This window comes from Xanthomonas sp. NCPPB 1062 (assembly GCF_041481705.2).
GTDB lineage: Bacteria > Pseudomonadota > Gammaproteobacteria > Xanthomonadales > Xanthomonadaceae > Xanthomonas > Xanthomonas euvesicatoria.
Genome location: NZ_CM192987.1, coordinates 857,805 through 914,057 on the forward strand (window position 1 = coordinate 857,805; position 56,253 = coordinate 914,057).

Genomic DNA, 56,253 nt, shown 5'->3' on the forward strand with positions numbered 1-56,253 from the left:
AGCTTGGCCTCCACCGCCTCGCTCTTGTAGGTCTCGATGAAGCGCTGCTGCGGGATTCCGTAACCGGCATAGAACGCGGCCAGTTCTTCGGGCGCCACGTTCTGGGTGGGCACGGTCTGCTTTTCATGGATGGCGTCGAACATGGCGCGATGGCTGCGCTTGGCCACGCCCAGGATGTCGGCGGCAAAGTAGGCGCGCGCAAACGCGTCCCAGAAGCCACCGAAGGCGGCCGGTACCGGGGTGAAGCGTACGTATGCCGGCTGCTTGGCCACCCAGGCTTCCAGCACTGGTTCGAAATGTGCGCAATGCGGGCAGGTGTAGCCGAAGACTTCGGTCACTTCGACCTTGCCGGCCAGCGGGGCGTACGGCTGGCCGCCGTCGATCAGGGTGTAGTCCTCGCCTTCGACCGGCGCGGCTTTCTTGTCGGCGGCGCAGGCCACCAGCGGCAACAGGAACATCAACAGCAGGGGCAGACGGGAAAGCAATTTCATGCGGGCTCCGTGGGGGCGAGGGGAGAGCGGTAAACGACGACGCCGGTCGCGGGACCGGCGTCGTGAAGCGGCGTGGCGACGGCAGGGATCAGATCACGAACGTGCAGGCGCTCCTGCAGGTGGCTGCGCCGCTGCCGCGTCGTCGGCACGATCATGCAGGCCTTGCAGATAGCTGGCCAGCGCCTGGATCTCCTGCTCGGTCAGCGGATGCGCCACCTGCGCCATGATATTGAACAGCGCCGGATTGCGCTCCTGGGTGGTGCCGGCCTGGTATTCCTTCAGGCGCCGCGCCACGTACTCGGCATGCTGTCCGCCCAGGCGCGGATAGGCCGGGCCCGGATTGCCGCCGCCCGATGGCCCATGGCAGGCCATGCAGGCCGGCACGCCGCGGGCGATGTCGCCGCCGCGGTACAGCTTCTCGCCGACCTCGTAGAACTTCATGCCTTGGTAGGGGCCCTCGGCGATCGCCGCGTCGTCGGCGACACCGGCGGAGGCCTTCTGGGTGGCGAAGTAGGCGCCCAGGTCGCGCATGTCCTGCGCGGTGAGGTCCTTGACGAAGGGCACCATCACCGCCGACATCCCGGTATTTCGCTCGCCGCTGGCAATCAACGCCACCTGATGCGCCACGTAGCGCTCGGTCTGCCCGGCAATGCGCGGGTACATCGCCACTGCCGGATTGCCGTCCGGTCCATGGCAGGCTGCGCAGGCAGCAGCCTTGGTCTGGCCGGCCTTGGCATCTCCCCAGGTGGTCTTGGCCAGGTCCACCTCCAGCGGCGCAACGCGTACCGGCGGCGGATCGGGGATCGGCGTGACTGCCGATTGCGCAAACGCCACGGCCGCAATGACCGGTACGGCGAGTGCGGCGAGGACTAGCACACGAGCATGGCGCATCAGCTAAAGCTCCGTATGGACCCGGCCCGCGCGCGTTGGGTACTGGCAGTGGCAGGCGTGCTTCGATTATCGACACGCCTTTGCGCCAGGGTCAACGAACAGTGCAGCAAAACTGCCGGGCCCGAACGTGCGATCCTAAGCGGATGTCGCTTCTTATCGAACAAGCCCGCTACCACCTGTCCGCCCACAACGCCCGGCAATTGCCCGACGATGGCGGCTACGAGGTGGCCTTCGCCGGCCGCTCCAACGCCGGAAAATCCAGCGCGCTCAATGCGCTGACCCGCCAGAACGCGCTGGCGCGCGTGTCCAAGACCCCCGGCCGCACCCAGCAGCTGGTGTTTTTCCAGATCCAGCCCGAGCGCTATCTGGTGGATCTGCCCGGTTACGGCTACGCCAAGGTGCCGCAGGACCTGCAGGCGCACTGGCAGGCCTTCATCGACCGCTATTTCCGCACCCGCGAGGCGCTGCGCGGGCTGGTGGTGGTGATGGATATCCGCCACCCGCTGAAGGATTACGACCTGCAGATGCTCGGCTATGCCGCCGAACGCGGCCTGCCCGCGCATGGTTTGCTGACCAAGGCCGACAAGCTCGGCCGTGGCCAGCAGATGCAGACCCTGCAGAAGGTCAAGAAGGAAGTGACCTCGCGCTTTGGCGACAGCGTGACCGTGCAGGCCTACTCGGGCGAATCGCGCCAGGGTGTGGACGAATTGCGCGCAATTGTCGGTGCTTGGCTGGGACTGGATGTGGAAACCACTGCGGCCGAATGATGCCGTGCAACACGAGTGTCGGGCGTGGCTGGATGCCCAGCGCCTCGTCACGACGGCAGACTTCGGTCTGCCGTTTGCGTTTCCAGCGGCAGTGATCGGTGGGTCGCCTGCGGAGCGATGCGCGGCCTGAGCATCGCGTAGGGCGCGCATGGCAACGCTTGCGGTGATGACCGCGCTGTGTCGGACGATGCCGGCGCTGCAGAACGCGCAGCCCGGTCATTTGATCCAGATCACGCCATCGCCGCGATCGATGGCGGGCATGCATCGGTGGAAATGTCATGCCCCGCCGGTGTCGCCAATCCTTTCGCGTCGGGCGGGTATAGTGCGGGCCTTGCGGTGGCAGGGGAGGATCCCCACATCGTCCCACCCCTTTCGTTTGCGAGCCTGCCCTTGTCGAGTCCCAGCCACGTTGCCGAAACGCCGATCACCGAACGCGCGGAGCTGGTCCAGGTGCTGGCCTCCGGCGAGAAGCCGAGTGCGGACTGGCGGATCGGCACCGAGCACGAGAAGTTCGGCTTTCAGTTGGATGACCTGCGTGCGCCCACCTTCGAAGGGGCACGCGGCATCGAGGCCTTGCTGACCGGGCTGACCCGTTTCGGCTGGGAGCCGGTGCAGGAAAACGGCCGCACCATCGCGCTGCTGCGCGATGGTGCATCGGTCACGCTGGAGCCGGCCGGGCAACTGGAGCTCTCCGGCGCGGCAGTGGAAACCCTGCACCATACGTGCGTGGAAACCGGCACCCATCTGGACGAAGTGGCGCAGGTCGCCGGCGAGTTGCAGCTGGGCTTTCTGGGCATGGGCTTCCAGCCCAAGTGGCGTCGCGACCAGATGCCGTGGATGCCCAAGGGCCGCTACCAGATCATGAAGAACTACATGCCCAAGGTCGGCTCGCTCGGCCTGGACATGATGACGCGCACCTGCACGGTGCAGGTCAACCTGGATTACGCCACCGAAGCGGACATGGTGAAGAAGTTCCGCGTGTCGCTGGCGTTGCAGCCGATCGCCACCGCGTTGTTCGCCGATTCGCCGTTCACCGAAGGCAAGCCGAACGGCTACCTGAGCTACCGCTCGCACATCTGGACCGACACCGACGCCGACCGCACCGGCATGCTGGATTTCGTGTTCGAAGACGGCTTCGGCTACGACCGCTACGTCGATTACCTGCTCGATGTGCCGATGTATTTTTCCTACCGCGACGGTGTGTATCACGACGCCAGCGGGCAGAGCTTCCGCGCTTTCATGCAGGGCAAGCTGCCGGCGTTGCCGGGTGCGTTGCCGACGCTGCGCGATTGGTCCGACCACATGACCACCGCGTTTCCGGAAGTGCGTTTGAAGAAGTATCTGGAAATGCGCGGTGCCGATGCCGGCCCGTGGGATCGGTTGTGCGCGCTGTCGGCGTTCTGGGTGGGCCTGCTGTACGACCAGACCGCGCTGGATGCGGCCTGGGACCTGGTCAAGGATTTCAGTCCGACCGAGCGGCATGCGCTGCGCGACGGCGTGCCCAGGTACGCGTTGGGCCTGCCGTTCCGCAACGGCACCGCGCGCGATCTGGCAGTGGAGGCGGTCAACATCGCACGCGAGGGCCTGCGTCGCCGCGCACGCCTGAATCGCGACGGGCAGGACGAAACCGGCTTTCTGGATGTGATCGCCGAGATCGCCGAAAGTGGTGTCACCGCCGCCGAACGCAAGCTGGCGCTGTATCACGGCGCATGGAAGGGCGATATCGACCGCGTGTTCCGCGAGTTCGCCTACTGAGCGTGGGTTGGCCGGTCGCCAGCGCGTGCTGGCGCTGGCAGCCGTTGGCCGTCGGCGATTGCGTGCCGGAGTCGTCGCGTCAGCCGATGTGGCCAGACGCGCAAGGCCATGGCCGGAACAGCGGTGGTGGGCTCGGATCATGACAGCTGCCGCTTGCCCGGCCTGGCAGGCCGCACTCCATCACACGTCAGCGCCGCTCGGGCATGCAGGGCAGTCGTACGGTCACGCGCAAGCCGCCATGCGGGCGATTGTCCAGGCGCAGGTCGCCGCCGTGCGCCAGCACAATGCTGTGCGCCACCGACAAACCCAGCCCGATGCCGCCGGTGTCGCGATTGCGCGAAGACTCGCCACGCACGAACGGCAGCAACAATTGTTCGCGCTGGGTCGGGTCGATGCCGGGGCCGTCGTCGTCGATCCACAACACGCCGTCCTCGCCATCGCGCTGCAGTTGCAGACGGGCGCGCTTGCCGTACTTCAACGCGTTTTCGAGCAGATTCATGACCGCGCGGCGCAACGCCAGCGGGTCGCCGTCCAGGGTGATTTCCGGGCCGGGCAGCAGCTCGGCGTCGGCGCCGATATCGGTGGCGTTGTCCACCACGCTCTCCACCAGCAAGCGCAGATCCAGCGGCGCGCGCTCGCCGCGATGACGATCGTTCTGGATGAAGTCCAGCGCTGCGGAAATCATCGCCTTCATTTCGTTGATATCGGCCAGCGCCTTGTCGCGCAGCGGTGGCTGCAGGCCATCCAGACGAAACGACAGCCGCGCCAGCGGCGTGCGCAGGTCGTGCGCAATCGCTGCGACCATGTGCGTGCGTTCGTTGATCAGGCGGTTCAGGCGCGCCTGCATCGCGTTGAACGAATCGGCTGCGCGCACGATTTCCGGCGGGCCGCTGCGTTGCAGGGCGGCGGCATCGGGATTCCGGCCCAGGCGGTCGGCAGCTTCGGCAAAGCGCTTGATCGGTGCCGACAGCGCGCGCGAAAACCACCATGCCAGCGGCACGTTGGCCAGCAGGCCGGCCAGGAACAGCAGCACGACGTGGGTCTTGAACTCGCCCGAGAGGCGTCGACGCGGCGATTCCACCGTACGCCAACGGCCATCGGGTTGTTGCAGGGCGGCGGTGAAGCCGTCCAGCAGCGGTACGCCGGGGGTCAGGCGCTCGCTTTCCCAGGCGCCGGGCAACTCGTCCGGGCGCAGCCCGTCGCCGGGCAGCGCAGCAGGGTGGCCGTCACGCGGCCAGTCGTCCGGAAACGGCGGCAGAGGTTGCGTGCCAGGGCGTTCGTGCGCCCCGTCACCGCCTTCGCCCGCGTGGTTCTGGTTGGACCACCGCTGCGGCGGCAGCATGCCTGGCTGGGGGCCTTCACGATCATTGGCGTTGCGGTAGAACCGCACCTGGCCTTCGGGCACGTCCAGCCAGTGCGCAAGCAGCATTTCGGCGAAGGGGTCGCGCACCTGGCCTGTCGGCGGCACCGGGGCTTGCGCCGATTCGTGCACTTTCAGGGTCTGGGTACCGGCCGGCATGCGGGTGGAGAGCAGCGCCACCACTTCCGGCGGATGGACCGGAGGCTCGTAGACGGGGGTACGCATCATCAACAGGGCGATGCCCACCGCCTGGGCGGTGACCAGGGCCACCGCCAACAACACAAAGGTCCGCGCAAAGATCGACAGCCCGCGTCGTGCCGGTTTGCTCACAGGCGCGAGACGCTCGGCAGCAGCATGTAGCCCTCGTTGCGTACGGTGCGAATCAACTCGGTATGGACGCGCTCATTGATTTTGCGGCGCAGGCGGCTGATCTGGCTGTCGATGGCGCGGTCGTAGACGTCGGTGTCGCGGCCGCGGGCGTAGTCCAGCAGCTGGTCGCGGCTGAGTACGCGCTGCGGGTGTTCGACGAAGGTGCGCAGCAGCGCGAACTCGCCGTCGGACAGATTGATGAAGATGCCGGTCGGGTCGCGCAGGTCGCGGCGCACCACGTCCAGCCGCCAGCCGGCGAATTCGTAGACGTTTCCGCGCTGGTCGGCCTGTTCGTTGCTGGCCTGGCTGCGCCGCAGCAGGGCGCGCACACGGGCCAGCAATTCGCGCGGATTGCAGGGTTTGGCCAGGTAATCGTCGGCGCCGACTTCCAGGCCGATGATGCGGTCGGTGTCGTTACCCAGCGCGCTGAGCATGATGACCGCAGGTGAACCGCGCTCGCTGGCCAGGGCGCGCGCTGCACTCAGCCCATCTTCTCCCGGCATCATCACGTCGAGTACGATGAGATCCGGGCGGCGCTGCGCCATGACAGAGCGCATCTCCGCCACGTTTTCGGCCATATCCACCTGGTAGCCGTGAGCGCTCAGAAATTCGCCGATCAGCTTGCGCAGGTCCGGATCGTCGTCGACCACGAGAACGCAGGGTTGTTGCAGGTCCATAGGGATCATCGTCTGTGGCGCGGAGCTTGGCCCGCGCAAGGTGGTGGCTGCCGGATACATGGTGCTCGCAATTGCAGGGCTGGAGCACGCATCATAATGATCGAATTTGTCAACCATTGGCACACGTGTAACGCACCATGACAGACCAGGACATCGCGCAGGAAGCCACGGCATCGACACTATGCCGTTGTACTGGCGCGTGCGTGCATGACAAGGCATTTCCAATGATGCGGGTGATCAGTCGCGACAACGGCGTGGGGCTGACCCGCGACATGGTGCTGATGGCCGATACGCTGCGCGCCGGCGGCGTGCCGGTGCAGGAAGTGGGATTCACCAGTCAGCGCCTGCACGATACTGGGCGCGAGGCACGCCTGTGGGCCAGCCGCACGCTGTTCGGGCGGGTGCCGCTGCAGATCTTTTCCGAGCGCGTGTACAAGCGCTGCCTGCCGCTGGGGCAGATCAACCTGCTGGTGCCCAACCCGGAGTGGCTGCTGCCCAAGTGGCTGCCATTGCTGCCGCGCTTCGATGCGGTGCTGTGCAAGACCCACCATGCCGAGCGAATCTTCCGCAGCCTCGGGTGCGCCACGCGCTTCATCGGCTTCACCAGCCCGGATCGCCATGACCCACGCGTGTTTCGTCAGCGCGCTTTCTTCCACCTGGCCGGGCGCAGTACCGCCAAGGGCACGCGCGTCTTGCTGGACACCTGGCAGCAGCATCCGGAGTGGCCGCCGCTGACGGTGGTGCAGAACCCACGCACCGCCGGCAAGCCGGTCGTGGCCCCGAACATCGACCACCGCGTGGGGTATCTGGACGATGCCGAACTGCGCCGCATGCAGAACGCGCATCTGTTCCATATCTGCCCCTCCGAGGCCGAAGGGTTCGGGCACTACCTGATGGAAGCGCTAAGCGTGGGCGCGGTGACGTTGGCGACCGACGGCGAGCCGATGAACGAATTGATCAGGCCCGAACACGGGGTGCTGATCCCGGTGGCCGAGGTGCGTCAGCGTCGTCTGGCATCGTATTACTACGTGGACGCGGCAGGCATCGCGCAGGCAGTGGAAACCGCGCTGGCATTGCCACAGGCCCAACTGGACCAGTTGTCGGCCAACGCGCGCGCGTTCTACCAGGCCAACGATGCGGCATTTGCCGCGCGCTTTCGTGCTGCGGTGCTGGCCTCGCTACCGGAGCATGCAGTGGACGCTGCGGTCGCCGCGGCGCCGGCTGCCGTCGAAAACTGACGGCGACAACGCCTGCGTCGTCACTGTCGGACCCCGCATCTTCCCGCGCGTAAGCCGAAGCAGGTGCTGCACGCGCCTTGCATCTGCGCTGCGGATGGCGACAAGCGCCAATCCACGCCGGCGCGCGGCGCGCGATGGCAAATGCGCAGCACAGTCAGCTGCAACTCTTCCCGGACCAGCGCGGCCCAGCCCGCGTCCGCCGTCTGCAGGCCGTGCGCAGATGTGCCATCCAGCCAGGGAGATCACGATGGTCCACGCACCACCACGCGTTGTCGTTACCACTGCAATACTCGCGGCGCTCAACCTGGCAGGTTGTGCCAATTTCTGCGGTGCTAGGCACCATGCGCCTGTGCCCTACGCCCATCGTGCGCCACCGCCACCGCCACCGCCGGGTGCAAGAAACATCGAAGCATTGCCGCCGTGTGCGCCGGACCACGAGGTGGTCCCGGCAGCGCCTGCCGACGTCGCGCACCGCGCTGCGCCGGAGCGGCAGGATCGGGGAAGCGGCGACGGCTGCCTGGTACATAGGGGCGTGGCACCGCCACCGCCGCCACCGCCACCGCCACCCTTCGATAACGACCCATTCGATGCACCGGATGCCGCAGATGAACCGCTTGGCCTGCCGCCAGACGATTCCGAATTCGACGCAGCGCTGCAGGCGTGCGCGACCGCCGAAGGCAGCGCAGCGCCGTTCCCGCAGGCGCCTTCGCCGGACCTGCCGCCCGAGTTGCTGGCGCAATGTCTGGATGCCGCAGGATTCGCTCCGCCACCGCCACCGCCACCGCCGCCGCCGCCGTTCCAGCCCCGGCGCTGATGCGGGGACTCCACCCCAGCGGTCGGCAACGGTCGGGATGATCGAAGGGGCCGGTGCTGCGGCTATGGCGCGCAACCATCCTTGCGCTGGGTGCCTGGCGCGCCTGCGATGTGCGAGGCGTCGCCACGTCTGCGCAATGTGCGTGCTGCACTGCGGCTAACAGGTGGGCTCTTTATCCCCGTGCCACCGGCGGCATTGGGGGCATCGCGCCATGTGCCAACGCGTGGCGGTCATCGCGCTCGACAAGACCACGGTCGGCAGGCCGCTGGCCATAGCTTTTTTCGAAACAATCCATATACTACCCCCCAGTATCTTGCTGGAGCTGACATGCCGCATTCGCCGCACGAGAAAAAGCGAGCGCTAGCACGCGTGCGCCGGCTGCGCGGGCAATGCGACGCGCTGGAGCGGGCGCTGCAGGCGGGCGCGGACTGCGCTCCGGTCTTGCAGCAGATCGCCGCGATCCGGGGCGCCGTGAACGGGCTGATGTCGCAGGTGCTTGAAGCGCATATCCGTGAAGATTTCGGGCACGCCGCCGCATCCGATGCGCAACGCGCCGAGCGGGTGCAGGATCTGCTCGGTCTGGTCCGGTCCTACCTCAAATAAATCTCCCACCGGGTCGGCGCTTGTTGCGCCCCCGTCCTCGAACCTCATCGTCAGGAGCGTCATCCCATGAAATCCCGTGCAGCAGTCGCATTCGGACCCGGCAAGCCGCTGGAAATCGTCGAAATCGATGTCGCGCCGCCGAAAGCCGGGGAAGTGCTGGTCCGCATCACCCACACCGGCGTGTGCCACACCGATGCCTTCACGCTGTCCGGCGACGACCCGGAAGGCATCTTCCCGTCGGTGCTCGGGCATGAAGGCGGCGGCATCGTCGAGGCGGTCGGCGAGGGCGTGACCAGCGTCAAGGTCGGCGACCACGTCATTCCGCTCTACACGGCCGAATGCCGCAAGTGCAAATTCTGCCTGTCCGGCAAGACCAACCTGTGCCAGGCCGTGCGCGCCACCCAGGGCAAGGGCCTGATGCCGGATGGCACCACGCGCTTCTCCTACAACGGCGAGCCGATCTATCACTACATGGGCTGCAGCACCTTCAGCGAATACACCGTCGTGCCGGAAATTTCGTTGGCCGTGGTCAATCCGGAGGCGCCGCTGGAGAAGGTCTGCCTGCTCGGCTGCGGCGTCACCACCGGTATCGGCGCGGTGCACAACACCGCCAAGGTCAAGCCAGGCGAGAGTGTTGCCGTTTTCGGCCTGGGCGGCATCGGTCTTGCGGTGATCCAGGGCGCGGTGCAGGCCAAGGCCGGGCGCATCCTGGCCATCGACACCAATCCGGGCAAATTCGACCTGGCGCGCAGCATGGGTGCCACCGATTGCATTAACCCCAAGGACTACGACAAGCCGATCCAGGAGGTCATCGTCGAGTTGACCGATGGCGGCGTGGACTTCAGCTTCGAGTGCATCGGCAACGTCAATGTGATGCGTTCGGCGCTGGAGTGCTGCCACAAGGGCTGGGGCGAGAGCGTCATCATCGGCGTGGCTGGCGCCGGCCAGGAAATCAGCACGCGTCCCTTCCAGCTGGTGACTGGTCGCGTGTGGCGCGGCAGCGCCTTCGGTGGCGTCAAGGGACGTACGCAATTGCCGGGCATGGTGGAGCAGTCGATGAAGGGCGAGATCGACCTGGACCCATTCATCACCCACACCATGCCGTTGGAAGAGATCAACGAGGCCTTCCACCTGATGCACGAGGGCAAGTCGATCCGCACCGTGATCCATTTCTGACCAGGCGGCCAGGAGCGGCGCGCGGCCGCTTCCGCGCACGTGGTACCCGACACTCCGGGAGGAGCGTAATGACTAACGTGTCGATTCATCCTTCGGTAGATGATGGTGTTGCGCGAGGTGGTGCAGAAGATTTTCAAGGCGGCACGCTTGAATGTCACTGCGCCAGCGACAAGGTGACCGTCGAGGTGTCTGCGCAGACCGCGCATAACCATGCTTGCGGTTGCAGTAAATGCTGGAAACCCGATGGCGCGAAGTTCTCGGTGGTGGCGGTGGTTCCGCGCGACAACGTCAAAGTCACCGCGCACCGGGAAAAGCTGAAGATCGTCGACGAAAGCGCGACGATCCAGCGCCATGCGTGCACCGGTTGCGGCGTGCATCTGTATGGGCGGATCGAAAACAAGGACCACGCATTCTACGGTCTGGATTTTGTGCACACCGAGTTGTCGAAACAACAGGGCTGGTCGGCACCGGGCTTTGCCGCGTTCGTCTCGTCGATCATCGAAACCGGCACGCCGCCGGAGCAGATGGATGGCATACGCACGCGCCTGACCGAACTGGGCTTGCCGCCCTACGACTGCCTTTCCCCGGCGTTGATGGATGCCCTGTCGGCGCATGTGGCACGCAAAAAGGGTCTGTTGCATTGATGGTCCAACCTTGCGCCGGCGATCCGGCTGCAGGGTTTCTCTTCGTAAGGAATCTCATGGAACGTATCGAACACCGCGCCTGCTTCGGCGGCTGGCAGGATGTCTATCGGCATCAGTCGCACACCTTGAACTGCAGCATGCAGGTGGGCATTTACCTGCCGCCACAGGCCGCCGACGGCCCGTTGCCGGTGCTGTATTGGCTGAGCGGTTTGACCTGTACCGAACAGAATTTCATCAGCAAGGCCGGCGCGCAGCGCTATGCGGCCGAGCATGGGGTGATCCTGGTTGCGCCCGACACCAGCCCCCGGGGCGAGGATGTGGCCGATGCGGACGGTTACGACATCGGCAAGGGCGCGGGCTTTTACGTCGATGCCACGCAAGCGCCATGGGCGGCGCATTACCGCATGTACGATTACGTGGTGAGCGAATTACCGGCCTTGATTGAAGCGACCTTTGCCACCACCGGTGCACGTGCGATCAGTGGCCATTCGATGGGGGGGCATGGCGCGTTGACCATCGCATTGAAGAATCCGGGCCGCTATCGCAGCGTGTCGGCGTTTTCGCCAATCGTGGCGCCCAGCCAGGTGCCGTGGGGCGAGAAAGCATTTGGCCAGTATCTGGGGAACGACCGTACGACCTGGAAAGCCTACGATGCCACTGCATTGCTTGCTGACGCGCAGGAGCGGTTGCCGCTGCTCATCGATCAGGGCGATGCCGATGAATTTCTGCAAACCCAGCTGAAAACCGCATTGTTCGAAGATGCGGCCAGGTCCGCCGGCTACCCGGTGACGGTGCGGCTGCAGCCCGGCTACGACCACAGCTACTACTTCATCGCAAGCTTTATTGGCGAGCACATTGCGCATCATGCTGCGGCCTTGCGTGGTTGAGTGCAGCTGTTGGCGTATGCCGTTGGAGATGCAGTCCGGTGAATGAGGGTGGGGGCCACGCCGATGCAGTGCGTGGCGTCACGTGTAGCTGAGTGGCGTCACTCGCCCGCGCTGCCATCGGTGGCACTGGGCACTGCCAGCGCCGCCGACACATGACAGATTGCAGTTCAGCGAACGTCGCGCAGTTCCCAGTGCGAGCCAGCCAGGGCCTGCATGCGCTGTTTGAAAAGGTCGCCGGGAATGCTCGTCGTTGCAACCAGATCGATGCGCAGGTCGTGCTGCTTGCCGGTGACCGTCGCTGCCGGGTCGGTGATGCCCAGGCTGGGATCCACTTCGTCGGGGTCAGTCTGTAGCTGGCGCCAACGGTCGAACCACGCCGGATCGCGCAAAGCTGCCTGCAATTGCTCGGCAAAGGCCTCGGCGCCATTGGCGGTGAAGCTCACCGAGGGCGCACTGCCACGGGCGAGCTTGGGATCGGGCAGGCTGATCGAATAGCTGACAGGCATATGCAAGGCTCAGATGGATGACGCCGGCACGGTAGTGCAGCGCAAGTGAGCATCCCGTCGACGGGCGGGCAGGGGACTCCACACGCGCAGGTGGACGGCGCCAGCAGCCAACAGCCAAGTCTCCGTCCGCTGACTCCGCACACAAAAAAGGCGCCTTTCGGCGCCTTTTCTTTGGAACTACGACGACTTACTTCAAGGCCTTGAAACGCAAACGCTTCGGGCCGGCGTCGTCGCCCATGCGGCGGCGCTTGTCTTCTTCGTACTCGCGGTAGTTGCCCTGGAAGAACTCCACGTGCGAATCGCCTTCGAAGGCCAGGATGTGCGTGGCGATACGGTCCAGGAACCAGCGGTCATGCGAAATCACGAAGGTGTTGCCGGGGAATTCCAGCAACGCATCTTCCAGCGCACGCAGGGTTTCGATGTCCAGGTCGTTGGACGGTTCGTCCAGCAGCAGCACGTTGCCGCCCTGCAGTAGGGTCTTGGCCATGTGCAGACGACCGCGCTCACCACCGGACAGCGAACCGACCATCTTCTGCTGGTCCTGGCCCTTGAAGTTGAAGCGGCCGATGTAGGCGCGCGACTGGATTTCGATGCCGTTGATGTTGAGGATGTCCAGGCCGCCGGCGATTTCCTGGAATACGTTGTGGTTGCCCTCCAGTGCGTCGCGGCTCTGGTCCACGTACGACAGCTGCACGGTCGGTCCGACCACGATCTCGCCGGAGTCCGGCTTTTCCTGGCCGGTGATCATCTTGAACAGGGTCGACTTACCGGCACCGTTGGGGCCGATGATGCCGACGATGGCGCCCGGCGGCACGATCATCGACAGGTTGTCGATCAACAGGCGGTCGCCGAACTTCTTGGACACGTTCTTGAACTCCATCACCGCGTTGCCCAGGCGCTCACCCGGCGGGATGAAGATCTCGTTGGTTTCGTTGCGCTTCTGGTAATCAACCGATTGCAGCTCTTCCAGGCGGGCCAGACGTGCCTTGCCCTTGGTGCGGCCGCCCTTGGCGTTCTGGCGCGACCATTCCAGTTCCTTCTGGATCGCCTTCTGGCGGGACTTTTCCTGGTTGTCTTCCTGCTTGAGGCGCTCGTCCTTCTGGGTCAGCCAGTCGGTGTAGTTGCCCTTCCACGGAATGCCGCGGCCGCGGTCCAGTTCCAGGATCCACTCGGCGGCGTTGTCGAGGAAGTAGCGATCATGGGTCACCGCCACCACGGTGCCGGTGTAGCGCGCCAGGAACTGCTCCAGCCATTCCACCGACTCGGCGTCCAGGTGGTTGGTGGGTTCGTCGAGCAGCAGCATGTCCGGCTTCTGCAGCAGCAGGCGGCACAGCGCCACGCGACGCTTTTCGCCGCCGGAGAGCTTGCCGACGATGGCGTCCCACGGCGGCAGGCGCAGCGCATCGGCCGCCACGTCCAGCTGGTTTTCCAGCGTATGCGCATCGCCGGCGGCCAGGATCGCCTCCAGGCGCTCCTGCTCCTTGGCCAGCGCGTCGAAATCGGCGCCTTCTTCGGCATAGGCCAGATACACCGCATCCAGCGCGGCCTGGGCCTGCAGCACGTCGCCCACGCCTTCTTCCACCGCCTCGCGCACGGTGTGCTCGGGATTGAGTTGCGGTTCCTGCGCCAGGTAGCCGACCTTGATGCCCGGTTGTGGGCGCGCCTCGCCCTCGAAATCGGTGTCCACGCCGGCCATGATCTTCAGTACCGTGGACTTGCCCGCGCCGTTCAGGCCCAGCAGGCCGATCTTGGCGCCCGGGAAGAAGCTCAGCGAGATGTCCTTGATGATCTGCCGCTTGGGCGGGACCACCTTGCTGACGCGGTTCATGGTGTAGATGTATTGCGACATGGGGGCTCCGTGGACGCAGGCAGCCCGCCGGCCGAGGCCGGAGGCAGCGGAAAAGGGGTTGCGCCAATTATACGGGCAAGTGGCTTGAGCCGCGGCAGCACCCTTGCAGCTAAACCGCACCTTACTTTCGACCTGAATAGGCTTTTTCGTAATCGATTCCAGCAAGAATGCGTTAAGGCGGTCCGCCCCTTAATGAAATTACGACACCGCGAACAGGAACTGTCATGAACCGCAAACGCATCGTTACCGTTGTGCTTTCCTCCATCCTGGCGCTCGGTGCCTTCGCACCTGCGGCGTTCGCCGGGGATTGGGACCGCGACCACGATCGCCGCGGCCATGACCGTCACCATGGCCACGATCATCGAAGAGACTGGCGCGACGCCCGCCGTGACGACCGTCGCGAGTGGCGCCAGGACCGCCGCTACTACAGCAACGGCTATCGCGAGGGTTACCGCGATGCCCGCTACCAGGACCGCCGCTACGATCGCAATCGCGTCTACGTCTACGATCGCCCCGCGTACTACCGCGCCGGCCCGCCGCCGCGTCCGTATTGGGCCCGTGGCCAGCGCTACCACGGCCCGGTCTATGTGGTGAACGATTACGACCGCTACGACCTGCGCCGCCCGCCGTACGGCTACCGCTGGCAGCGCGACGACCGCGGCAATCTGCTGTTGGTGGCCATCGCCACCGGCATCATTGCCGACCTGGTGCTCAACAACTAACGCGGCGCGGCTGCCCGTTCGCCCCCGGCCTCGACCGGCAATCAAGCCGGTCATCACACAAAGGCGCATCGTCGGGTGTGCCTTTGTCATGTGCGCAGTGCGGTCACACGGGCGGCGCCGGCTGCGCGATTGGTCACCCGTGCGGCAGGGGCTTACAATCGGCGACCCTACTGGCAATAGCTGCCCCGGAGCTTGGAATGTTCTCGCGCGATGTCCGACTGGAAACCTACGACCCCGAACTGGCCAAGGCCATCGCTGCTGAAGCCGGCCGCCAGGAGGATCATGTCGAGCTGATCGCCAGCGAAAACTATTGCAGCCCGCTGGTGATGGAAGCGCAGGGCAGCCAGCTGACCAACAAATACGCCGAAGGCTATCCGGGCAAGCGCTACTACGGCGGCTGCGAGTTCGTCGACATTGCCGAACAACTGGCGATCGACCGCATCAAGCAGGTGTTTGGCGCCGATTACGCGAACGTCCAGCCGCACAGCGGTTCCCAGGCCAACCAGGCGGTGTATCTGGCGCTGCTGCAGCCGGGCGACACCATCCTGGGCATGAGCCTGGCGCATGGCGGCCACCTGACCCACGGCGCAAAGGTCAACGTCTCCGGCAAGCTGTTCAACGCGGTGCAGTACGGCGTCAACGAGCAGGGCCTGATCGATTACGACGAGGTCCAGCGCCTGGCGACCGAGCACAAGCCGAAAATGGTGGTGGCCGGTTTCTCCGCGTATTCGCAGAAGATCGACTGGGCCCGCTTCCGCGCCATCGCCGACAGCGTCGGCGCCTACCTGTTCGTGGACATGGCGCACATTGCCGGGCTGGTCGCCGCCGGGGTGTACCCCAGCCCGATGGAACATGCGCACGTGGTCACTTCGACCACGCACAAGACACTGCGTGGCCCGCGTGGCGGCATCATCGTCGCCAAGGGTGCCAGCGAAGAGCTGCAGAAAAAGCTGCAGTCGATCGTGTTCCCCGGCATCCAGGGCGGCCCGCTGATGCACGTCATCGCGGCCAAGGCGGTGGCGTTCAAGGAGGCGCTGGAGCCGGCGTTCAAGACCTATCAGCAACAAGTGGTCAAGAACGCCCAGGCGATGGCCAATACCCTCATTGCGCGCGGCTACAAGATCGTCTCCGGCGGCACCGAGAACCACCTGATGCTGGTGGACATGATCGGTCGCGATGTCTCCGGCAAGGACGCCGAAGCTGCGCTTGGCAAGGCGCACATCACCGTCAACAAGAATTCGGTCCCCAACGACCCGCGCTCGCCGTTCGTCACTTCCGGTCTGCGCCTGGGCACCCCGGCGATCACCACGCGCGGTTACCAGGAACAGGACAGCATCGACCTGGCCAACTGGATCGCCGACGTGCTCGACGCGCCAACCGACGAAGCCGTGCTGGCGAAGGTGCGCGATGCCGTGACCGCGCAGTGCAAGCGCTATCCGGTGTATGGCTAAGGTGCCGGGATTGGTGATTCGGGATTCGGGATGCGCTAACGGCGCGTCCTTGCTTGTGCTGTTGCCAATCCCCAATCCCCAATCCCAAATCCCGGACGTCTGATGCATTGCCCCTTCTGCCAGCACAACGATACCCGCGTGATCGATTCGCGGGTGTCCGAAGACGGCACGACGATCCGTCGGCGCCGCGAGTGCGAGGCGTGCGGCGAGCGGTTCAGTACGTTGGAAACGATCGAGCTGAAGCTTCCCACCGTGGTCAAGAGCGATGGTGGACGCGAGGCGTTCGATGCACGCAAGCTGCGCACCAGCTTCGACCGCGCGCTGCAGAAGCGGCCGGTGGCCGAAGAGCAGATCGAGGCGGCGGTGCGCGCGGTGGTGCATCAGCTGCGCATGTCCGGCGAGCGCGAAGTGGGTTCGCTGCGGGTAGGCGAATACGTGATGGTGGAGCTGCGCAAGCTCGATCATGTCGGCTATGTGCGCTTTGCCTCGGTGTATCGCAGCTTTCAGGACGTGGCCGACTTCCGCGAGGAAATCGAAAAGCTCGAACGCGAACTGCCGGTCGGCAGCGAACAACTGCCGCTGCTGGAAGCGGCATTGGAACGCGCCGGCAAACCCGGCAAGCGATGAGCGCGATGCGCATCGCGTGCGTTGCGCAAACGCCGCAGTACCTGCCTGCGATTGCGCAAGCGCATCTACAGGCCTTCGGCGCGCTGCTGCCGGAGTGGAGCATCGATGAGGCGCTGAGCGAACTGCGCAGCCATGCGCGCGATGGCGTCATTCCCACGACCTGGGTGGCGCTGGATCAAACGCAGTGGCTGGGCTCGGTGAGCCTGCTCGAAAACGACGACGCACGCATCCGGCAATGGTCGCCGTGGTTGGCGTCGTTGTACGTGCAGCCGCAGGCGCGCGGGCAGGGCATCGGCGAGGCGTTGGTCGCACACTGTGTGCAGGCCGCCGCGCAGCTGGGCGTGCCGCTGCTATACCTGTATTGCCAGCCGGGCTTGGCGCCGTTCTACCAGCGCTTGGGATGGCAGATACATACCGGGTTCCTGCTGGGCCCGATGCAGATCGTGGTGATGCGCATTGCGCCGGGGGGGCAGCGCAATGCGTGAGGCCACAACGACCGCCAGCGCCGACGACCATCGCTGGATGGCGCAGGCGTTGCGTCTGGCCGAGCGCGGCGCCTACACCACCCGGCCCAATCCGATGGTGGGCTGCGTCATCGTGCGCGACGGCGTCTGCGTGGGCGAGGGCTTTCATCAACGTGCCGGCGGCCCGCATGCCGAAGTCTTCGCGCTGCGTGCAGCGGGTGAGTTGGCGCGCGGCGCCACCGCGTACGTGACGCTGGAGCCATGCGCGCACTATGGGCGTACCCCGCCATGTGCGCTGGCCTTGATCGATGCCGGCGTTGGGCGTGTGGTTGCGGCAATGGCCGACCCGTTTCCGCAGGTCAATGGCGGCGGGTTTGCGCTGCTGCGCGAGGCCGGGATCGAAGTGCTGAGCGGCGTGATGCACGCGCAGGCGCGCACGCTCAACCAGGGATTTCTGTCTCGGGTGGAGCGTGGGCGGCCGTGGCTGCGGGTCAAACTCGGCGCCAGCCTGGACGGACGGACGGCGCTGGCAAGCGGTGAATCCAAATGGATCACCGGAAGTCGCGCGCGTGCCGATGGGCAGCGCTGGCGCGCACGTGCTGGCGCGATCCTGACCGGTGCAGGTACGGTGATGGCCGACGACCCATCCATGACGGTGCGGCTGGGCGAGGACATGCCGGTCGTGCCGCCGCTGCGCGTGGTGCTCGATGCCGGGCTGCGGACGTTGGCGTGCAGGAACATTCGTCAGGGCAATGCGCCAACGCTGTATCTGCATGGCGAAAATGTGGCCGCACCTTCGCTGGACGATGCGCAGTTCCTTGCGATGCCGTTGCACGCTGGACGCTTCGATCTGGCGGCGGTGCTGGCGCTGCTGGCCGAGCGCGGCATCAACGAAGTCCACGTGGAAGCCGGCGCCATGCTGAGTGGTGCGCTGCTGCAGGCCGGACTGGTGGACGAATTGCTGGTCTACATGGCGCCGGTGTTGCTGGGCGACACCGCAAGGCCGCTGGTCGCTGGCCTTGGCATCGAAACGATGGCACAGCGACATGCACTGCAGCTGCTGGATGTGCGCCAGCTGGGGCAGGATCTGCGTCTGCGCTATGCGCCGGCTGTTGCCGGGTGAGAGCTGCATGGCGCCTGCGATGCTGCGCGGCCGTGCTGTTGCGCGCATAAAAAAGGCCCCGCATGCGGGGCCTTGGTGTATCTGCGAGGCGCCGATCAGAAGCTCGCGCGCACGCCGACCTTGTACTGGTTGGCGTTGTCGACGAACTGCGCTTCGGCGACCAGGCCCCAGGTGCGGGTGAAGTTGACCTGGCCACCCAGGGTGCCGACGAACTCACCCTTGTCCACGTCGCTACCGTCGATGTAGCCGGCCTTGATCCAGGCTTCGGTGCGCGGCGAAGGCTTGCCACGCAGGCCCAGGTTGGCCAAGCCCAGGTTGCTCGAGTCCGACGCATCGTCGACCGAACGGCCGCGCAGGCGCAGGTCGGATTCGACCTTGGCGCGCAATACGCTGATGTCGGCGGTGAACTCCACGCGCTCGGTCATTTCTTGGCGGTAGCCGATACCCAACGTGGCCTGCTGCAGCGTGCCCTCGAGCACAAAGCCTCCACCGAGGTTGAAATCCTTGTTGGCGCGCTCATAGCTGGCCAACAGGTAGACCGGCTGGGCAATCTGCCAGGAACCGCGAATGTAGCCGCCGTCGATATCGTCCGAATCGCCATTGACGCTGATTTCGGTACGGTTCCAGCCGCCTTCGACGTAGTTGTAGCTCAAGCCTTCCGCAGAAGCGGCAAACGGTGCGGCAGCCAGCAGGGCAGCCAGAATCAGGGTGTTACGCATTGGATGTCTCTCTTCGAATTGATGTCCGTGTCTCCACCCCGTTGCGAGGTGGAAAAAAACGACGTCTCCCGTCGCGGCGCGTAAATTAACAGATCCTTCACAATCCTGGCTATGGGGGATTTCCCGACATGACGCAGTGTCCTGCCAGCCTTGGCCCACGCTCGGCCATTGCGTCGATGTGCCCTGTTAAACTTTGCGCACCGGTTCGCCGGTACTCACGAACGTCTTCAGGGCGGGGTGCGATTCCCCACCGGCGGTAGGCATGCGCAAGCGTGCGAGCCCGCGAGCGCTTGCACTCCAGGGTTGAGCGGATCAACGCCAAACGCCTGCCGGGCAAGGTCAGCAGATCCGGTCCGATGCCGGAGCCGACGGTATAGTCCGGATGAAAGAAGACGGCCAACGCGCGGCCTTGCGGCTGCGCGCGCGCCTGTTTGCTTTGCCTTGCGGCGTTTTTCGCTCAACTCCTGCGAGAAACGACTAATGTCCATGCACCACCAGCCGCGCTGCGCCGCGGCCTTCCAGCGCTCCATCACGGCAGCCGTGCTGCTGCAAGCGGGGGCACGCTGATGTTCACCGGCATCATTGAAGGCGTCGGCCAACTGGCCGCGCGTCAGCCGCAGGGCGGCGATGTGCGCTTCACCTTCGCCACCGGCACGCTGCCGTTCGAAGCGGTCCAGTTGGGCGAAAGCATCGCGGTCAATGGCGTGTGCCTGACCGTGATCGCATTCGACGCGGCCAGTTTTCAGGCCGATGCCTCGACCGAAACGCTGTCGCTGACCACCCTGGGCGCGTTGCCAGAGGGCGCACTGCTCAATCTGGAACGCGCGATGCGGCCTACCGACCGGCTTGGCGGGCACCTGGTCAGCGGACATGTGGATGGCCTGGGCCAGGTGCAGTCGGTCCATGACGATGCACGTGCGCAGCGTTGGCGGTTTGCTGCGCCGGCGTCGGTGTTGCGCTATGTGGCCAAGAAGGGCTCGATCTGCGTGGACGGCGTGAGCCTCACCGTCAATGACGTAGACGAAGACGGCTTCGAGGTCGCCTTGATTCCGCATACCGTGGCCCACACCGCGTTTGCGCAGACTGCGGTCGGTGCGGCGGTGAACCTGGAAATCGATCTGGTGGCGCGCTATGTGGAACGCCTGCTCGGCACGCGGGGGGCAGCATGAATTTCGCACCCGTTCCGGAACTGATCGAAGAACTGCGCGCCGGGCGCATGGTGGTCATCGTCGATGACGAAGACCGCGAAAACGAAGGCGATCTGATCATGGCCGCCGAGTTGGTCAAGCCGTCTGACATCAACTTCATGGTCACCCACGCGCGCGGGCTGGTGTGCCTGTCGCTGACCCGCGAGCGCTGCGCGCAGCTGGGTCTGGCGCCGATGGTGCGCAACAACACCGCGCAGTTCCAGACCAACTTCACTGTCAGCATCGAAGCGGCCGAAGGGGTGACCACCGGCATTTCGGCCTACGACCGCGCGCACACCGTGCGTACCGCCGTACGCCCGGATGCCCGGCCCCAGGATCTGAGCCAGCCCGGGCATATTTTCCCGTTGATCTCCCAGCCCGGTGGCGTGCTGACCCGTGCCGGCCACACCGAAGCGGCCAGCGACCTGCCGATGCTGGCCGGGCTGGAACCGGCCGGTGTGCTGGTGGAAGTGCTCAACCCGGACGGCAGCATGGCGCGCCGCCCGCAATTGGAAGTGTTCGCGCGCGAGCATGGCCTGAAGATGGGCTCGATCGCCGACCTGATCGCCTATCGGCTTGCCAATGAGCACACCGTCGAGCGCGTGGACGAGCGGCAGATCACCACCGAATTCGGTCCGTTCAAGCTGGTGACCTACCGCGACCGCATCGCGCACGACCTGCACTTTGCGCTGGTGCGCGGTCGCGCCGATCCGCAGACGCCGACGCTGGTACGCGTGCAGGTGGAAAACCCGCTAGCCGACCTGCTGCACTGGCAGCGCGATGACTTCGGCGTGGCAGCCACCGACGCCTTGCGCGCGATCGCCGCCGAAGGGCAGGGCGTGATGGTGGTGCTGTCGGCGCCACGCGACAGCGAATCGCTGCTGGCACGGCTGCGCCAGCAGCCCGAAGCGGCCGCCAATGCCAAGGACGTGAGTCAGTGGCGGCGCAACGGCGCCGGCGCCCAGATCCTGGCCGACCTCGGCCTGGGCAAGTTGCGCGTGCTGGGCACCCCTCGGCGCCAGGTGGGGTTGGCCGGGTTCGGGCTGGAGGTGGTTGAGTATCTGGAATGCCACCCCGGTGAAGGCGTACGCTCGGTGCCGCCGTCTGCCGTTCCCTGAGATGGCTGCGAGCTCACTTGGCCGGTCCCGTTGGTCTGGACTGTCAGTTAGCTGACGGCGCGCGGCTGTCAGCTGCGCGCTGCGTGTGGCGGCGCTGAAGTGGCCCGGGGCCGGCTACCGGTTCCAGCCGTGGCCTGCCCCCGGCCGTTTGCGCAGTGGGCCATTTGCCACGCCCTGTGTTGCTGAAACGCATGGCCGGGTCTGCTTTGGCCGACCCGGCCCACACGCGTCGGCCAGGCCTGGGCCCGGCAGCTGTTAAACTCCCCGCCCCCTCGAGTTGCCGACCCGCATGACCCACTACGAAGGCGATCTTCGCCCCACCACCGCGCGCTTTGCGATCATCGCCAGCCGCTGGAATGCCCGCATCACCGACGTGCTGGTTGCCGGCGCGCGCCAGAGCCTGGCCGGCAACGGTATCGGCGAAGACGCCATCGACGTGATCCGCGTGCCGGGCGCCTGGGAGATCCCGATCGCCGCCAATCGCGTGGCGCAGTCCGGCCAGCACGGCGCGATCATCGCGCTGGGCTGCGTGATCCGTGGCGATACCCGCCACTACGAGCACGTGGCCGACCTGTGTGCCGAAGGCCTGATGAGCGTGCAGCTGCAGACCGGCGTGCCGGTGCTCAATGGCGTGCTGGCGGTCGAACGCGTGGAAGATGCCGAAGCCCGTGCCGGCGGCAGCCACGGCAATAAGGGCGAGGAATGCGCGCTTGCAGCGCTGGAACTGGTGAATTTGATGGAGTTGTTGCCATGAGCAAGCCCGGTGGGCATTCGCGCCACGGCCGTCGCGACGGCATCGACCCGGTGCTGCGCTCGCGCGCACGTCGGCGCGCCTTGCAGGCGGTCTATGCCTGGCAGATCTCCGGCGGCTTCGCCAAGCAGGTGATCGCCCAGTTCGCGCACGAGCAGGCGCACGAAGTGGCCGATCTGGCGTACTTCGAGAACCTGGTTGAAGGCGTGCTGAGCAACCGTGCCGAGCTGGATACCGCGCTGACGCCGTACCTGGATCGCAGCGTGGAAGAGGTTGATGCGATCGAGCGCGCCGTGCTGCGCCTGGCCGCCTACGAATTGCTGTACCGCCAGGATGTGCCGTACCGCGTGGTGATCAACGAAGCGATCGAAACCGCCAAGCGCTTCGGCTCCGAGCACGGCCACACCTACGTCAACGGGGTGCTGGACCGCGCCGCGGTGGAGTGGCGCAAGGTGGAGTCGGGCGCCAGCGGCGCCTGAGCGCCGCGGGAACTGGGGAGTCGGGAATAGGCAATCGTAAGAGCACCGTTTCCGATACCTCACTGAGGCGCTTTTGCGATTCCCGACTCCCTTTTCCCGATTCCCGTCGCCATGCCCGAATTCGATCTAATTGCCCGTCTGCGTGCGCGCATTGCAGCGCGTGCCGATGTGCCGCTGGGCATTGGCGACGATGCGGCGTTGCTGCAGCCGCCGGCCGGCGAGCAGTTGGCGATCACTGCCGATACGCTCAATGCAGGCGTGCATTTTCCGCACGAGACGCGCGCTGACGATCTGGGCTGGAAGACCCTGGCGGTCAATCTCTCCGATCTGGCGGCGATGGGCGCGCAACCGCGTTGGTGCACCTTGTCGCTGTCGTTGCCGCACGACGATGCGGCATGGGTGGATGGCTTTGCCGATGGCTTCTTCGCGCTGGCTGATGCACACGACATTGTGCTGGTCGGTGGCGACACCACGCGCGGGCCGTTGTCGTGCGCGGTGACTGCGATCGGCAGCCTGCCGCCGGGCGCCGCGCTGCGGCGCGATGGTGCGCGCGTTGGCGATGATGTGTGGGTGACCGGCGCGCCGGGTGAAGCCGCCGCCGCGTTGGCGTTGTGGCAGGCCGGCCAGTTGGATGTGACCTGCGCGGCGGCCGACCCGTTGCACGAGCGCTGGCGCGGCCGCCTGCTGCGTCCGCAGCCCCGCGTGCAGGCGGGGCTGCGCCTGCGCGGGCTTGCGCATGCCTGCGTGGACATCTCCGACGGGCTGCTGGCCGATCTGGGGCATCTATGCGAACGCAGCGGCGTGGGCGCGCGCCTGATGCTCGCGGCCTTGCCGGCGATGCCGCGCAGTGCCGGAATCGACGTGGTGCACTGCCTGGGCTGGCAACTCGGCGGTGGCGACGATTACGAGTTGTGTTTCACCGCCGCGCCGCAGCATCGCGATGCCGTGGCGCAGGCAATGGAATTTGCAACGGTGGCTGCAACGCGCATCGGCCAGATTGTCGCCACGCCCGGCGTGGTGGTACACGACGCCGAGGGCAACCCCTGGCACCCACCGCAGCGCGGCTACCAGCATTTCGTCGGCTGAGGCGTGGGGTTGGAGCGTGCAGTGGATGCGGGCAGTGCCGGTGCGCTGCGCTGAGACGACGCTGCTGCGCTGATCGTTGGGTGCCGTAGTGGAGGCGGCGGTGGCGCCTTCTGCGAAGTTGGGTGGAGCGCATTGGAAACAACGGGTGCTGCCAGCCCTCATCCGCCCTCCGGGCACCTTCTCCCGCGAGCGGGAGAAGGCAGCGAACCGGTTTGCCCGGCCGCTCCCGCTTGCGCAAGCAACGAATCCCGAATCCCGAATCCCGGCCCTTGAGCCATACCGTACCGTCTGGTACGTTCGCCCCGTTCTCCCCCGAACCACGGATGCATCGCAGTTGCCGCTGGGCCATCCCGGCCTGGCCTCGCGTGGGAGACAGCAGCATGAGCAAGCGTTGGATCGGGAGCATCGCCGCACTGGCGTTGCTGTTGGCATCGGCGTCGGCCGTGGCAGGCGCCTTCAGCAAGACCTATGAACGCATTCCCGGCTGGGACGGTGCCCAGATGGGCGCATTGGTGTTGGTGCCGCAAGGGCAGGGCGCCGGGCCGTTTCCGCTGATCGTGATGCCGGCCAGCTGGTCGTTGCCCAATCTGGAATATTTGGGGCGCGCCACCCAACTGGCCAGCGACGGCTACGTGGTGGTCAGCTATACCTCGCGTGGATTCTGGGATTCGGCCGGGCAGATCGATATCGCCGGGCCGGACACGGTGGAAGACGTCAGCGCGGTGATCGACTGGGCGTTGGCGCATACGCCGGCCAATCCGAATGCGATCGGTGCGTCGGGCATTTCGTACGGGGCAGGCATCAGCCTGCTGGCAGCCGAGCGCGACCCGCGGATCAAGGCGGTGGCCGCGCTCAGCGGTTGGGCCGATCTGGAAGCGGCGCTATATTCCAATCGCACCGTCAGCCAGCAGGGCGTCGGCCTGCTGGTGGGTGCGGGCGCACTCACCGGCCGGGCCGGCCCGGATCTGGCGCAGATCGGCGCACGCGTGGCGCAAGGCGATTACGATGGCGCGGTGCAGGGCTTCCTGCCGCAGGCCGCCTCGCGCAGCCCTGCGACCGATGTGGCAGCGCTCAACGCGCGTGGGACCGCGGTCTTGTTGGGTAATGCCTTCAACGACGGCCTGTTTCCGCCGAACCAGACCATCGCGTTCTTCAACCAGTTGCGTGGCCCCAAACAACTGCTGCTCAGCCAGGGCGATCACGCCACCGCAGAGCTGCCTGGTGCGTTGGGATTGCCGAATGAGATCTATACCGCGACCACGCGCTGGTTCGATCGCCATCTCAAGCAGGTGCGTAATGGCGTAGATGCCGAAGCACCGGTGCGGCTATCGCCACGTGCCGGGCAATGGCTGGACTATCCGGACTGGGCATCGGTGCAACAGGCAACCACGCAGCTGGGTCTGTCCGCACCAGCCGGCTTGCTGAGCCCCACCGGTGGATTGACCGGCGGGACGTCCAGCGGGTGGCAATCGCGCATCGCCACCGGCGTGCCGACCGTGGCCGATTCCGGGGTGGTGCTGGTCAGCGGTTTGCTGCAAGGCATCGGCCTGCCGGTGAGCACCTCGATTCCGCTGGTCAACCGCGCCGGTGCCGCCGTGTGGGTCGGCTCGCCATTGACCAGCACCCGGCGCCTGACCGGTAGCCCGTCGCTACGCGTGACAGTGGTGCCCAGTCAGTCCAACGTCAGTCTGTTCGCGTATCTGTACCGCATGGATGGCTTGGGCGTCGCGCAACTGATCACGCATGCGCCGTACTCGTTGCGCAATTCCACACCGGGCCGTGCAGTCACCCTGGACTGGCCACTGCAGGCGGCGGCAACCGAGATTCCCGCAGGGCAGCGACTGGTGTTGGTGATCGACACCCGCGACGCGCGCTACACCGATGCCAGCGAGGGCGGTGGCACGGTGACATTCACCTCGCCAGTTGCAGCGCCCTCCGTGTTGAACGTGCCGCTTCGGTAGGGCAGCACGCCGTATCTGCATCGTCCCAGATCGTCCGCCGCGAGACTGGCGAACAGCGGCGGGTGGCGTGCCAGCCGCCGAACCCGCATCTGCATCGGTCACGTCGCGTTCGCCCAGGCGAACGCGATTTCTGGCTGTGCGCGCGGACACGAGGTCGCTTTCGGGAAAGTACGCACGAAGCCTAACTCGATGCCGCTGCTGCGGCACACCGCAGGAGACCCGAGATGCCGATCACCCGAACCGGTCTGCCGCACGCTGTGGCGTCAACCAGCCAAACGCAGGAGACGTCGCAGGCTTCGGCGAGCCAAGGAGTCCTCGACCCAGGCACAGTGCCACCCCGGCGTGCCGAGACGTTCGACGGGCTATCTGCGCTGCCGAATGATCTGCGCCGCGAGATTGCGCAGCGGTGTGGACCGCGCAGCCTTGTGCGCCTGGGCAGCGTCTCGCGGCAGATGGCGGAAGACACCAGGGATGTGCGAGCGTTCCTGACTGCGCGGCCGCGCTATGACCCGAGCTTGGAGTTCGGGGACGTCCATAGTGCAGAAAGCATGCGTGTCGCCCTGGACGAAGTGGCGCATTTCCCCTATCCGGACGATGAGGATCGCAGCGAGCAGATATTGCGCGGATACGGAAGGCTTGCAGCGCGGATTCCATCATTGCCGCAGGCGCAGCGATTTGAGGCGTTTACCGCGGTGTTGAATCACGCCACCCGCCATTCCGGGAATATGGCATTTCGCGTGGTGGCGCGCTTGACGGATGACCTGGGATGCTTGCCCGAGGACCTGCGCGCGCTCGCGTTCCATGCAATCTTGCCCAGTTTGATTGCCACGCGCCGGCAAGCGCTGCAGGCTGCTGCCGGAGCAGCGCACGTTGGCCACATAGGGGCAGTCGCAGAGGCTGATGCAGGGGGCGTGCAAGGTGATGGTGAGCCAGGGCCGCAAGGCGCTGCGGCTCCGGCCCAGGGTGGCGCTGCCGGAGGCATCGGCGGAGCGCTTCCGTTTAATTTGCTGGCATCGGCGATCAGGCATCTGCCCGAGGAGGCAGTCAACCTGGCGATCACCGAGGCTGCTGCACTCCAGACCGGCCCCCGCCTGCTGGCGGAGGTGACCCTACGGCTGCATCTTGTCGGATTGGAGCCGATCCATCGATTCCAGCAAGCGTATGCGCAGCTTGCCGAGCACCTCGCGCGTTCCGGCGATGGAGCCGAAGCCTTGACCCACCTGGTGGCCTTGTTGAACAGACTGCCCGATCCGGGAGTGCGCCAGGCTGCCTTCAGGGAATTGACGCGCGCCGTGCACGCATTGGACAGCACAGAGAGCGGCGCTGCGGTGCTGAGGCGGTTGGCTGGGGCATTGCCGCACCAGCCTGCCGCGGTGCGTTACCTGTGCAGCCTTGATGTGCTTGCAGCGGCGGCGAGCCTCTTCCCGAGCGAGCAGATACCGGTCATTGCCGCCGTCCGTGCGCAGGCTGCTGCGATCCCGAACCAGGCCGCTGAACTTATCGCCAGATGCGACGACGCGATCGCCACGGCCAGCATGATGCTTGCGACTGTGTCGCGCAGGTATATGGACATGTGAGCACTGTTTGATTGAGTGTGGTCTGGTCACGCAGCGGACGCGCGTGCCTGGAGCCCCCCTGTCCGGCGCGACCCTTGAGCAGATGGAACTTCGCAGCGTCGCTGCCATCTGCGTGCCTGCAGCCGGCGCAGCCAGGCAAGCCAACCGTCGGAACGCGCGGCGGGCCATCTGGTTGAGGCGCAGCGCTGGCCCGCGCATTTTATGCGGACTTTACGCAGCGCCGGCGGCAGATCCATAGCGACTTTACGCGGCGCAGGCAGAGACTGCGCAGGTTGGCGGAGCGGTTCCGCCGTGGACGATCCCGATGCATCCCTTGACCTGTCTGCTCCATCGGCGCTGCGCGCACGGTGCGGCAGCGCTTTGCCATGTTGGCACGCACACGCTTCCTACGCCGTTGCACATCGCACTTATCGCGCCGCCGTGCGCGCGTTCGGGGGAGTGACCGACATGCCTGGCTGGTTGTCCCTGTTGTGCGGCGTGGCCGTACTCGTTGCTGCTGCGTATCTGCTGTACGTGGTGCTGCGGCCCGAAGACTTCTGATCCGAGTGCGCCTCAATGACTGAAACTTTTCTTGTGTACGCGCTGGCCATCGTGCTGGCGTGGCCCCTGGGCCGTTATATGGCTGCGGTGATGCGCGGTGCACCGATGCGCGGCGATGCGCTGTTCGGCTGGATCGAACGGCCGTTGTATGCCTTGCTTGGCACGCGTCCGCAGCAGGGCATGTCGTGGCGCGGATACAGCATGGCATTTCTGCTCAGCAACCTTGTCGTTGGCTTGCTGACCTGGGTGGTGTTCATGACCCAGGCATGGCTGCCGTTCAACCCGGATGCCATCCCCAACATGCGGTGGGATACCGCCCTGCACACCATGGTGTCGTTCGTCACCAACACCAATCAGCAGCATTACTCTGGCCAGGCGCAGCTGTCGTATCTGTCGCAGATGACCGGCATCGTCGGCCTGCAGGTGGTGACGCCGATGATGGGCTTGGCATTGGCGGTTGCAACGCTGCGCGCATTGTTCGGTGGGCGTGCCGCCAGACAGGCGTCGATTGCTGCAGCGAATCCGGACACGTCGGCCGTGGCGGAGAGTTCGGAGCCGGAACCGTCGCGTCCGGGGCGCCAGCACAGCGGGTCTGGGTTGGAAGCCCTGCCTGAAGCGGACGTCGGCAATTACTGGGCCGACGTGATTCGCTCCAGCGTGCGCGTGTTGTTGCCGCTGTGCCTGCTGTGGACCGTGCTGCTCGGCTGGCAGGGCGTGCCGTCGACATTACAGGGCGCGGCGACGGCAACGCCATTGGATAGCAGCGCGGGCATGCCCAAGCAGACCATTGCGGTGGGCCCGGTTGCGGCGATGGTGGCGGTGAAACAGCTGGGCACCAATGGCGGTGGCTGGTATGGCCCCAATAGTTCGGTGGCGCTGGAAAACCCAACGCCGTTGAGCAATCTGCTTGAAACGCTCGCGTTGGTCTTGCTGCCGATGAGCGTGGTGTTCATGGTCGGCTACCTGACCGGGCGCAAGCGCCTGACGGCATTGGTGTTCGGCACGATGCTCACGATGTCGGCCGCGTCCACCGCACTATTGCTGTGGTCCGAAGCGCATTCGGCCAGCGCCAACTCGCCAGCGCTGATGGAAGGCAAGGAGGTGCGCATCGGTGCCGATGCCTCGGCATTGTGGGCGGCGTTGACCACGCAGACCTCCAATGGCTCGGTCAATGCGATGCACGATTCGTTGGCGCCGTTGAGTGGCCTGGTCACGCTGGTGGACATGCTGATCAACGCCATCTGGGGCGGTATCGGCTGTGGTCTGCAGCAGTTCGTGGTGTATCTGTTGCTGAGCGTGTTTCTGGCCGGTTTGATGACCGGGCGCACGCCGGAGTTGTTCGGCCGCAAGATCGAATCGCGCGAAGTGCAGTTGCTGGCGCTGTTGATCCTGCTGCAGCCGCTGGTGGTGCTGGGCTTTACCGCAGTGGCGCTGGCTGTCCCGGCACTGACTGCCAATTCCAACCCCGGCTTCCATGGCATCAGCCAGGTGTTCTACGAGTACACCTCTGCATTCGCCAACAACGGTTCGGGTTTCGAAGGCCTGGGCGATGCCACGTACTGGTGGAACCTGAGCTGTTCGGCGGTGCTGGCGCTGGGACGGTATCCGGCGTTGATCCTGCCGCTGATGGTGGCCGCCCGCATGGCAGTCAAGCGGCGTGCGCCGGAATCGGCCGGCAGCCTGCAGGTCGAAACGCCCACCTTTGCGCTGACCCTGATGGCGATCGTGATCGTGCTGACCGTGCTGCAGTTCATGCCGGCACTGGTGCTGGGCCCTATCGCTGAACACCTCGCCCTGGCGGCGTCCTGAGAGTTTTGAGCAATGTCTACGATCGATACGACTGAAAAACGCGAGCGCGGTGACGCAGCGTTGTTCGATGCCGCCGTGCTGGTTGCGGCGATGCGTGCGGCGTTCGCCAAGTTGGCGCCGCGGCATCTGCTGCGCAGCCCGGTGATGGCGGTGGTGATGGGCGGTACCTTGCTGGCGGCGGTGATCACCGCCAGCGGGCATTCGCATGCCGGCTTCGGCTGGGCGGTGACGGCGATCCTGTTCGTCACCGTGCTGTTCGGCAATTTTGCCGAAGCCATCGCCGAAGCGCGCGGTCGCGGCCAGGCTGCATCGCTGCGGCGTGCGCGCAAGGACCTGGTGGCACGCAGGGTGGAAACCGCACTCGGTGGCCGAGAAACGCGTGTGCCGGCAGCGGAGTTGCGTCCGGGCGATTACGTCATGGTATCCGAAGGCGAATTCGTGCCGGCCGATGGCGAGATCGTGCGCGGTGTGGCCACCATCAACGAAGCGGCGGTCACCGGCGAATCGGCACCGGTACTGCGCGAGGCCGGCACCGATCGCAGCGGCGTGATCGGCGGCACGCGCGTGCTCTCCGACGAGATCGTGTTCAAGGTCACCGCCGAACCGGGGCACAGCTTCCTCGATCGCATGATCGCGTTGGTGGAAGGTGCCAACCGGCAAAAGACACCGAACGAAATCGCGCTGACCTTGTTGCTGGCCGCGATGACGCTGACGTTCTTGATCGTGGTGGCATCGTTGCCGGCGATCGCGGGCTTTGTCGGCGTCACGCTGGATCCGCTGCTGCTGATCGCGTTGCTGGTGTGCCTGATCCCGACCACCATCGGCGGGCTGTTGCCGGCGATCGGTATCGCCGGCATGAACCGCGCGCTGTCGGCCAATGTGCTGGCCAAATCGGGCAAGGCCGTGGAAGTGGCCGGCGACGTGGATGTGCTGCTGCTCGACAAGACCGGCACCATCACATACGGCGACCGCCAGGCCACCGCATTCCATCCGCTGGCAGGCGTCGACCGTGCGCAACTGCGCGATGCGGCCATGCTCGCTTCGCTGGCCGACCCCACGCCGGAAGGCAAGTCCATCGTCAAGCTGGCGCGTCAGCAAGGTGCGGTCGCAGTGGAAGCCGAGGGTGGGCATTTCATTGCGTTCACCGCGCAGACGCGCATGTCCGGCGTGGATATCGGTGGGCGCAGCATCCGCAAGGGCGCCGGCGATGCGATCGTGGCGTATGTGCAGGCGCAGGGCGCAACGGTCTCGCCGGAATTGCAGGGCCGTATCGAGGACGTCGCACGTGGCGGTGCCACGCCGTTGGTGGTGGCCGAAGGCCGTCATGTGCTCGGTGTGGTCGAGTTGAGCGACGTGGTCAAGCAGGGCATCAAAGAAAAATTCGCGCAGCTGCGTGCGATGGGCATCAAGACCGTGATGATCACCGGCGACAACCCGCTCACCGCGGCGGCGATCGCTGCCGAAGCCGGCGTGGACGACTACATCGCCCAGGCCCGCCCGGAAGACAAGCTGGCACGCATCCGTGCCGAACAGACGGGTGGACGGCTGGTGGCGATGGTCGGCGACGGCACCAACGACGCCCCGGCGCTCGCGCAGGCCGATGTGGGCCTGGCAATGAACTCCGGCACCCAGGCGGCCAAGGAAGCCGGCAACATGGTGGATCTGGATTCGGATCCGGCCAAGTTGCTGGCGGTGGTGGAAGTGGGCAAGCAGCAGCTGATCACGCGTGGCGCGTTGACCACCTTCTCGCTGGCCAACGACGTTTCCAAGTACTTCGCGATCCTGCCGGCGCTGTTTGCAGCCGCCATCCCGTCGATGGCAGCGCTCAACGTGATGCAGCTCTCCAGTCCGCGTCATGCGGTGCTGGCGGCCTTGATCTTCAATGCGTTGATCATTCCGGCATTGATTCCGCTGGCGTTGCGCGGGGTGCGTTTTCGTCCTTCCAGTGCCACCGCGCTGCTGCGCCGGAACATGCTGATTTACGGCGTGGGCGGCGTGTTGCTGCCGTTCGCGGCGATCAAAGTGATCGATCTGGCGCTGGTTGCCGTCCTCGGTGCCTGAGCCACGCGTGATGCCCCTTTCTACTTCCGGGAACATGTCCATGTCTTCTTCCTTGCCATTACGCGACGGCGGCGTTGTGCGCGGTTCGCTGATGCTCGCGGTGTTCATCTTGTTCGGATTGGGCCTGGCCTACTCGCTGATCGCCACCGGCATCACCGGTGCGCTGTTCTCCGAGCAGGCCACCGGTTCGCTGGTGCGCGTCGATGCGCGCGTGGTTGGTTCGGCCTTGGTGGCCCAGCCGTTCACCGATGCGCGCTATTTCCAGCCGCGTCCGTCGGCCGCCAAGTACGACCTCACCGCCGCGGCCGGCAGCAACCAGGCCCGCTCCAATCCCGATTTGCTGGCCCGTATCGCGGCCACGCGTGCACAAGTGGCCGCACGCGACGGCATCGCCCCTGAAGCCGTACCGGGCGAGCTGCTGACCCAATCCGGCAGCGGCCTGGACCCGCACCTGAGCCCGGCCGGCGCCCAGGTGCAGATCCGCCGGGTGGCCGCCGCACGCGGCTGGCCCGAACAACGCGTTGCCGCCCTGGTGCAGGCGGCGACCGAAGCGCCCCAGTTCGGGCTGCTTGGGCAGCCGCGGGTGAATGTGTTGGCTTTGAACCTCGCGTTGGATGAGGCCGGGGGCCGGAACCCGGAACCGGGGACCCGGGAAATGCCGAAGCAGTAACTGCAGGATTACGCATTTGCTTGTTGCCAAGCGCACTACCTGCAAACGCAGTCATCATGCAGCATTGCGCGGTAGGCTCTTCCGGGTCCCGGGACCCGCTTCGCCCACTCCCAATTCCCGACTCTCCATTCCCGCATGTCCGATGCCCGCACCCAGCAAGCCGATGCCCTGATCGGCGAATTACAGCGCGAACATGGTGGGCGGCTGACGGTGTTCCTGGGCGCCGCGCCCGGAGTCGGCAAGACCTACGCCATGTTGTCGCGGGCGCGCGAGCGCCTGCGCCAGGGCATGGATGTGGTGGCCGGCGTGGTGGAGACGCACGGGCGCAGCGAAACCGCGGCGCTGCTGGAAGGCGTGCCGCTGCTGCCGCGCGCCCGGGTCAGTTACCAGGGCCGCATGCTGGAAGAACTGGATCTGGATGCACTGCTGGCACGCAAACCGCGGCTGGCCCTGATCGACGAGCTGGCGCACCGCAACGTGCCCGGCAGCCGCCATGAGCGGCGCTGGCAAGACATCGTGGAGTTGCTCGATGCCGGCATCGACGTCTACACCACGGTCAACATCCAGCACCTGGAAAGCCTCAACGACATCGTGCTGCGCATCACCGGCGTGCGCGTGTCCGAGACCGTGCCCGATGCCGTGTTCGACCGCCTGCGCGACATCGTGCTGGTGGACCTGCCGCCACGCGAACTGATCGAGCGCCTGCAGCAGGGCAAGGTGTATCTGCCCGAGCAGGCCACGCAGGCGTTGCAGGCGTTTTTCTCGCCTTCCAACCTCACCGCTTTGCGCGAGCTGGCGATGCAGACCGCTGCCGACCGCGTCGACAGCGATCTGCGCGATACCCAGGCCGCGCGCGGCTTGCCTGGCACCGCTGCGTTGCGACGCCGCGTGGTGGTGGCCATCGATGGCCGTGGCAGCTCGGATTATCTGGTGCGCGTGGCGCGGCGCCTGTCGGAGCGGCGCGATGCACCGTGGACGGTGGTCACCGTCCAGACCCGCACCGTGACCGATGCGGCCTGGCAGCTGGAAATCGATCGCGCATTCGCGCTCGCCCATCGTCTCGGTGGCGACAGCGCGCTGCTGCACGGCACCAACGTGGCCGATGCCTTGCTGGATTTCGCTTCGCAAAACGGCATTTCCACCCTGGTGCTGGGGCGCACCCGCGAGCGCCCGCTGGCGCGCATGTTCAACCGCACGTTGACCCAGCAATTGCTGCAACGTGGCGCGCATTACGAATTGGTCATCGTCAGCTCCGCCGATGCGCGCGCACGTGCGCGCCAGCGCTGGCGTAACCCGCGCCAATGGCTGCAGCGTTACGACATGGCGTTCGCTGCGATCGCGGCAGCCAGTGCGGTGGGGGTGGCGTGGTTGCTGCAACGCTGGACCGATATCGACGACCTGTCGATGGTGTTCATTGTCGCGGTGGTGCTGGTGGCCTCGCGCACACGCATGGCTGCGGCGGTGGTTGCCGCATTGCTGAGTTTTGTCGCCTACAACTTCTTCTTCATCGAACCGCGTTTCACCTTGCAGATCAGCGCGCGCCAGGGCGTGGTGACGGTGTGCATGTTCCTGATCGCCGCGTTGGTCGCCGGCCGGCTGGCCTCGCGCCTGCGCAGCCAGGTACTGGCCTTGCGCGCGGCCAATGCGCATGCCAACGCCTTGCAGGCGCTGGGCCGCCAGCTCAGCACCGCGGCCGATCTGGGGCAGGTGCTGGAAGCCGGCCGTCGCGCGCTGACCACTGCGCTGGATGCCGACGTCTGGCTACGCCTGGAGCAGCGCGAAAGCGACGCACCCGCCAGCTTCGGTGCGCTCGATCGCAGCGCCGCAGACTGGACCCAGCGCCACGGCCAACCGGCCGGCCGCTTCACCGATACCCTGGCTGGCGCGCAATGGTGGTGCCTGCCGGTGCGCCACGAGCGCGGCACGCTGGGTGTGGCCGCGCTGCGCTTTCGGCAGACCCTGCAACGGCCCGGCCTGGAACAACGCCGCCTGGCCGAAGCGATGGTGGAAGACATCGGCCAGGCCGCGCTGCGCACGCGCCTGGTCGCCGATCTGGAAGGCGCACGCGTCAGCGGCGAAACCGAGCGCCTGCGTTCTGCCTTGCTCTCGTCGGTCTCGCACGATCTGCGCTCGCCGCTGGCCTCGATGATCGGCTCGGCCAGCAGCCTGGCCAGCTACGGCGATGCGATGGACGCGCACGACCGCCACAGCCTGCTCGACACCATCCAGCTCGAAGGCGAGCGACTGGATCGCTACATCCAGAACCTGCTCGACATGACCCGGCTCGGCCACACAGGCCTGACCTTGAATCGCGACTGGATCGGCGTCGATGAATTGATCGGCTCGGCCACCCGCCGCCTGCAGCGCTACCAGCCGGAGGTGCGCCTGCAACTGGACCTGGCCGCCGACCTGCCGGCGATCTGGGTGCACCCGGCGCTGGTGGAACAGGCCATCTTCAACGTGCTGGAAAATGCGGCGAAATTTTCGCCAGCCGGCGTGCCGGTGACCGTGCACGCGCAGCTGCGCGCCGGCGCGCTGCAGATCGACATCGGCGACCAGGGGCCGGGCATTCCCGAAGACGAGCGCGCGCGAATCTTCGACATGTTCTACAGCGTGGAGCGCGGTGACCGCGGGCGCAACGGCACCGGCTTGGGTCTTGCCATCTGCCAGGGCATGATCGGCGCGCACGGGGGCAGCGTGGAGGCATTGGCAGGCGCGCATGGTCACGGCACCACAATCCGCATTACGCTGCCGTTGCTCGTTCCCGCCGCGCCACCTCGCCCCGATGCCGACTGACCTCACCGCCATCCCGCCCGCCCGCGTGCTGATCGTCGACGACGAGCCGCAGATCCGTCGTTTTCTCGACATCAGCCTGCGTGCGCAGGGCTATCGCGTGCTGCAGGCCGGCACCGGCGAAGAAGGCCTGGCCTTGCTGGCCGGGCAGGGCGCCGAATTGGTGGTGCTGGACATCGGCCTGCCCGATCGCGATGGGCATGAAGTCCTGCGCGAGATCCGCCAGTGGTCCAACGTGCCGGTGATCATGCTCACGGTGCGCGCCGGCGAAACCGAAAAGGTCGCCGCGCTCGATGCCGGCGCCAACGACTACGTCACCAAGCCCTTCGGCGTGCAGGAATTGATGGCCCGCATCCGCTCGCTGCTGCGCCAGGCCGGCGCCGGCAGCACGGTGGAAGAAAGCGTGTTCGACGACGGCCGGCTGCATATCCATCTGGGCCTGCGCGAGGTCACCCTGCACGGCGAGGCCGTGCCGCTGAGCCGCAAGGAATACGCCTTGCTCGCACTGCTGCTCAAACACGCCGGCCGCGTGGTCACCCAGCCGCAGTTGCTGCGCGAGGTGTGGGGCCCCACCCACGAAGAAGACACCCACTACCTGCGCATCCTGGTCGGCAAACTGCGCCAGAAACTGCAGGACGACGCCGCCGACCCGCACTACATCGTCACCGAGCCGGGCGTGGGGCTGCGGTTTATCGGAGTGATGCGTTGAGCGTATCTGGTGCGCCGGAGGTGGATGACTGCGTGTATCAGGGGACGCGTTGCTGCCGGTAATCGACGATGCCTTCGACGTACAGGATCATCTGCGCACACAGTTGCAGTCCGTGGTACCAGGGAAGGAAGTCATTGAGGGGAAGTCCAGCCATTGCAGCGTCGATGGTAAAGCTGCGCCATCGGACGGGAAGCTTGCTTCTCTTGCCGAAGTTCCAGATGTTGTTGTGGCTGAAGGCGTTGCGCAGGTGCATCGCGAAGGCGAACCAGTCCTGGTCGCGCAACTGGGTAAACTCGTTCTTTGCCGTAGCGTAATCCCCGGTGGCGGCCACGCTCTCCGAGAGCATGCGCGCATAGGCCGCGTCCATCGTCGACCGAGCCAGGCCGGCCTGCACGGCAGCGTTGAAGCGGATACGGTAACCATTGCCTGCCGGCCCTGGTGAGGCATCGTCCTGGGTAATGGTGAAGCCCGACTCGGTGATATGGATGCGATGCCGCGCTATTTCCGGACCGGTTTCCGGCGAGGTCAGCAGCGCATAGCCAGCGGCGCTGTAGTGAAACGCATCGCGTGCGATGAGCAGCCGTTCCATCGCCTGGTTGCGGTATGGATCGAGTGCTTTCTGAAGCAACTGACTCATGGTGTGGGTCTGCATCGGACTATCGCCCGGCAGGCGAGTGGGGCAACACCTTCCCCGGATTCAAGATGCCATCCGGATCCAGCGCGGCCTTGATCGCGCGCATGGCCGCCAGCGTGGCTGGATTGAACGCCTGGCTCATGAAATCGCGCTTGGCCACGCCGATGCCGTGTTCGCCGGAGAGCGTGCCCTCCAGCGCCAGCACCAGCGTAAACAGCCGTGGCAGGGCGGCGTGTGCGCGGGCATCTTCGTCGGCATCGGCCGGGTCGTACATGATGTTGACGTGCAGGTTGCCGTTGCCGGCATGGCCGAAGGCGACGATGGGCAGCGCGAATTCCGCAGCGAGTGCTTCCACGCCGGCGACGAGTTCGGGAATGCGCGACACCGGCACCACCACGTCCTCATTGATCTTGCCCGGCTTGATGGTGCGCAAGGCCGGCGACAAGGCACGGCGTGCGGCCCACAACCTGTCGCGCGCGCTGCCATCGGCGGCCACGTCCAGGCCCAGTACGCCCTGGCCATCGGCCGCCTCGTGCAGGGCTTGCAGCGCGTAGGGCAAGGTGTCGTGATCGCCGTCGGCTTCGATCAACAGCATGGCGCCGGCGTCGGGTACGTCGCTGCCATTGCGGCGTAGCAGCGCAATCGCGCTGGCATCCATGAATTCCAGCATGGTCGGCGTGGTCGGTTGCGCCATCAGCCGCGACACTGCGGCTGCGGCGCTGGAGGCATCGCGATACAGCGCGCGCAGGCCGGCTTGCGCGATTGCACGCGGGGTCAGCTTCAAGGTCGCCTCGACGATGATCGCCAGGGTGCCCTCGCTGCCCACCAGCAAGTGGGTGAGGTCGTAACCGGTGGAATTCTTGGTGTACGCACCGCCGCAGCGGATCACCTCGCCGGTGCCAGTGACGGCCACCAGGCCGAGCACGTTGTCGCGGGTGGCGCCGTATTTCACCGCGCGCGGGCCGCCGGCGTTGGTGGATAGATTGCCGCCGACGCTGCAGATCTCCGCGCTGGACGGATCCGGCGGCCAGAACAATCCGTGCGGCTGCAGCGCCTGCTGCAGGTCGCCATTGAGCACGCCCGGTTGCACCACCGCGCAGCGGTCTTGCGGACGCAGTGCCAGGATCTGGTTCATGCGCGCCATCGACACCACCACGCCGCCGGAAAACGGCACCGCCGCGCCGGTGGTGCCGGTGCCGGCGCCGCGCGCCACGATCGGCACGCCGTGCGCACGGCACGCCTGCACGATCGCCACCACCTCATCGGTGTCGCGCGGCAACGCCACTGCGGCAGGCAATGCCCAGCGGCGCGAATCGTCTTCGCCATAGCGGCGGCGCGCATCGTCGCCGGTCAACCAGCCATCGGTACCCAGGCGCGTGGCCAATACCTCGGCAAGTGCGGTGGGAAGTACATCGGTCATGACTTGCGATCCTGTGGTGCCGCGCGCTGGATGCATTTCCACCCCAGCACGGCGACGGTGAGCGGCAGCCAGACCCAGCGCAGCTCGGAGAGCAGCGTGCTCAGGCCACGCGCATTGAAGAAGCCGGTGGCAAATGGCGACACCCGGATCGGCCGCCATGGTGCGAACCAGCGCGTCTGGCTCCACGGCCAGCCCAGTGCCACGCCCAGGCCGCCGGAAGTCATCGCATCCAGCAGCGGGTGCGAGGCGGCACAGACGAACAAAAACACAGACGCCTGCACGGCATCCGCGCGCAACAGGCGATGTGACGCAACGCCGAGCAACCCCACGATTGCGGCGAACAACAGCGAGTGGCTGGCACCGCGATGACCAAACGCATCGGCGTAGGGAATGTGCAGCGCGAACGCCAGTACATCGGCATCGGGCAGCATCGCCGCCGCCACGCCGGCCGCGAGCAGGCGTGGCGAGATGCGGCCGCGTTCACTGGCGCACCACAGCGCCAATGGCACGGCTGCGTGGGTCATGACGGTTGGCATAAAAAACGTTGGCGTGAGCGTAGGTGGCGGTCAGCAATCGTCGGCGCGGAACGCGTCGCGGATCCAGTGCAATACCGGCGGTTCGCCGCTGGCATCGACCACATCGAAGCGGCACGGCAGCGCGGCCAGGGTCGGGTGGGCGCCAAGAAACAACTGCGCGGCCAGCAGCAGCTTGCGACGTTTGCGCCAGTCCACCGATGCCGCACCGCCGCCGAAGCGGTCGTCGCGCCGGTAACGCACTTCCACAAATACCAGCGCTGGCCCGTCGCGCATCACCAGATCCAGTTCGCCGCCACGGTAGTTGGCATTGCCAACCACCAGCCGCAGCCCGGCCTGCTCCAGCAACGCGCGCGCGGCCGCCTCGACCGCCGCACCACGCTGCTGACGCGCTGCCGGCATGGCTCAGCGGCCGTCGGCGATCGGCGTCGGGCGGCCGCCGCTGAAGGTGGACCAGGCCGGCGTGCGCAACACATTGCCGAAGCCATCCAGGTGCAGGGTGCCGGTGGCGCCGCGCAGGCCGCCATCGGTGCCGGTGGCGAGTTTTTCCAGGTACGCAGTGATCTTCCAGGCGTCGTAGCCGAACGCGAACAGGCGGGCGGCCGGGCCGCGTGCGCTGGGCAGGGTGCTGGCCACCTGGCTGACCGCCGGCAGGCCGGATACGCCCAGGGCGGTCCAGGTTTCGCTCGGGTAGACGATGCCATCCAGCGCCAGATCGTCTTCGACCTTGCCGGTGCCGGCCACCAGTTGCGAGGTACCCACGCGCGATTTGCCGGCGAACCCGGCCAACGCCAGCTGCGGCGCCAGCGCACGCGCAGTATTGCCGCGCACTGCCAGAAACACTGCATCGGCAGTGCCGTAATTGCGCAACTGCGCACCGATATCGCCCGGCGCATCGGCCACGCTGATGCTGCCGGCCACCGTGCCGCCGCGTTCGCTGAAACGGTCGTGGAAGGCCTTGATGGTGCGCTTGCCGTTGTCGTCGCTGGTGCCGACGATCAGCACGTTGCGGCGTTCGCGCGAGAGCAGGTATTCGGCGGCCATGATGCCGTCGTCTTCCGGCGCCAGCGAGAAGCCTGCGCTGCCGGTGGGCGGGGCCTTGTTGTCGGTGGGGCGGTTGAGCGCCAGCACCGGCACCGCCAACTGGCCGCGCGCAAACAGCGCGCTGACCTCGTCGCGCCCCAACGGGCCGACCACGTAATCCACCCCGGCGTTGACCGCCTTGTCGTAGGCGGCATTGGCGCCGGCCGGGGTGCCGGCGGTGTCGAAGAACTGCACTTCCGGGCGGCGGCGGGTTTCGGCGTAGTAGCCGGCCAGCAGGCCATCGCGTACCGGCGCGGCGGCGGTGGCCAGGTTGCCGGTGATCGGCAGCAGCACGCCCAGCTTGACCGGTGGGCGGTAGCCATCGCGCTCGGCCGGCGGGCGTTTGCTCGTGTCGAAGCCCCACTGTGCATCGCGCTCGAAGGCGCGCGGCAACGCCAGGCCACGGCTGATCAACGCGCGCCCGGCAAAGTTGTACAACGGGTCGCCGGCCGGCAGTGCCGCGGTGCGGCCCTTGAGGGTGGCGTCGTCGAGCGCGGCAAGCAGGCGCACGATCGCGCGCTGGTTGTCGCTGCGCACGGTGCCGGTCAGGCTGGCATCGGCACGCGCGCGGTCGGCTGCGGCGCCGAACAGGTCGCCGGTGGCTTCCAGCGCCGCAGCGCGTGCCACCAGCCAGCGCGTCTGCAGCGGCTGGGTCAGCCCCTGCGGGCTGTCGCCCAGGGCCTGCAACGCCTGCGCGCCCTGCTTGTCGAGCACCGCCAGCTCGCCGGTGAGCAGCCCGAAGCGAGCCCGCTCCTCGCCGCTCAGGTGGCGTGGGTTGACCTGCGCCAGCAGCGTGCGGGCCCGCGCATCGTCACCGGCGTCGTGCCAGCCGAACGCCGCGGCCGCCAGCAACCGGCTGCGCTGCGCGCCGCTGGCACTGGCGGCTTCGGCTTCCAACTGCTGCGCGGCGTCGCGCGGTTTGCCCTGATCCAGCAGTGCCAGCGCTGCGCTCTGCGTCGGCGAGGCGGTCGGCGTGACGCTGCTGGTGGCGCAACCTGCGGCCAGCATCACCATCAGCGAAAGGGCAGAGATCCTTGCAACACGCTTGTTCATTTCAGATCCATTGGACAGGGGCCGCCGGGGCGGACCGTTAAAAACGCTACGATTCTACCCTTTGCCCCCGGAAAACCGCTGATGACGTCCCCTGGAACCCTGCACGTGGTCGCCACGCCGATCGGCAACCTGGCCGACCTGTCGCCGCGCGCGCAGGAGGTGTTGCGTGGCGTGGCCGCGATCTGCGCCGAAGACACGCGCCATACCCGCCAGTTGCTCGGCCATTTCGGCATCGACCGCCCGCTGCTGGCGCTGCACGACCACAACGAAGACGCCATGTCCGAACGCATCGTGGCGCGCCTGCGCGAAGGCGAGTCGCTGGCCATCGTCAGCGACGCCGGCACCCCGTTGGTGAGCGACCCCGGTTTCAAGCTGGTGCGCGCCGCCCGTGCGGCCGGCATCAAGGTCAGCCCGGTCCCGGGCGCCTGTGCGGCGATCGCCGCGCTCAGCGTGGCCGGCCTGCCCAGCGACCGTTTCGGCTTCGAGGGATTTCTGCCGGCCAAGAGCGCCGCCCGCCGCGAGCGCCTGGCGCGGCTGGCCGGCGAGACCCGCACCCTGGTGTTCTACGAGTCGTCCCACCGCATCGTCGAATCGTTGGCCGACCTGCGCCTGGCCTTCGGCGATGACCGCCCGGCGGTGATCGCCCGCGAGCTGACCAAACTGTTCGAAACCGTGCTCGACGGCAGCCTGGCGCAGCTGCAGGCCCAGGTCGAAGCCGACGACAACCAGCGCAAGGGCGAGTTCGTGGTGATGGTGCAGGGCGCCGCCGACGCTGCCGACGGCCAGCTCGCCGAAGGCCGCCGCGTCTACGCCAAGCTCGCCGAGCACCTGCCCCCGTCCACCGCCGCCAAGCTCGCCGCCGAGCTGACTGGCGCGCCGCGGAAGGCGTTGTATGGCGGCTAATGCGGTCATTGCAGGAGCGTGCCTGGACGCGACGGTGGTGGGTCGGTACCCCCTTTCGCGCACGGGTGCGCTCCTACAAGGCAATGGCCAGCGTGAAATCGCCGCGCCGTTTTGCACTGCAGCGATAGCGTAGAATGCGCCCCGGCGGAGTCGGCCAGACAGTCGCGTCACTCGCAAGAGTGCCGAGGAAAGTCCGGGCTCCATAGGGCAAGGTGCCAGGTAACGCCTGGGCGGCGCAAGCCGACGGACAGTGCAACAGAAAGATACCGCCTACGTTCCCTTCGGGGAGCCGGTAAGGGTGAAATGGTGCGGTAAGAGCGCACCGCGAGTCCGGTAACGGACCGGCACGGCAAACCCCACCTGGAGCAAGACCAAATAGGGATCCATTGGCGTGGCCCGCGCTGGATCCGGGTAGGTTGCTTGAGCGCTGCGGTGACGTAGCGCCTAGACGAATGACTGTCCACGACAGAACCCGGCTTATCGGCCGGCTCCGCCGCCTTCGTTCGGGCGTTCGCCCTTCTCGAAGGCGCCCACGCTTTGTACCGCAGCAGGCGATACAAAACGCGGGTCCCGCTCCGGGCATTCCACATCCCCGCGGCTGTCGCCGCGCCCCCTTGACTCAAGGGGGCTTGCAGGTAGGCAGTTGGTCGAGGCGTAGGTCGTTGGTCGAGGCTCTCGCGACGCGTCGCCGCCTTCATTCGGGCGTTCGCCCTTCTCGAAGGCGCCCACGCTTGGTACCGCTGCAGGCGGTACAAGACGCGGGTCCCGCTCCGGGTCTGCCACATCCCCGCGGTTGTCGCCGCGCCCCTTGATTCAAGAGGGCTTGCACTCGGTAAGTTGTCTGGTGCTTTCGGCTGTCTGCGATCAATGCGATTGCTGCTTCGATCTTTACTGCTTGGCTTGGGCTTTGCCCTCGCGGCGAACGCTGTGTGCGTTGCTGCGGCCTTGCTTGACGCGTTTTTCTGTTTTGCGCTTAACCGAACGAGCGGGTGAATAGCTCGTCCAGGGCGTCGATGATGATCTGGCCTTGGTCCTTCAATGTGCCGGCAGGTTTGTTGAGCACGGCCAGCGGCACCGAGGTCATTTCCAGAGGCTGCAGGATGACGCTGTGGCCGGCGACGGTGAGTTCCGGGGTGAAACGGGATGGGGTCGGGGAGTGGCCGGACTTGATGACCAGGGGCACGACGACGCGGCGAGGAGAGGCGTCGAAGATCTTCGACTGGACCACCACCACGTACGGGATGTTCTTGTTCTGGCCGACATTGGCGTAGACATCGAACTGGCCGGTCATAGCGTGGAGAACTCGTCGGCGAAGGAGCCGTGCGCTTCAGTGAAGACCTTCCATTCGCTCGCGGCGCGTTGCAGCTCAACCGCTCTGGCGCTGTGGTTGTCGCGTTCCTTGGTGACGTACTCGGCCAGCAACTCTTCCACCTTTGCCGAAAGGTTGCCAGTCATCGCGCGGGCTTGCGCCGCCAGGTCGGCATTGATGGTCAGATTCAGCGGCTTCTTCTGCGCTGAAACGTCGTAATAGCGATTCATGCGTTGGCTCCTGGTTTATGCGCACGCTATGCGCATGATTGTGGCTTGTCAACGCGAGCCAGGGATCTCCAGGCGTGTCTCGCCCTGGAAACTCCCATTCGGCCCGAAGCGTCGTTCGTGGATGAAGCCGTGGCCGTGATGGTCTGCCGCAACGATGGTGCTGGCGCGGGTGCCGTAGCTGGGGCCGCTGATGAAGGCGGCCGAGAGCAGGCGTTCGGTGGGCAGGTCCACGCCGGTCTGCGGTAGCGCAGCGTCGGGGGCGATGGCCGGGTTGCCCAGGGCGGCCCACAGCGGCTGCAGGTCTTCCTCGCCACTGGCGCACCAGCGGTGCAGCACCCTGGTCAGCGCGGCGGTCTTGGGCCACGGCGCATCCAGCGGTCCGTTGGACATGCCATGGATGCCCGCAGCCAGTCGCCGTGCCAGCGGTGGGTGGTTGCTCAGGTGCTCGCAACGGTCGGCGTCGCACAGCAACAGGTTGAAAGGTGGGAACTCGTGGGCGGCACCGGCCAGTGCGTTGCCGTAGGCAGTAGCGCTCAGGCTGCCGGACAGATAGTCGGCGATCAGATGCCCGCGCGAGCGCCCCGAGGCCGTGGCGAGCGGGTCACGCACGTTGGTGACCACCGCAGCGCGTCCGTCCCGACCCAGGCCAACCCAACTGCCACCGGAGCGTAGGTCGCGGCCGGCCAGCATGTTGTCGGCCGGCGCCGCCCAGCGCGCCAGTGCCGCAGTGGGACGTTCATGGAATTCGTCGCGGTTGCCCACCAGCAGCAAACGCCAGCGCGGGTGGGCTTTCCAGGCGAGAGCGACCAAGCACATGCCGCCGATTGTCATCTTGTTTGCGCAGTTGGGATACGTAGCTGGCGCAATGTGAAGTGAGACGGCAGTCGGGTTTACATGGCCTTCACCGCCCTGAATTTCCGTTCAATCTCAAAATATGAGACGAAACAGCAACTTGTGGATAACCTTTGAACAAGTCTCTAAAGAGTGCCGCAACTCATTGATGCAACTGGCGATTTGTGGTCTTGAAAACTGTTGACAACCTTTGGCGCACTGCTAAGGTGGGCAACGGAGGGAAAACCAGGTGTTTTGTGGTTTTTCGTGGTTCAATGATCCCCCAGCGGGTATTCGAGGTTGCATTCGGTGTTTCAGGGCGAGACTGCCATCACGGTGGACGACAAGGGGCGTATGGCGGTGCCAACCGCATACCGCGACCTCGTTGCGCGTGTCAGCGGCAATCGCCTGGTCCTCACCTACAACCCCTTCGAAGCCGGATGCCTGTGGCTATATGCGGAAAAGGAGTGGGAGCGGGTGCGCGACGACGTGATGTCCAAGCCCAATACCCAGCGCGTGGTCCGCACGCTGCAACAGAAGCTGGTGGGTTCATCCGCCGTGCTGGAGCTGGACGCCAACGGCCGTCTGAGCATTCCGGCCAGCCACCGCAATGCGGTGGGCATCGAAAAAAAGGCCGTGCTGCTGGGCATGGGCGACAAGTTCGAACTCTGGAGCGAGCAGGCACATCGCGCACTGATCCAGCAGACATTGTCTGACGGGGATCTGGGCGATGAATTGCTCGATCTCAGGTTGTGAGCCGGGGTGCCCGGATGCGCGGTGAAGCGCAGCCCGGTCACCCGGTGTCGCAGCCGCCGGCGGCGCATGTGCCGGTGCTGTACACGCAGGTTCTGGATGGCCTGCAAGTGACCGAAAACGGAACGTATCTGGATGGCACGTTCGGGCGTGGCGGGCACGCACGCGGCGTGCTGGAACACCTTGGCCCGGGAGGTCGACTGCTGGTGATGGACAAGGACCCCGAAGCGATCGCAGTGGCCGAACACAGCTTCGGTGGCGATGCGCGCGTGTCCATCCATCGCGGCAGTTTTGCCGGACTCGGCCAGGTGGTGGCCGCGGCCACCGTCGACGGCATCCTGCTGGACCTGGGCGTGTCTTCGCCGCAGCTGGACGTGGCCGGGCGCGGTTTCAGTTTCGGCAAGGACGGCCCGCTGGACATGCGCATGGACCCGGACAACGGCCAGAGCGCGGCGCAGTGGCTGGCGCAGGTCAGCGAGCGCGAGATCGCCGATGTGCTGTGGACCTATGGCGAAGAACGCCAGAGCCGCCGCATCGCGCGCGCCATCGTGGCGCGGCGCGCCGAACAGCCGCTGCTGCGCACTGCACAACTGGCCGACCTGATCGCGTCGGTGATGCCGCGCGGCGACAGCAAGACCCACCCGGCCACACGCAGCTTCCAGGCCATCCGCATCCACATCAACCGCGAGCTGGCCGATCTGGAAGCCGGGCTGGACGCCGCCCTGGACGCGCTCAAGCCGGGCGGCCGACTGGCGGTGATCAGCTTCCATTCGCTGGAAGATCGCATCGTCAAACAATTCATGGCCCGCTATGCCAAGGCCCCGCCGAGCAACCGCCGCTTGCCCGAAGCCCAGCCGTTCGTTCCCACGCTGCAGCTGGTGAGCGGCGCGATCAAGGCCGACGACGCCGAATTGAACGTCAATCCGCGTGCCCGCAGCGCGGTGTTGCGGGTAGCTGAAAAGCTGGGAGTCGGGATTCGGAATTCGGGATTGGAAGAGCGCTCCAAGCGAATCCCAAATCCCCAATCCCCAATCCCGGCGTCTCAAGGAGACGCCGCATGAGCCGCTTGCTGCTCGTCGTGCTGCTTGCCTGCAGCATCGCCTCGGCGATCGGTGTGGTGTACATGCGCCACATGCATCGCAAGCTGTTCGTGCAGTTGTCCAAGCTCGAGCACACGCGCGACGAATTGAATATCGAATTCGGCCGGCTGCAGCTGGAGCAGGCCACCTGGGCGGAAAGCAACCGGGTCGACCAGGTCGCACGTGCGCGCATCGGGATGAAGTTCCCCGAGACCAACGACATCGTGGTGGTGCGCCCATGAGCTTGCGGCAGGACAACCGCGTTGCACGACGCAGCCGCCCGCAGGGTGGCGCTTATGTGGGTGCGGCCATGACAAAACGGCAGGACAGCCGTTTTGCACAGCGCAGCTGCCCGCAGGGTGGCGCTTATGCAGGTGCCGCCATGACAAAACGGCAGGACAGCCGTTTTGCACAGCGCAGCTGCCCGCAGGGTGGCGCTTATGCAGGTGCCGCCATGACAAAACGGCAGGACAGCCGTTTTGCACAGCGCAGCTGCCCGCAGGGTGGCGCTTATGCAGGTGCCGCCATGACAAAACGGCAGGACAGCCGTTTTGCACAGCGCAGCTGCCCGCAGGGTGGCGCTTATGCAGGTGCCGCCATGACAAAACGGCAGGACAGCCGTTTTGCACAGCGCAGCTGCCCGCAGGGTGGCGCACACGGAGGTGCGCCATGAAAACCGGCCGCAACCGCCCCCGTAGCAATTTCAACCTCCGTGGTCGCCTGACCCTGGTCGGTATCGCGCTTGGCCTGTGCTCGGTGACGCTGATCGGCCGCGCGGCCTACGTGCAACTGGTCAATCGCGATTTTTACCAGCGTCAGGGCGAAGCGCGTTACCTGCGCGAACTGCCCATCGCCACCTCGCGCGGCATGATCACCGACCGCAACGGCGAGCCGCTGGCGGTGTCTACGCCGGTGGAATCGATCTGGGTCAATCCGCAGGAACTGCTGCGCAACCCGGACCGCATTCCCGAGCTGGCAAAAGCGCTCGGGCAGCCGCTGGACGAGTTGAACGCCAAGCTGGCACAGAAGGCCGGCAAGGAATTCATGTACCTGCAGCGCCGGATCAATCCGGACAAGGCGCATGCGATTGTCGATCTGAAGATTCCTGGCGTGTTCTCGCAGCGCGAGTTCCGCCGCTTCTATCCGCAAGGCGAGGCGATGGCCCATGTGCTGGGCTTCACCAACATCGACGACCGCGGCCAGGAAGGCCTGGAGCTGGCATTCGACGAATGGCTGCGCGGCAAGCCCGGTTCCAAGAAGGTGGTGCGCGATGCGCGCGGCGCCATCGTGGAAAGCGTGGACCTGGTGCGTCCGGCGCAACCGGGCAAGGACCTGACGCTGAGCATCGACCGCCGCATCCAGTTCCTGGCCTACAAGGAGCTGCGCAACGCACTGGTCGAAAACAACGCGGCCGGCGGTTCGATGGTGGTGATGGACGTGGCCACCGGCGAAGTACTGGCGATGGTCAACCTGCCGACCTACAACCCCAATTCGGTCACTGGTATCAATCCGTCGGCGCGCCGCAACCGTGCGGTCACCGATCTGGTCGAGCCGGGTTCGACGATGAAGCCGCTGACCGTGGCCACCGCGCTGACGGCCGGCGTGGTGACCAAGGACACCGTCATCGATACCAACCCCGGCTACATGTCGGTGGGGCGCTTCACCATTCGCGATGTGCCGCGCAATAACGGTGTGCTCAACGTCACCGGCGTGATCACCCGCAGCTCGAACATCGGCGCGGCCAAGATCGCGGCCAAGGTGCCCGACCAGACCTTCTACCAGTCGATCCGCAACTTCGGTTACGGCAGCGCGCCGCATAGCGGGTTCCCCGGCGAATCGGCCGGCGTGGTGCTGCAGCCGGCGCGCTGGAGCGGCCCGTCCAAGACCACGATGTCCTACGGTTACGGCCTGTCGGTGACGCCGCTGCAGATTGCCCAGGCGTACGCCACGCTGGGCAACGGCGGCAAGCTCACTCCGCCGACCTTCGTGCGTGGCCAGCACAACGAAACCCGGCAGGTGATCACGCCGGAAGTGGCGCGCCAGGTCATCGACATGATGGAGACCGTGGTGACCCAGGGCGGCGCCAAGGGCGCGGCGATTCTGGGCTACCACGTGGCCGGCAAGACCGGCACGGCGCGCAAGAATGGCGCCAACGGCTACGAGCGCGGGCATTACAACGCCCTGTTCGCCGGCCTGGTGCCGGCCACGCGCCCGCGCTTTGCCACCGTCATCGTGATCAACGATCCGCAAGGCAAGGTGTATTACGGCGGTCTGGTGTCGGCGCCGGTCTTCCATCGCGTGATGGAAGGCGCGCTGCGCTTGATGGACGTGCCGCCGGACGATATCCAGTCGTGGCTGGCCGCACAGGCGGCCGGCAAGACCGGCCAGCCGGTGGTCAAGCCGCAATCGGCCGATCCGGATCCGGCCCTGGTGCCGGACCCGGTGGATGAAGTCTCTGCCGGCATTCCGACCGCACTGGCGCCTGCGCCGGCTGCCGCGCCAGCACAGCCCGCGCCGTTGCAGGAGAGCCGCCAGTGAGCCGCTCCATGGCGCTTTCGCAGTTGCTGCCGGATGTGGCATTGACGCACGACGTGCAGGTGTCCGGGTTGGTGATGGATAGCCGCGCCGTGCGCCCGGGCGATGCATTCGTGGCGATCGCCGGTTTCGGTGCGCATGGTCTGGGCTTTGTCGAACAGGCGCGCGCCAATGGCGCGGCGGCGGTGTTGTTCGAGCCGCCGGCTCCCGACGGTCTGCCGGTCCCGGCCGATGCGATTGCCGTGCCTGGCTTGCGCGCGCGCCTTGGCGTGATGGCCGATCAATTTCATGGCCGGCCATCGCAGGCGATGCGCATGGTCGGCGTCACCGGTACCAACGGCAAGACCTCCACCGTGCAGCTGCTGGCGCAGGCCTTGACGCTGCTTGGTACGCCCACCGGCACGCTCGGCACGCTGGGCGTCGGTCTGTATGGCGCGGCCGTGCCGACCGGTTTCACCACCCCGCTGGTGCTGCCAACGCATGCCCTGTTGGCGCAGTTGCGCGATGAGGGTGCGCAGGCCGTGGCAATGGAAGTCAGCTCGCACGCACTCGATCAGGGCCGCGTGGATGCGGTGCATTTCGACGTGGCAGTGTTCACCAATCTCACCCGCGACCATCTCGATTACCACGGCGACATGGCGCAATACGGCGCGGCGAAGGCCAAGCTGTTCACCCGCGCGGGGTTGAAAGCGGCCGTGGTGAACTTGGACGATGGCTTCGGCCGCACGCTGTTCGCTGTGCTCGATCCCGCGCTGCGCGCAATCGGTGTGAGCTCGCGCGCGCATGCTGACGCCCGCGTGAGTGCGCAGGCACTGCAGCTGGACCACAACGGCATCAACTTTGCGTTGAATGTCCAGGGCCAAGTGCATCCGGTGCATTCGCCGCTGCTGGGCCGTTTCAACGTGGACAACCTGCTGGCCGTGGCCGGGGCGTTGTGGGCGATGGAGTTTGCGCCTGCGCAGATCGCCAGTGTGCTCGGCCAGTTGCAGCCCATCCATGGCCGCATGAACCGCCTCGGCGGCGCGCATGGCGCACCGTTGGTGGTGGTCGATTACGCACACACGCCCGATGCGCTGGAACAGGCATTGAGCAGCCTGCGTTCGCATGCGCAGGACCGCCTGATCTGCGTATTCGGCTGCGGTGGCGAACGCGACACCGGCAAGCGCCCGCAGATGGCGGCGATTGCCGAGCTCAAGGCCGACGTGGCGATCGTGACCGACGACAACCCGCGTGGCGAAGACGGCGATGCGATAGTGGCCGATATCCTGCGCGGCTTCGCGCGACCGGATGCCGCCATCGTGCAGCGCGACCGCGCCGCTGCGATCCATCAGGCCATCGGCATGGCCAGCCCATCGGACATCGTGTTGATCGCCGGCAAGGGCCACGAGCCGTATCAGGAAATTGCCGGTGTGCGGCACGCCTTCGACGACGCCCTCGTGGCGGCGCAGGCGCTGCTGCCGCGCACCGTGTTGGGAGTGCGGCCATGAAGCTCACGCCACTGTCGTTGATCGCACATTGGGCGGGCGGCGAGCTGCACGGCGACGACACCATGATCGATGCGGTCGGTAACGACACCCGCACGCTTGCCGACGGCAGCCTGTATGTGGCGCTGCGCGGCGAACGCTTTGATGGGCACGATTTCGCCACCGAGGCGGTCGCGCGCGGTGCCAGCGGTGTGCTGGTCGATCGCCTGCTGCCGGCGCTGAGCGTGGCGCAGGTGGGGGTGGACAACACCGAGCTGGCGTTGGCGCGCATCGCCGCCGGCATGCAGCGCGACCGCGCCACGCGTGTGCTTGCGCTGACTGGCTCCAACGGCAAGACCAGCGTCAAGGCGCTGCTGCTGTCGATCCTGCAGGAAGCCGGGCGCGTGGATGGCACCACCGTATACGCCACGCCGGGCAACCGCAACAACGAGATCGGTTTGCCGCTGGCGGTGATCGCCGCGCCCGACGATGCGGACTTTGCGATCTACGAAATGGGCGCCGGCAAGCCGGGCGATATTGCCTATCTCACCGAGATTGCGAAGCCGCATGTGGCGTTGGTCAACAACATCGCGCCCGCCCATCTGGAACGTCTGGGCAGCCTGCTTGGCGTGGCACGGACCAAGGGCGCCATCTACGCCGCGCTGCCCGCCGATGGCGTGGCGGTGATCAACGCCGACGACGCGTTCGGCATGTGGTTCGAACAGCAGTTGCAGAGCCAGCCGGTGCAGGGACGTCGCGTGTTGCGCTATGGCTTGCAGGCCAGTGCCGAGATCACTGCGCGTCAGCTGCGTCTGCACACCGGCGGCGCGCAGTTCACCCTGGTCACGCCGCAGGGCGAGGCGCCGATTGCGCTGCCGTTGCCGGGCCGCCACAACGTGCTCAACGCACTGGCGGCAACCGGGCTTGCACTCGGTGCCGGCATCGCCTTGCCGGTGATCGCCGACGGTCTGGCGCAGGCGCGCGCGGTGGCCGGCCGGCAGATCGCGCAGACCTTGCCCAATGGCGCGGTCCTGATCGACGACAGCTACAACGCCAACCCGGGCTCGCTGGATGCGGCCATCGATGCCTTGGCCGCCGCACCGGGCGAAGGCTGGCTGGTGCTGGGCGACATGCGCGAACTCGGCGCCGAAGGCGTGGCACTGCATGCCGCCGCGGGGCGTCGCGCACGCGCGGCCAAGCTGCAGCGGCTGTATGCGCTGGGCGAACTGAGCGCCGCTGCCGCGCACGCGTTCGGCGAGGGCGGGCGTGTGTTCGCCACGCACGCCGAGTTGATCGACGCCTTGCAGGCGGATCTGGTCGATGCCACCAGCCAGCGACAGCAAGTGCCGCAGCACGGATCAGGAAATACGCAGGAACATGCAGTGATTCACCAACAGCAATCGCCATCCACCAACGCGCTTCCGGGCGTCGCCTCCATCACGATCCTGATCAAGGGCTCGCGCGGTAGCGCGATGGACCGCGTCGTCACCGCGCTGCTCGCATCGGCGGAGGACGCATCCCATGCTGCTTGAGTTGGCCCGTTGGCTGCAGCAACTGGAGAGCCTGTTCGGGCTGTTCAACTATCTGACCTTCCGCGGCATCCTGGCTGCGCTGACCGCGCTGTTCCTGTCGTTGTGGATGGGCCCGGCGGTGATCCGCAAGCTCGCCCAGTTCAAGGGCGGCCAGCCGATCCGCCAGGACGGCCCGCAAACGCATTTTTCCAAGGCCGGCACGCCGACCATGGGCGGTTCGCTGATCCTGCTCACCGTCACCTTGTCGGTGCTGCTGTGGGGCGACCTGCGCAACCGCTACGTGTGGTTGGTGCTGGCAGTGATGATCTGCTTCGGTGCGATCGGCTGGTACGACGACTGGATCAAGATCGTCAAACGCGATCCCAATGGCCTGAAGTCGCGCTGGAAGTATCTGCTGCAGTCGATCTTCGGTCTGGCCGCTGGCTTGTTCCTGTACTACACCGCCGACGTACCGGCGGCGATCACGTTCTACATCCCGATGTTCAAGTCGATCGCGCTGCCGCTGGCCGGCGTGAGCTTCGTGGTGATCGCCTACTTCTGGATCGTGGGCTTCTCCAATGCAGTGAACCTCACCGACGGCCTGGATGGTTTGGCCATCATGCCGACCGTGCTGGTGGCCTGCGCGCTGGGCGTGTTCGCGTATGCCTCGGGCAACGTGGTGTTTGCCGAATACCTGAAAATCCCGCTGATTCCCGGTGCTGGCGAGCTGATCATCATCTGCTCCGCGATCGCCGGGGCAGGGCTGGGCTTTCTCTGGTTCAACACCTACCCGGCAATGGTGTTCATGGGCGACATCGGCGCGCTGTCGCTGGGCGCAGTGCTCGGCACCATCGCGGTGATCGTGCGTCAGGAGATGGTGCTGGTGATCATGGGCGGCGTGTTCGTGATCGAAACGCTGTCGGTGATGATCCAGGTGGCCAGCTTCAAGCTGACCGGCAAGCGCGTGTTCCGCATGGCGCCGATCCACCACCATTTCGAGCTCAAGGGTTGGCCGGAGCCGCGCGTGATCGTGCGCTTCTGGATCATTTCGGTGGTGCTGGTGCTGATCGGCCTTGCTACGTTGAAGGTGCGCTGATGAACGACATGTCCCGCCAGGCCACACGACTGGACGCCATCGGCGGCCGCTACGACCCGTGGCTGCTCGGGGCGGCAGTCACGCTCGCCTCGCTGGGCGTGGTGATGGTGGCGTCCAGCTCGATCGAACTGGAAGCCAGCCCGTTCTATTACCTGACCCGCCACCTGCTGTTCCTGGGTGGTGGCATCGCGCTGGCGTTCTGGGCGATGCGCACCGAGCTCAAGACCATCGAACAGCACAACCAGATGCTGTTGCTGGCCTGCTTTGTGCTGCTCGTGGTGGTGTTCGTGCCTGGCCTGGGCAGCACCGTCAATGGCGCCAAGCGCTGGATCAACCTGGGCGTGTCGCGGTTCCAGGTGGTCGAATCGGTGAAGGTGTTCTACATCATCTGGCTTGCGAGCTATCTGGTGCGGTTCCGCGACGAGGTCAACGCGACCTGGCAGGCGATGCTCAAACCGGTATTTGTGGTCGGCTTCTTGGTCGGCCTGTTGCTGCTGCAGCCGGACTTCGGCTCCTCGATGCTGCTGCTGAGCGTGACCGCCTGCATGCTCGTGCTGGGTGGTGCGCCGATCGGGCGCATCATCCTGCCGATCCTGCTGCTGCTGCCGGCCCTGGTGGCATTGGTGATCTTCGAGCCGTACCGCATGCGACGCGTGACCTCCTTCATGGACCCGTGGGTGGATCAGCTGGGCTCCGGTTACCAGCTGTCCAACGCCCTGATGGCCATCGGCCGCGGCCAGTGGACCGGCGTGGGCCTGGGCGCTTCGGTGCAGAAGCTCAACTACCTACCCGAATCGCATACCGACTTCATCTTCTCGGTGATCGCCGAGGAGCTGGGCTTTGTGGGCGTGTGCGGCGTGATCGGGCTCTACGCGCTGCTGGTCGGTCGCGCCTTCTGGCTGGGCATGCGCTGCGTGGAGATGAAGCGGCATTTCTCCGGCTATATCGCCTTCGGCATCGGCCTGTGGATCGCGATGCAGAGCTTCGTGTCGATCGGCGTCAACCTGGGCATCCTGCCGACCAAGGGGCTGACCCTGCCGCTGATTTCGTCGGGCGGCTCATCGGTGCTGATGACCTGTCTTGCGATGGGTGTGCTGCTGCGGGTGTCCTACGAAGCCGATCGCGCCGAGCGCCTGCGCAGCAAGTTGTCTCCGCAGGGCGCGGCCACCTCGCCAGCTGAGCCGGCCGAGCCGGTGGTCGATTCGGTGCCGCCGGCGTACGCGCCTGCGCACAAGCCGCAGCGCGACACTGGCGCTACGCCCACGCCGGCCGCTCCCCCGGTTGCCGCCGCCTACGTAGCGCCGGCGTCGGCCATCCTGCGCGGCACCAGCCGCATGCAACCGCGTGTGGAACCGACCTTCGGGAGGATTGCGTGAGCGTTTCTGCCCATGCCGCGCAAATGCCCGCACCGTCGTCTGCGATGATGCGGCCGGTCATGATTCTGGCTGGCGGCACCGGCGGGCACATCTTCCCGGGCTTGGCCGTGGCCAAGGTGCTGCGCGCGCGCGGCGTGCCGGTGACCTGGCTGGGCGCCGATGGCGCCATGGAAACCCGCCTGGTGCCACAGCACGATATTCCTATCGATACGCTGGCCATCAGCGGCTTGCGCGGCAAGGGCGTGGTGAAGCTGCTCGGTGCGCCGGTGCGGGTGATGCGCGCGGTGCGCGCTGCCGGCTTCGTGCTGCGCAAGCGCCGTCCGCGTGCGGTGATCAGCTTTGGCGGCTTTGCGGCCGGCCCGGGCGGCCTGGCTGCGCGCCTGCTCGGTGCGCCATTGCTGGTGCACGAACAGAATCGCGCCCCCGGCATGACCAACAAGGTGTTGTCGCGTTTCGCGCGCCGCGTGCTGACCGGGTTTCCGGGCAGCTTTGCTGGCGAAGAAGCGGTAGGCAACCCGGTGCGTGCAGAAATCGCTGCATTGCCGGCGCCGGCCGATCGCTTGGTGGGCCGCACCGGCCCGGTACGCGTGCTGGTGCTGGGCGGCAGCCAGGGCGCGCGTGTGTTGAACCAGGCGGTGCCGACAGCGCTGGCTGCACTGGGTCACCCGGAGGTCGAGTTGCGCCATCAGTGCGGCGAGAAGCTGCGCGCCGAAGCCGAAGCGGCCTACCTGCAGGCAGGCGTCAACGCCAGCGTCGAACCCTTCATCGCCGACATGGCCGCGGCCTATGCCTGGGCCGATCTGGTGGTGTGCCGCGCTGGCGCATCCACCCTGGCCGAACTATGCGCCGCCGGTGTCGGCAGCGTGCTGGTGCCGTTCGCCGCCGCCGTGGACGACCATCAAACCCGCAATGCCGAATACCTGGTCGGCGCCGACGCCGCCGTGCTGCTCAAGCAGGACGACAGCCTGGCAGTGCGCTTGCAGCAGGTGTTGCAGACGTTGCTCGCCGACCCGACTCGTCGCCTCTCGATGGCCAACGCCGCACGCACCCTGGCCAAGCCGGACGCCGCCGAGCGCATCGCCGACATCATTCTTCAAGAGGCCGGGAGTGGAGATGGCCAGCCTCCGGCTGTCCAAGAGCGAGCGGGATTGGGGATTCGCAACAAGCAAACGCACAAACAGGGCAGCATGCAGACATCCGTAAATGGCGACCGTTCGGCGCAGTTGATCGCCACCAATCCCCAATCCCGACTCCCCAATCCCGGCGCCTCCGCAGGAGGTGCCCCGTGATCCGCCGTCTGCAAGACAGTGGCGATTTGGTGCGGGCGTTCCCGCGCGTGCATTTCGTCGGCATCGGCGGTACCGGCATGAGCGGCATTGCCGAGGTGATGCTGACGCTGGGCTATGAAGTGTCCGGCTCGGACAACGCCGACAACGCGGCCACGCGCCGGCTGGCCAAGCTGGGTGCGCGCGTGATGCGCGGCCATTCGGCGGCCAACGTGCTGGGCACCGATTGCGTGGTGGTATCCAGCGCCATCCGCGAAGACAACCCCGAGTTGATGGAAGCGCGCAGCCAGCGCATTCCGATCATGCCGCGCGCGGCGATGCTGGCCGAGCTGATGCGTTTCCGTCGTGGCATTGCGGTGGCAGGCACGCATGGCAAGACCACCACCACCAGCCTGGCGGCTGCGGTGTTGAGCGAAGGCGGGTTGGACCCGACGTTCGTCATCGGTGGCCAGCTGCTGGCTGCCGGTGCCAACGCAAAGCTCGGTGGCGGCCAGTGGCTGGTCGCCGAGGCCGACGAGAGCGATGGCAGCTTCCTGCGCCTGAATCCGTTGATGGCAGTGATCACCAACATCGATGCGGATCACCTGGAAAACTACGGCAACGATTTTGCCCGCGTGCAGGCTGCATTCGCCGAATTCCTGCAGCGCCTGCCGTTCTACGGCCTGGCGTTGCTGTGCATCGACGACCCGGAAGTGGCTGCACTGGCCGGCAAGACGCCGCGCCACGTAATGAGCTACGGCATGAGCGAAAACGCCGACGTGCGCGCCGAAGATGTCGTGCAGGACGGGCCACGGATGCGCTTTACGCTGCGCCTGCCCGAAGGCACCACCACGCCGGTGACGCTGGCCCTGCCGGGCCGTCACAACGTGCTCAATGCGCTGGCGGCTGCCGCAATCGGCTGGCAGCTCGGCGTGGCGCCGGACACCATTGCGCGCGCGCTGGAAAACTTTGCCGGCATCGGCCGTCGGTTCAACGATCTGGGCGAAGTCACCACCAGCAGCGGGGCACGTGTGCGCGTGGTCGACGATTACGGCCATCACCCGCGCGAACTCGAAGCGGTGTTCGCCGCCGCGCGTGGCGGCTGGCCGGACAAGCGTCTGGTCGTCGCCTTCCAGCCGCACCGCTATAGCCGCACCCGCGACCAGTTCGACGCCTTTGCCGCGGTACTCAGCACGGTCGACGCATTGGTGCTGAGCGAGGTCTACCCGGCCGGCGAAGCGCCGATCCCGGGCGCCGATTCGCGCGCATTGGCACGCGCCATCCGTGCGCGCGGCCGCAGCGAGC

The 56,253-nt window shown here is 66.3% G+C and carries 52 protein-coding genes, 1 other RNA gene and 1 riboswitch (2 of these 54 running past the window's edge); of the genes, 38 read left to right on the forward strand and 15 right to left on the reverse strand.

Translation table 11 applies throughout. From position 1 onward, the window contains the following. On the reverse strand, positions 1–491 hold the 5' portion of the coding sequence (locus ACCQ16_RS03685) for a thiol:disulfide interchange protein DsbA/DsbL (protein WP_008576757.1). It extends 160 nt beyond the left edge of the window; 491 of the gene's 651 nt are visible here — the first part of the coding sequence; it begins with the start codon at positions 489–491; the stop codon falls past the left edge of the window. A 93-nt stretch (positions 492–584) separates the two neighbouring features. Next, entirely contained in the window at positions 585–1,382 is a 798-nt protein-coding gene (locus tag ACCQ16_RS03690) for a c-type cytochrome (RefSeq protein ID WP_007968623.1), read from the reverse strand. A 143-nt stretch (positions 1,383–1,525) separates the two neighbouring features. On the opposite strand from ACCQ16_RS03690, the gene yihA reads away from it, so the two are divergent. Continuing rightward, on the forward strand, positions 1,526–2,149 hold the full coding sequence (gene yihA, locus ACCQ16_RS03695; protein WP_031421051.1) for a ribosome biogenesis GTP-binding protein YihA/YsxC: 624 nt from the start codon (positions 1,526–1,528) through the stop codon (positions 2,147–2,149). A gap of 390 nt (positions 2,150–2,539) precedes the next feature. Continuing rightward, positions 2,540–3,904 carry a glutamate--cysteine ligase gene (locus ACCQ16_RS03700; RefSeq protein ID WP_014089368.1) on the forward strand — a complete coding sequence of 455 codons (1,365 nt, stop codon included), beginning with the start codon at positions 2,540–2,542 and terminating at the stop codon, positions 3,902–3,904. Between the two features lie 187 nt (positions 3,905–4,091). Here the strand turns inward: ACCQ16_RS03700 and ACCQ16_RS03705 are convergent, their stop codons facing one another. Next, a complete protein-coding gene (locus ACCQ16_RS03705) occupies positions 4,092–5,594 on the reverse strand; it encodes an ATP-binding protein (RefSeq protein ID WP_029818653.1) in 1,503 nt (500 codons plus the stop codon). Next, the gene (locus ACCQ16_RS03710; RefSeq protein WP_011050505.1) at positions 5,591–6,310 is read right to left on the reverse strand and encodes a response regulator; all 720 of its coding nucleotides are present in this window, start codon (positions 6,308–6,310) and stop codon (positions 5,591–5,593) included. The genes ACCQ16_RS03705 and ACCQ16_RS03710 overlap by 4 nt, the downstream gene beginning before the upstream one ends. Positions 6,311–6,447: 137 nt before the next feature. Here ACCQ16_RS03710 and ACCQ16_RS03715 point away from each other — a divergent pair, with 137 nt between their 5' ends. From ACCQ16_RS03715 to fghA, 6 genes are all read left to right on the forward strand, one after another. After that, entirely contained in the window at positions 6,448–7,548 is a 1,101-nt protein-coding gene (locus tag ACCQ16_RS03715; protein ID WP_277573333.1) for a glycosyltransferase, read from the forward strand. Positions 7,549–7,987: 439 nt separating this feature from the next. Next, entirely contained in the window at positions 7,988–8,362 is a 375-nt protein-coding gene (locus tag ACCQ16_RS03720; protein WP_343237592.1) for a hypothetical protein, read from the forward strand. Between the two features lie 327 nt (positions 8,363–8,689). Continuing rightward, complete coding sequence (locus ACCQ16_RS03725; RefSeq protein WP_005911021.1) at positions 8,690–8,965, forward strand: metal/formaldehyde-sensitive transcriptional repressor; 276 nt, start codon at positions 8,690–8,692, stop codon at positions 8,963–8,965. Between the two features lie 66 nt (positions 8,966–9,031). Continuing rightward, entirely contained in the window at positions 9,032–10,141 is a 1,110-nt protein-coding gene (locus ACCQ16_RS03730) for an S-(hydroxymethyl)glutathione dehydrogenase/class III alcohol dehydrogenase (protein WP_008576768.1), read from the forward strand. 68 nt (positions 10,142–10,209) lie between these two features. Beyond that, positions 10,210–10,785, forward strand: coding sequence for an S-(hydroxymethyl)glutathione synthase (gene gfa, locus ACCQ16_RS03735; protein ID WP_029818656.1), 576 nt, complete (start codon positions 10,210–10,212; stop codon positions 10,783–10,785). 56 nt (positions 10,786–10,841) lie between these two features. After that, positions 10,842–11,672: an S-formylglutathione hydrolase gene (gene fghA / locus ACCQ16_RS03740; protein WP_008576770.1), complete on the forward strand. Its 831-nt coding sequence runs from the start codon at positions 10,842–10,844 to the stop codon at positions 11,670–11,672. Between the two features lie 167 nt (positions 11,673–11,839). On the opposite strand, the gene ACCQ16_RS03745 is transcribed toward fghA, so the two are convergent. Continuing rightward, entirely contained in the window at positions 11,840–12,178 is a 339-nt protein-coding gene (locus ACCQ16_RS03745) for a hypothetical protein (protein WP_008576771.1), read from the reverse strand. Between the two features lie 187 nt (positions 12,179–12,365). Continuing rightward, positions 12,366–14,027, reverse strand: a complete 1,662-nt coding sequence (ettA, locus tag ACCQ16_RS03750; RefSeq protein ID WP_005910999.1) for an energy-dependent translational throttle protein EttA — start codon at positions 14,025–14,027, stop codon at positions 12,366–12,368. A gap of 224 nt (positions 14,028–14,251) precedes the next feature. Here ettA and ACCQ16_RS03755 point away from each other — a divergent pair, with 224 nt between their 5' ends. The 5 genes from ACCQ16_RS03755 (at position 14,252) to ribD (ending at position 18,414) form a co-directional block, all read left to right on the forward strand. Next, on the forward strand, positions 14,252–14,749 hold the full coding sequence (locus ACCQ16_RS03755) for an RcnB family protein (RefSeq protein WP_008576772.1): 498 nt from the start codon (positions 14,252–14,254) through the stop codon (positions 14,747–14,749). 197 nt (positions 14,750–14,946) lie between these two features. Beyond that, entirely contained in the window at positions 14,947–16,200 is a 1,254-nt protein-coding gene (glyA, locus tag ACCQ16_RS03760; RefSeq protein ID WP_057685076.1) for a serine hydroxymethyltransferase, read from the forward strand. A gap of 102 nt (positions 16,201–16,302) precedes the next feature. Beyond that, a complete protein-coding gene (nrdR, locus tag ACCQ16_RS03765) occupies positions 16,303–16,827 on the forward strand; it encodes a transcriptional regulator NrdR (protein ID WP_003490311.1) in 525 nt (174 codons plus the stop codon). Further along, complete coding sequence (locus tag ACCQ16_RS03770) at positions 16,824–17,312, forward strand: GNAT family N-acetyltransferase (RefSeq protein ID WP_041469431.1); 489 nt, start codon at positions 16,824–16,826, stop codon at positions 17,310–17,312. Before nrdR ends, ACCQ16_RS03770 begins: the two co-directional genes overlap by 4 nt. Further along, positions 17,305–18,414 carry a bifunctional diaminohydroxyphosphoribosylaminopyrimidine deaminase/5-amino-6-(5-phosphoribosylamino)uracil reductase RibD gene (gene ribD / locus ACCQ16_RS03775; protein ID WP_277573335.1) on the forward strand — a complete coding sequence of 370 codons (1,110 nt, stop codon included), beginning with the start codon at positions 17,305–17,307 and terminating at the stop codon, positions 18,412–18,414. Before ACCQ16_RS03770 ends, ribD begins: the two co-directional genes overlap by 8 nt. Before the next feature lie 95 nt (positions 18,415–18,509). Here the strand turns inward: ribD and ACCQ16_RS03780 are convergent, their stop codons facing one another. Further along, entirely contained in the window at positions 18,510–19,133 is a 624-nt protein-coding gene (locus ACCQ16_RS03780; protein WP_277573336.1) for a hypothetical protein, read from the reverse strand. A 219-nt stretch (positions 19,134–19,352) separates the two neighbouring features. Beyond that, positions 19,353–19,531: riboswitch (FMN riboswitch) on the forward strand. A 168-nt stretch (positions 19,532–19,699) separates the two neighbouring features. Between ACCQ16_RS03780 and ACCQ16_RS03785 the strand changes: the two genes are divergently transcribed. From ACCQ16_RS03785 to ACCQ16_RS03845, 13 genes are all read left to right on the forward strand, one after another. Beyond that, complete coding sequence (locus ACCQ16_RS03785; RefSeq protein ID WP_005920959.1) at positions 19,700–20,302, forward strand: riboflavin synthase; 603 nt, start codon at positions 19,700–19,702, stop codon at positions 20,300–20,302. Continuing rightward, positions 20,299–21,438 (forward strand): 3,4-dihydroxy-2-butanone-4-phosphate synthase, encoded by a 1,140-nt coding sequence (gene ribB, locus ACCQ16_RS03790; protein ID WP_011346403.1) that lies wholly within the window; start codon positions 20,299–20,301, stop codon positions 21,436–21,438. Before ACCQ16_RS03785 ends, ribB begins: the two co-directional genes overlap by 4 nt. Before the next feature lie 289 nt (positions 21,439–21,727). Further along, entirely contained in the window at positions 21,728–22,192 is a 465-nt protein-coding gene (ribH, locus tag ACCQ16_RS03795; protein WP_003490334.1) for a 6,7-dimethyl-8-ribityllumazine synthase, read from the forward strand. Next, complete coding sequence (gene nusB, locus ACCQ16_RS03800) at positions 22,189–22,668, forward strand: transcription antitermination factor NusB (protein ID WP_003490336.1); 480 nt, start codon at positions 22,189–22,191, stop codon at positions 22,666–22,668. The genes ribH and nusB overlap by 4 nt, the downstream gene beginning before the upstream one ends. A gap of 111 nt (positions 22,669–22,779) precedes the next feature. Next, entirely contained in the window at positions 22,780–23,754 is a 975-nt protein-coding gene (gene thiL, locus ACCQ16_RS03805) for a thiamine-phosphate kinase (RefSeq protein WP_277573337.1), read from the forward strand. Positions 23,755–24,134: 380 nt separating this feature from the next. Then, on the forward strand, positions 24,135–25,715 hold the full coding sequence (locus ACCQ16_RS03810; protein ID WP_057682277.1) for a CocE/NonD family hydrolase: 1,581 nt from the start codon (positions 24,135–24,137) through the stop codon (positions 25,713–25,715). Between the two features lie 224 nt (positions 25,716–25,939). Beyond that, the gene (xopI, locus tag ACCQ16_RS03815; RefSeq protein ID WP_277573338.1) at positions 25,940–27,292 is read left to right on the forward strand and encodes a type III secretion system effector F-box protein XopI; all 1,353 of its coding nucleotides are present in this window, start codon (positions 25,940–25,942) and stop codon (positions 27,290–27,292) included. Between the two features lie 447 nt (positions 27,293–27,739). Further along, positions 27,740–27,832 (forward strand): potassium-transporting ATPase subunit F, encoded by a 93-nt coding sequence (locus ACCQ16_RS03820; protein ID WP_005910961.1) that lies wholly within the window; start codon positions 27,740–27,742, stop codon positions 27,830–27,832. Positions 27,833–27,847: 15 nt separating this feature from the next. Further along, positions 27,848–29,641 (forward strand): potassium-transporting ATPase subunit KdpA, encoded by a 1,794-nt coding sequence (gene kdpA, locus ACCQ16_RS03825; RefSeq protein ID WP_209261687.1) that lies wholly within the window; start codon positions 27,848–27,850, stop codon positions 29,639–29,641. Positions 29,642–29,653: 12 nt separating this feature from the next. Further along, positions 29,654–31,702 carry a potassium-transporting ATPase subunit KdpB gene (gene kdpB, locus ACCQ16_RS03830; RefSeq protein WP_029818667.1) on the forward strand — a complete coding sequence of 683 codons (2,049 nt, stop codon included), beginning with the start codon at positions 29,654–29,656 and terminating at the stop codon, positions 31,700–31,702. A 40-nt stretch (positions 31,703–31,742) separates the two neighbouring features. Beyond that, positions 31,743–32,372, forward strand: coding sequence for a potassium-transporting ATPase subunit KdpC (gene kdpC, locus ACCQ16_RS03835; RefSeq protein WP_029818668.1), 630 nt, complete (start codon positions 31,743–31,745; stop codon positions 32,370–32,372). Between the two features lie 135 nt (positions 32,373–32,507). Beyond that, entirely contained in the window at positions 32,508–35,168 is a 2,661-nt protein-coding gene (locus ACCQ16_RS03840; protein ID WP_011346410.1) for a DUF4118 domain-containing protein, read from the forward strand. Further along, positions 35,158–35,874 (forward strand): response regulator, encoded by a 717-nt coding sequence (locus ACCQ16_RS03845; RefSeq protein WP_008571514.1) that lies wholly within the window; start codon positions 35,158–35,160, stop codon positions 35,872–35,874. The genes ACCQ16_RS03840 and ACCQ16_RS03845 overlap by 11 nt, the downstream gene beginning before the upstream one ends. Before the next feature lie 37 nt (positions 35,875–35,911). On the opposite strand, the gene ACCQ16_RS03850 is transcribed toward ACCQ16_RS03845, so the two are convergent. The 5 genes from ACCQ16_RS03850 to ACCQ16_RS03870 all read right to left on the reverse strand — a co-directional run bounded on the left by ACCQ16_RS03850 (position 35,912) and on the right by ACCQ16_RS03870 (position 40,558). After that, positions 35,912–36,463 (reverse strand): hypothetical protein, encoded by a 552-nt coding sequence (locus tag ACCQ16_RS03850; protein ID WP_122273581.1) that lies wholly within the window; start codon positions 36,461–36,463, stop codon positions 35,912–35,914. A 67-nt stretch (positions 36,464–36,530) separates the two neighbouring features. After that, positions 36,531–37,928 (reverse strand): FAD-binding oxidoreductase, encoded by a 1,398-nt coding sequence (locus ACCQ16_RS03855; protein WP_039418822.1) that lies wholly within the window; start codon positions 37,926–37,928, stop codon positions 36,531–36,533. Next, complete coding sequence (locus ACCQ16_RS03860) at positions 37,925–38,464, reverse strand: metal-dependent hydrolase (RefSeq protein ID WP_127167617.1); 540 nt, start codon at positions 38,462–38,464, stop codon at positions 37,925–37,927. Before ACCQ16_RS03860 ends, ACCQ16_RS03855 begins: the two co-directional genes overlap by 4 nt. Before the next feature lie 30 nt (positions 38,465–38,494). After that, entirely contained in the window at positions 38,495–38,863 is a 369-nt protein-coding gene (locus ACCQ16_RS03865; RefSeq protein ID WP_057682280.1) for a YraN family protein, read from the reverse strand. A gap of 3 nt (positions 38,864–38,866) precedes the next feature. Next, entirely contained in the window at positions 38,867–40,558 is a 1,692-nt protein-coding gene (locus tag ACCQ16_RS03870; RefSeq protein ID WP_277573341.1) for a penicillin-binding protein activator, read from the reverse strand. A gap of 120 nt (positions 40,559–40,678) precedes the next feature. Between ACCQ16_RS03870 and rsmI the strand changes: the two genes are divergently transcribed. Continuing rightward, positions 40,679–41,500 (forward strand): 16S rRNA (cytidine(1402)-2'-O)-methyltransferase, encoded by an 822-nt coding sequence (gene rsmI, locus ACCQ16_RS03875; protein ID WP_029818675.1) that lies wholly within the window; start codon positions 40,679–40,681, stop codon positions 41,498–41,500. 146 nt (positions 41,501–41,646) lie between these two features. Then, an RNA gene (gene rnpB / locus ACCQ16_RS03880) (RNase P RNA component class A) lies at positions 41,647–41,996 on the forward strand. A 477-nt stretch (positions 41,997–42,473) separates the two neighbouring features. Here rnpB and ACCQ16_RS03885 read toward each other — a convergent pair. From ACCQ16_RS03885 to ACCQ16_RS03895, 3 genes are read right to left on the reverse strand one after another with little or no spacing between them, the layout of a single operon-like run. Further along, entirely contained in the window at positions 42,474–42,791 is a 318-nt protein-coding gene (locus ACCQ16_RS03885) for a CcdB family protein (RefSeq protein WP_008571283.1), read from the reverse strand. Then, positions 42,788–43,039 carry a type II toxin-antitoxin system CcdA family antitoxin gene (locus ACCQ16_RS03890; RefSeq protein ID WP_277573339.1) on the reverse strand — a complete coding sequence of 84 codons (252 nt, stop codon included), beginning with the start codon at positions 43,037–43,039 and terminating at the stop codon, positions 42,788–42,790. Before ACCQ16_RS03890 ends, ACCQ16_RS03885 begins: the two co-directional genes overlap by 4 nt. Positions 43,040–43,087: 48 nt before the next feature. Beyond that, a complete protein-coding gene (locus ACCQ16_RS03895; protein WP_127167620.1) occupies positions 43,088–43,870 on the reverse strand; it encodes an NRDE family protein in 783 nt (260 codons plus the stop codon). Between the two features lie 309 nt (positions 43,871–44,179). Between ACCQ16_RS03895 and mraZ the strand changes: the two genes are divergently transcribed. The 10 genes from mraZ to murC all read left to right on the forward strand — a co-directional run. After that, complete coding sequence (gene mraZ, locus ACCQ16_RS03900; protein WP_003485296.1) at positions 44,180–44,626, forward strand: division/cell wall cluster transcriptional repressor MraZ; 447 nt, start codon at positions 44,180–44,182, stop codon at positions 44,624–44,626. A 14-nt stretch (positions 44,627–44,640) separates the two neighbouring features. Then, entirely contained in the window at positions 44,641–45,684 is a 1,044-nt protein-coding gene (rsmH, locus tag ACCQ16_RS03905; RefSeq protein WP_277573342.1) for a 16S rRNA (cytosine(1402)-N(4))-methyltransferase RsmH, read from the forward strand. Further along, positions 45,681–45,944: a cell division protein FtsL gene (ftsL, locus tag ACCQ16_RS03910; protein WP_005910928.1), complete on the forward strand. Its 264-nt coding sequence runs from the start codon at positions 45,681–45,683 to the stop codon at positions 45,942–45,944. Before rsmH ends, ftsL begins: the two co-directional genes overlap by 4 nt. A gap of 427 nt (positions 45,945–46,371) precedes the next feature. Further along, on the forward strand, positions 46,372–48,240 hold the full coding sequence (locus tag ACCQ16_RS03915; protein ID WP_008571988.1) for a peptidoglycan D,D-transpeptidase FtsI family protein: 1,869 nt from the start codon (positions 46,372–46,374) through the stop codon (positions 48,238–48,240). 8 nt (positions 48,241–48,248) lie between these two features. After that, positions 48,249–49,724, forward strand: coding sequence for a UDP-N-acetylmuramoyl-L-alanyl-D-glutamate--2,6-diaminopimelate ligase (locus ACCQ16_RS03920; RefSeq protein ID WP_218498747.1), 1,476 nt, complete (start codon positions 48,249–48,251; stop codon positions 49,722–49,724). After that, positions 49,721–51,232 (forward strand): UDP-N-acetylmuramoyl-tripeptide--D-alanyl-D-alanine ligase, encoded by a 1,512-nt coding sequence (locus ACCQ16_RS03925; RefSeq protein WP_372380210.1) that lies wholly within the window; start codon positions 49,721–49,723, stop codon positions 51,230–51,232. Before ACCQ16_RS03920 ends, ACCQ16_RS03925 begins: the two co-directional genes overlap by 4 nt. Further along, complete coding sequence (gene mraY / locus ACCQ16_RS03930) at positions 51,222–52,307, forward strand: phospho-N-acetylmuramoyl-pentapeptide-transferase (protein WP_003485285.1); 1,086 nt, start codon at positions 51,222–51,224, stop codon at positions 52,305–52,307. The genes ACCQ16_RS03925 and mraY overlap by 11 nt, the downstream gene beginning before the upstream one ends. After that, positions 52,307–53,683, forward strand: coding sequence for a putative lipid II flippase FtsW (gene ftsW, locus ACCQ16_RS03935; RefSeq protein ID WP_122273266.1), 1,377 nt, complete (start codon positions 52,307–52,309; stop codon positions 53,681–53,683). The genes mraY and ftsW overlap by 1 nt, the downstream gene beginning before the upstream one ends. Next, positions 53,680–54,972 carry an undecaprenyldiphospho-muramoylpentapeptide beta-N-acetylglucosaminyltransferase gene (murG, locus tag ACCQ16_RS03940; RefSeq protein ID WP_031421105.1) on the forward strand — a complete coding sequence of 431 codons (1,293 nt, stop codon included), beginning with the start codon at positions 53,680–53,682 and terminating at the stop codon, positions 54,970–54,972. The genes ftsW and murG overlap by 4 nt, the downstream gene beginning before the upstream one ends. Next, positions 54,969–56,253, forward strand: partial view of a UDP-N-acetylmuramate--L-alanine ligase gene (murC, locus tag ACCQ16_RS03945; protein ID WP_011346425.1) — the 5' portion only. It continues 149 nt past the right edge of the window; 1,285 of the gene's 1,434 nt are visible here — the first part of the coding sequence; it begins with the start codon at positions 54,969–54,971; the stop codon falls past the right edge of the window. The genes murG and murC overlap by 4 nt, the downstream gene beginning before the upstream one ends.

Coding starts and splice junctions, on each gene's coding strand:
- ACCQ16_RS03690 (WP_007968623.1), bottom strand. CDS start 1,382: ATGCGCCATGCTCGTGTGCTAGTCCTCGCCGCACTCGCCGTACCGGTC.
- yihA (WP_031421051.1), top strand. CDS start 1,526: ATGTCGCTTCTTATCGAACAAGCCCGCTACCACCTGTCCGCCCACAAC.
- ACCQ16_RS03710 (WP_011050505.1), bottom strand. CDS start 6,310: ATGGACCTGCAACAACCCTGCGTTCTCGTGGTCGACGACGATCCGGAC.
- ACCQ16_RS03715 (WP_277573333.1), top strand. CDS start 6,448: ATGACAGACCAGGACATCGCGCAGGAAGCCACGGCATCGACACTATGC.
- ACCQ16_RS03725 (WP_005911021.1), top strand. CDS start 8,690: ATGCCGCATTCGCCGCACGAGAAAAAGCGAGCGCTAGCACGCGTGCGC.
- ACCQ16_RS03730 (WP_008576768.1), top strand. CDS start 9,032: ATGAAATCCCGTGCAGCAGTCGCATTCGGACCCGGCAAGCCGCTGGAA.
- gfa (WP_029818656.1), top strand. CDS start 10,210: ATGACTAACGTGTCGATTCATCCTTCGGTAGATGATGGTGTTGCGCGA.
- fghA (WP_008576770.1), top strand. CDS start 10,842: ATGGAACGTATCGAACACCGCGCCTGCTTCGGCGGCTGGCAGGATGTC.
- ACCQ16_RS03745 (WP_008576771.1), bottom strand. CDS start 12,178: ATGCCTGTCAGCTATTCGATCAGCCTGCCCGATCCCAAGCTCGCCCGT.
- ettA (WP_005910999.1), bottom strand. CDS start 14,027: ATGTCGCAATACATCTACACCATGAACCGCGTCAGCAAGGTGGTCCCG.
- ACCQ16_RS03755 (WP_008576772.1), top strand. CDS start 14,252: ATGAACCGCAAACGCATCGTTACCGTTGTGCTTTCCTCCATCCTGGCG.
- glyA (WP_057685076.1), top strand. CDS start 14,947: ATGTTCTCGCGCGATGTCCGACTGGAAACCTACGACCCCGAACTGGCC.
- nrdR (WP_003490311.1), top strand. CDS start 16,303: ATGCATTGCCCCTTCTGCCAGCACAACGATACCCGCGTGATCGATTCG.
- ACCQ16_RS03770 (WP_041469431.1), top strand. CDS start 16,824: ATGAGCGCGATGCGCATCGCGTGCGTTGCGCAAACGCCGCAGTACCTG.
- ribD (WP_277573335.1), top strand. CDS start 17,305: ATGCGTGAGGCCACAACGACCGCCAGCGCCGACGACCATCGCTGGATG.
- ACCQ16_RS03780 (WP_277573336.1), bottom strand. CDS start 19,133: ATGCGTAACACCCTGATTCTGGCTGCCCTGCTGGCTGCCGCACCGTTT.
- ACCQ16_RS03785 (WP_005920959.1), top strand. CDS start 19,700: ATGTTCACCGGCATCATTGAAGGCGTCGGCCAACTGGCCGCGCGTCAG.
- ribB (WP_011346403.1), top strand. CDS start 20,299: ATGAATTTCGCACCCGTTCCGGAACTGATCGAAGAACTGCGCGCCGGG.
- ribH (WP_003490334.1), top strand. CDS start 21,728: ATGACCCACTACGAAGGCGATCTTCGCCCCACCACCGCGCGCTTTGCG.
- nusB (WP_003490336.1), top strand. CDS start 22,189: ATGAGCAAGCCCGGTGGGCATTCGCGCCACGGCCGTCGCGACGGCATC.
- thiL (WP_277573337.1), top strand. CDS start 22,780: ATGCCCGAATTCGATCTAATTGCCCGTCTGCGTGCGCGCATTGCAGCG.
- ACCQ16_RS03810 (WP_057682277.1), top strand. CDS start 24,135: ATGAGCAAGCGTTGGATCGGGAGCATCGCCGCACTGGCGTTGCTGTTG.
- xopI (WP_277573338.1), top strand. CDS start 25,940: ATGCCGATCACCCGAACCGGTCTGCCGCACGCTGTGGCGTCAACCAGC.
- ACCQ16_RS03820 (WP_005910961.1), top strand. CDS start 27,740: ATGCCTGGCTGGTTGTCCCTGTTGTGCGGCGTGGCCGTACTCGTTGCT.
- kdpA (WP_209261687.1), top strand. CDS start 27,848: ATGACTGAAACTTTTCTTGTGTACGCGCTGGCCATCGTGCTGGCGTGG.
- kdpB (WP_029818667.1), top strand. CDS start 29,654: ATGTCTACGATCGATACGACTGAAAAACGCGAGCGCGGTGACGCAGCG.
- kdpC (WP_029818668.1), top strand. CDS start 31,743: ATGTCTTCTTCCTTGCCATTACGCGACGGCGGCGTTGTGCGCGGTTCG.
- ACCQ16_RS03840 (WP_011346410.1), top strand. CDS start 32,508: ATGTCCGATGCCCGCACCCAGCAAGCCGATGCCCTGATCGGCGAATTA.
- ACCQ16_RS03845 (WP_008571514.1), top strand. CDS start 35,158: ATGCCGACTGACCTCACCGCCATCCCGCCCGCCCGCGTGCTGATCGTC.
- ACCQ16_RS03850 (WP_122273581.1), bottom strand. CDS start 36,463: ATGGAACGGCTGCTCATCGCACGCGATGCGTTTCACTACAGCGCCGCT.
- ACCQ16_RS03855 (WP_039418822.1), bottom strand. CDS start 37,928: ATGACCGATGTACTTCCCACCGCACTTGCCGAGGTATTGGCCACGCGC.
- ACCQ16_RS03860 (WP_127167617.1), bottom strand. CDS start 38,464: ATGCCAACCGTCATGACCCACGCAGCCGTGCCATTGGCGCTGTGGTGC.
- ACCQ16_RS03865 (WP_057682280.1), bottom strand. CDS start 38,863: ATGCCGGCAGCGCGTCAGCAGCGTGGTGCGGCGGTCGAGGCGGCCGCG.
- ACCQ16_RS03870 (WP_277573341.1), bottom strand. CDS start 40,558: ATGGTGATGCTGGCCGCAGGTTGCGCCACCAGCAGCGTCACGCCGACC.
- rsmI (WP_029818675.1), top strand. CDS start 40,679: ATGACGTCCCCTGGAACCCTGCACGTGGTCGCCACGCCGATCGGCAAC.
- ACCQ16_RS03885 (WP_008571283.1), bottom strand. CDS start 42,791: ATGACCGGCCAGTTCGATGTCTACGCCAATGTCGGCCAGAACAAGAAC.
- ACCQ16_RS03890 (WP_277573339.1), bottom strand. CDS start 43,039: ATGAATCGCTATTACGACGTTTCAGCGCAGAAGAAGCCGCTGAATCTG.
- ACCQ16_RS03895 (WP_127167620.1), bottom strand. CDS start 43,870: ATGACAATCGGCGGCATGTGCTTGGTCGCTCTCGCCTGGAAAGCCCAC.
- rsmH (WP_277573342.1), top strand. CDS start 44,641: ATGCGCGGTGAAGCGCAGCCCGGTCACCCGGTGTCGCAGCCGCCGGCG.
- ftsL (WP_005910928.1), top strand. CDS start 45,681: ATGAGCCGCTTGCTGCTCGTCGTGCTGCTTGCCTGCAGCATCGCCTCG.
- ACCQ16_RS03915 (WP_008571988.1), top strand. CDS start 46,372: ATGAAAACCGGCCGCAACCGCCCCCGTAGCAATTTCAACCTCCGTGGT.
- ACCQ16_RS03920 (WP_218498747.1), top strand. CDS start 48,249: ATGGCGCTTTCGCAGTTGCTGCCGGATGTGGCATTGACGCACGACGTG.
- ACCQ16_RS03925 (WP_372380210.1), top strand. CDS start 49,721: ATGAAGCTCACGCCACTGTCGTTGATCGCACATTGGGCGGGCGGCGAG.
- mraY (WP_003485285.1), top strand. CDS start 51,222: ATGCTGCTTGAGTTGGCCCGTTGGCTGCAGCAACTGGAGAGCCTGTTC.
- ftsW (WP_122273266.1), top strand. CDS start 52,307: ATGAACGACATGTCCCGCCAGGCCACACGACTGGACGCCATCGGCGGC.